The following is a 57,671-nucleotide window of genomic DNA, read 5'->3' as shown; positions in this document are numbered from 1 at the left end:
ATCCATCCAGGGGTTGATGGAGTACGTCACCCTGAAGTGGGCCGGGGCGCACATCAGGTAACGGCGGGGTGTGGCTCGACGGCCAGGGGTGCGGCGCGGAGCGCCTCGATGAGGGGCGGGGGCCGCGTGACGAGTGGTCAATGAGGGCTCCTCACGAAGAGGCAGGGATTGCCTGCCGGGGGGGGTTGCACGGGTGTGTGCGTGAGGCCATGGTCCGCTTTCCGGGGGCCGCGCGCAGTGATCCGATCGGGTGGTTCCGCACGGTGATGAGGCGACGCGTGTCGACTCGTGCCGCTGCTAGATTTGCCGGCATGGTAAGGAACCGGCCGCCTGACTCCAGCCGCCGCAGTGAGCGCTCACGCCGTGCGATCTACGACGCGGCGCTCGGCCTGGTCGGTGAGGTGGGCTACCCCCGGACCACCATCGAGGCCATCGCCGCGCGGGCCGGCGTCGGAAAGCAGACGATCTACCGGTGGTGGCCCTCCAAGGCGGCCGTCCTCCTGGAGGCCTTCGTCGCTCTCGGTGACCGGACCGCCGAGGAGAACGGCGCGGGTGACGTACAGGGGCTCCCGGACACCGGTGATCTCGCGGCCGACCTCAAAGTCGTTCTGCGGGCCACCGTCGACGAGCTGACCGACCCCGCCTTCGAGGCGCCGACCAGGGCACTGGCCGCCGAGGGGATCGTCGACCCACAGCTCGGCGCCGAATTCGTCCAGAAGCTGCTCGATCCTTCGCTCCAGCTGTACGTCGCACGGCTGCGTGCCGCTCAGGAGGCGGGCCAGGTGCGCGCCGACATCGACCCGCGGATCGCCCTGGAGCTCCTTGTGGGACCGCTCACCCACCGTTGGCTGCTGCGTACCCTCCCGCTGACCCACGAGTACGCGGACGCGATCGTCGACTACACCCTGCGCGGGCTGACGCACTCCTGAAATGCAACCCTGAATTCATGACAAGAAGTGGCATAGTGCCCAGCTCGCGACATCGTCCCCCGTACCCCGCTTCGGGACTCTGGCCACCCGAGGCGCAGGATGGTGGGACGATGTGCAGGGCCAACGCTGAGGTAAGGGGATAGATGGGCGCCGATTTCGGCCGTTATCGCGGCTCAGAGAGCAAATTTTCCCAATGGCTTCGCCGCCGACCCAAACCGCAGCAGAGCGAGGTCGACGACGCCGCCCGGGAGGCGCTGCTCCTTGCTGTCGCCGAAGCCGGAATGCCGATCGCGCCCGCCGCCCATCCGGTCGGCTACCGATGTTCGTGTGAACGCATCGGCTGTCCCACCCCCGCCCGGCACCCCGTCTCCTTCGCCTGGCAGACGCAGTCCACCACCGAGCGCGCCCAGATCGAGCGCTGGGCCCGCAGCCAGCCGCACGCCAACTTCATCACTGCGACCGGCATGATCCACGACGTTCTCGACGTGCCGCTGTCCGCGGGCAGCCAGGCACTGGAGCGGCTCCTCGCCGCAGGAATCGACGTCGGCCCCGTCGCCCGGTGCGGCGACGACCGGATGCTCTTCTTCACCGCCACCCGTGGTACGCCCGAGGACGAGGACGAGTGGTGGCCGTGCGAGCTGGACTGCCACCCCGAGACCATGGACGAGCATCCGGGACTGCGGTGGCACTGCCGCGGCAGCTACGTACTCCTGCCGCCGGCCAGACTGCCCGGTGAGCTGGATGTGCAGTGGGTGCGGGGGCCGGAGAACCCGCTGCCCGATCCGCTGACGCTGCTGGAGACGCTCACCGACGCGTGTGCGCAGTACGTGGACGCGGCGGACCAGAGCGATCTCGGCCATGACTCGGTGGCGTGGCCGCCGAGCCGTTAGGGCCTGTCTGGGCATCCGGTGGCCATCCCCCCATGGCTCAGTCTCAGAGCATGGGGGACCCCTCGACGTGTTTGAATCCGCCCCCGGTCACGCCCCCTGCGCCGCCGTCAGGCCCGGCAGCCGGTTCAGCACGACCACCTTGCCGTCCCCGGCGCCCTTCTTCGGGACGAACACCAGTTGGCTGGAGACCCGCTCCTTGGTGAGGGTGGACTTCACCTCGCCGGTCAGCAGAGCCTCCACATCCGCGTTGAGCGGCGGACGCAGCCCCTTCGCCGCGGTCTGCCGTTCGAAGTGCTTGCTGCTGAAGAAGACCAGCGCCCCGCCGTCGTCCGTCTTCAGGCCGAGCGGGGCGAACGTACCGCCGTCCAGCGGCTGGTCGATGTACTGGTACGAGAAGCCCGCCCGCCGGGTGGTGCGGCGCGCCTCCCGCCAGCCCGAAGTGGCGGTGCCGGGGGCGAAGACGTCCGGGGTGCCCTTCTGCAGGTACTCCGTGTACTGGGTGCCCAGGTCCTCCGGAGCCACGGCCAGTTCGGAGCTGTCCGAGGCCACCGGCTCGGGCCGGCCGTCGCTGTCCTTCGCGAAGGTGGGCAGCTGGGACGGTGCGACGACCGACAGATAGGCGGTCTTCCACCCCGCGCCGGGCCCGGACTTGACGAAGACGAGCAGCCAGCGGGTGTCCAGCTTCCCGCTGTCCTCGTCGCGGTTGGAGTCGGTGTCCGCGAGGAACCACCGGGGCCAGCCGGCCTTCTTCGGGATGAGGTACTCGGCATCGGTCAGCTCCAACGGCACGTGGTTCGCGTTGCCGTCCGGATTGTTCTTCTGCCGTGCCTTCAGCCCGGCCTGGTTGATCGCGCCGAGCGGGCCCGTGACCTGGTCCGCATCCAGAGCCGGGTCATAGGCCTTGTCCGCCGCGTTGTACGCGGTGGTGAAGTCCTTCAGGGCCTCGGCAGCCTCAGACCTGGTTGCCGCCGGCACCACTTCCAGCTCGCCGTGCACCGTCACGCACCCGCTCGCCGTCATGGACAGCACCGTCGCCGTCGCGAGCCCCGTCGCCAGCCGAATCGGCCTCAGGCTTCTCATCCGTTGCTTTCCGCGCCTTCTGATCCGTCGCCGCGCTGCCCACTGCCCGACGCTCTGACCGTCCGAACCCTACCGGGGCGAGGAACAGCGCGAGAGTGGGGATCAGATACAGCGCCCACACGGTGACTTGAAGAACCGTCGGATCGGGCTGGAAGTTGATCGTGCCCTTCAGCAGCGTGCCGTACCAGCTGTCCGGCGGAATCGTGGAGCTGATGTCGAACGCCTTGTTCTCGAGACCGCCCAAGAACCCGGCTTCCTGGAGGTCGTGGACGCCGTACGCGAGCACGCCCGCGGCGACGACCACCAGCATGCCGCCGGTCCAGGTGAAGAACTTCGACAAATTGATCTTCAGCGCACCGCGGTAGAACAGCCAGCCCAGCAGGACGGCGGTCGCGATGCCGAGGAACGCACCGATCATCGGGTACCAGCCGTCGTCCGCCGCATGCACCGCACGCCACACGAACAACGAGGTCTCCAGGCCCTCCCGGCCCACCGCGAGCAGCGCAGTGGCGACCAGTGCGCCGTTACCCATCGTGAGCGCCGTGTCGAGCTTGCCGTGCAGATCCGTCTTCAGATGCCGCGCGGTGCGCCGCATCCAGAAGACCATCCAGGTGACCAGACCGACCGAGATGATCGACAGTGTTCCGCCGAGCGCCTCCTGGGCCTTGAACGTCATCTCCCGCGAACCGAATTCGAGACCGGCACCGAACGCCAGGCTGACGACGACCGCGATGGCGACACCGGTCCAGATCGGGACCAGCTTGCGCTTGTTGCCGGTCTTCACCAGATAGGCGATGAGGATGCAGACGACCAGGCTGGCCTCAAGTCCTTCGCGCAGGCCGATCAGGAAGTTGCTGAACACGTTTCGGTTCTCCTTTTCTGCTTCGAGTCCTCTACGAGAACAGCGCCCGGCCCCACCAGTCGTCCTTGTCGCGGACGCCCGGCGGGACGGCGAAGTGCGCCGAACCCACGTGCTGGATGTACTCGTTGAGTGCGTCATGCGTCGCAAGGCGGCGCTGCAGCGGAATGAAGCCCTTGCGGGCATCGCGCTGATAGGCGAGGAAGAACAGCCCGGCGTCGAGCCGGCCGAGGCCGTCCGTACCGTCGGTGAAGGAGTAGCCGCGGCGCAGGATCGTCGCACCGTCGTTGCTGTCCGGGTGGGCGAGCCGTACATGCGCGGTCGGCAGCATCGCCTTCAGGAACGGTTCGTCGCGCTCCTTGGCCTTGCCGACCGGGGCGCCCTCGCCCTTGTCCCGGCCGAAGATGTCCTCCTGCTCCTGGAGCGGGGCGCGGTCCCAGGTCTCGATGTGCATCCGGATGCGCCGGGCCACCAGGTACGAACCCCCGGCCATCCAGCCCGCCTTGTCCTTCTCACCGACCCAGACATGCTTTTCCAGGGCGGCGGTGTCGGTGCCGGAGATGTTCCGGGTGCCGTCCTTGAAGCCCATCATGTTGCGCGGGGTCTGGGCGTCCGGCGTCGTCGAGGACGTCTTGCCGAAGCCCAGCTGGGACCAGCGGATCGCGGTGCGGCCCATGCCGATCCTGGCGAGGTTGCGGATGGCGTGCACCGCGACCTGCGGGTCGTCCGCACACGCCTGGACGCAGAGATCGCCGCCGCTGCGGGCCGCTTCGAGATTGTCCCCAGGGAACTTCGGCAGATCGACCAGCGCCTCGGGACGCTTGTCCTCCAGGCCGAACCTGCCCTTGGCGAAGAGCGAGGGGCCGAAACCGATGGTGAGCGTGAGCCGCGACGGCTTGAGCCCCAGCGCCTCGCCCGTGTCGTCCGGCGGGGCCTGGGCGAGACCACCGTAAGCACCGTCGCCGACCGTGTGACCGGCCGTCATCCGCTCGGCCGCCCGCGTCCACTCCTTGAGCAGCGCGACCAGCTCGGCGCGGTCCTTCGTCGTCACGTCGAACGCGGCGAAGTGCAGCCTGTCCTGTACGGCAGTGGCGATACCGGCCTGGTGCGGACCGTGGAACGGCACGGCCGCACCGCTGTCCGCGGCCGGTACGGCGTCGCTGTCCGGGCGCACCGCGGCGACCGCGCCACCGGCCGCGACCGCGCCGAGCGCCAGACCGGCGCCGCCCCAGCCGAGCAGCGCCCGGCGGGACGGGGCACGGCCACCTGTCTCGGCGGCAGTTGCCCCGGCGGCGCCGTCCATGGCGGTGTTCTGCGTCTCCTCGGACATTCCGAAGCCTTCCCGCTCGTTACTTCGTCACCGCGGCGGCGAGCTGGGACAGCGGCTCTGCCAGCGCGTTGACCGCGTCCGACAGCTCCTTGCGTTCCGCCTTGCCGACCTTGTCGTACGAGACGAACTCGTAGGAGCTCTTGTCCTTGCGGTACTTGTCCAGCAGCGTGTTCAGCGCCGCGAACTGCTTGTCCAGGGTCGCGGTCAGCGCCGGGTCGTTCTTCGAGGCGATCGGCTTCAGCAGCTCGTAGGACTTCTCCGCGCCCTCGACGTTGCCCTTGAAGTCGACGAGGTCTGTGTGGCTGTAGCGCTCTTCCTCGCCGGTGACCTTGCCGGTCGCGACCTCGTCGAGGAGCTCCTTGGCGCCGTTGGCCATCGACGTCGGGGTGATCTCCGCCGTGCCGACCCGCTTCTGCCAGTCGAGCAGGTCCTCGTAGAGCACCTGCGCGAGGGCCTTCTCCTCGGCGCCCAGCTTCTCGTCCTGCCACAGCGCCTTCTCCAGGCGGTGCCAGCCCGTCCACTCCTGGCCGTCCTCCAGGCCGTCCTCGCGCATGTCGACCTTCGGGTCGATGTCGCCGAAGGACTCGGCGACCGGCTCCGTGCGCTCCCAGCCGAGCCGGGAGTCGGCGTAGGCATTCTTGGCAGCCTCGATGTCACCCGCGGCGACGGCGTCCGTGAAGACCTTGGCCTTCGGCAGCGTCTCGTCGGCCTGGGCCTGGACGTACGTGCGGTACTCCGCGACGGCCTTGTCCATCTCGGGGCTGCGCTTGGCCGCGTTGGCGCCGGTGACCTCGATCTTCTGCCGGATGCCGTTGCCCTTCATGCCGGGCTTGCAGACGACGTTGTACGAGCCGGCCTTCACCTCGGCCGTGATGGTGGCCTTGGTGCCGGGTCCGATGTTCTCGCGCTCGGCGACGATGCGGTCGTCCGGGAACAGGAGGTAGACCTCGGTGACCTTCGAGCCCTTGTTCTCGACGGCCAGTTCGACGTGGCCGGCCGGCAGCTTCTTCTTCGACACCTCGCAGGAGTCGTCCGTCGCGACGACCTGTACGGCTTCGTCGCTCTTGCCGTCGCTCTTCTCGGCACATCCCGTGACGGCGGTCAGGGCGACCACCGTCGCGGCAGCGGTGACGACGGAGAAACGAACGGTTCGCATGCGGGCTCCATGAGATGAAGGAGAAGACCGGACAAAGGCAGGTGAGGCAGACCTAACTTAGCCTAGCCTTGCCTTATCGGTACCCACTCGTGCGGTGATTCAGCTCTCATCCGTGCAAGCCGGGAACGCGAAAGCGGCCGCCCGGGGGCGGCCGCTTTCGGAGGGAGCTGTCTGCGTGGGTGCGGTCGTTAACGGCCTGATCCACTCTCTATCGTGCACCAGGCCGTTAAGGGAGCGTCAGGATCTCGGCGCCCGTGTCCGTCACCACCAGCGTGTGCTCGAACTGAGCGGTGCGCTTGCGGTCCTTCGTCACCACGGTCCAGCCGTCGTCCCACATGTCGTAGTCATGGCTGCCCAGCGTCAGCATCGGCTCGATGGTGAATGTCATGCCGGGCTGCATCACGGTGGTCGCGTGCGGGCTGTCGTAGTGCGGAATGATCAGACCGGAGTGGAACGAGGAATTGATTCCGTGCCCGGTGAAGTCCCGCACCACCCCGTACCCGAAGCGCTTGGCGTACGACTCGATGACCCGCCCGATCACATTGACCTGCCGGCCCGGCCGGACTGCCTTGATGGCCCGGTTCAGTGACTCCTCGGTGCGCTCCACGAGTAGCCGGGACTCCTCGTCCACGTCGCCGCAGAGGTACGTGGCGTTGTTGTCGCCGTGCACACCGTTGATGTATGCCGTGACGTCGAGGTTCACGATGTCGCCGTCGCGCAGCACCGTGGAGTCCGGGATGCCGTGGCAGATCACCTCGTTGAGCGAGGAACAGAGCGACTTGGGGAATCCGCGGTAGCCGAGCGTCGACGGGTAGGCGCCGTGGTCGCACATGAACTCATGGGCGACCCGGTCGAGTTCGTCCGTCGTGACGCCCGGGGCGATGTGCTTCGCGGCCTCCGCCATTGCCTGCGCGGCGATCCGCCCCGCGATGCGCATGCGCTCGATGGTGTCGGCGTCCTGGGTGTCCGGACCGGTGTACGGGGTGGGGGCCGGCTTGCCCACATATTCGGGGCGCCGAATGTTTCCGGGTACGGAACGGATGGGAGTGATCTCCCCGGGTACGAGCAGCGACTGGCCAGACATGTCAGCGAGTCTAACCAGCGCGCTTGGGGCAGCATGGCTCCGAGGGAAGGAGCCGATGATGGCCCTGTTCAAGAAGCGCACGGTCGGCAAGCCGGGCGAGTGGTACTACTGCCTGCAGCATCAGAAGGTCGAGGAGGGCCCCGAGTGCCCGGCCAAGGACCGCTTCGGGCCGTACGCCTCCCGCGAGGAGGCGGATCATGCGATGCAGAGGGCGCAGGAGCGCAATCTCGAGTGGGAGACGGATCCCAAGTGGCACGACCGGGGAGCGCCGCCCGGTCCGGAGGCGTGACCGGGGGCACTGATCGGGGACTCCGCCCCAGGCCCCCGCTCCTCAAACGCCGGACTCCCCGGACTCTCACCACCGGGCCGGCGGCGGCGCCGTCAGCTGGTCGGCGAGCCGGGACAGCCTGTCCCGGAAGCGGCGGCGGCCGCGCGGCGCGGGGGCGCTGTTCTCCCCGGCCGCCGCGCTCACCAGATGCTGCACGGTGTCCAGGTCGACACCGTCGGTGCCGGTCACCGTGAGCCTCTCGTGGGCGAGCCCCCGCACCCCCGGTTCCCCGTCGTCCAACGAGAGCACCGTCGCCCCGGCCCGGCGGGCATCGTGCACCCGCTCCAGTAGTCCGGCGCCGGGCCGCTCCGGGGCCACCAGGAGCAGCGTCGCGCCCCGCCCCGCCGCCTCGAGCCGACCCAGACCGATGGCCAGATGTGCCGGATCGCCCGGTTCCACCCGGTGGCGTACCAGGGTGGGTGTGAGCTCGGGCAACCCGGACCAGGTGGACTCGTCGACCAGATGGGCCGCCAGATGCCACGGCTCGTACCCCGCCGTCCCCATCAGCAGCAGCCCGCCGCCGTGCGGGACGACGGACGACCTGAGCGCCCCGGCGAACCGCCGGGCCGCCGCGGGCCACTCGGTCCCGGCGAGCACTTCACGCAGCAGGGCGACGCGTACGGCATCCATGGCCGGGCATCATGCCCCAAGGCCGGGCCCCGCCACCGGCGAACGACGGCGGAACCATTCGAACGGGCCCTGCGGATCGATCTGGATCGCGCGGCCGAAGACCGGGCGAAGCGGGCAGTAGTGTCGAGGCCATGACTACGAATGACAGTGGCAGTGCACCCAAGCCCCCCGCCAAGGACCCCTGGGACCTCCCCGATGTGTCCGGGTTGACCGTCGGCGTGCTCGGCGGCACCGGACCGCAGGGCCGCGGGCTCGCCTACCGGTTCGCCCGCGCCGGGCAGAAGGTGATCATCGGCTCCCGTGCCGCCGAGCGCGCACAGACCGCCGCCGACGAGCTGGGCCACGGCGTCGAGGGCGCGGACAACGCGGAGTGCGCCCGGCGCAGCGACGTCGTGATCGTCGCCGTGCCATGGGACGGCCATGCCAAGACCCTGGAGTCGCTGCGCGACGAGCTGGCGGGCAAGCTCGTCATCGACTGCGTCAACCCGCTCGGCTTCGACAAGAAGGGCGCCTATGCCCTCAAGCCAGAGGAGGGCAGCGCCGCCGAGCAGGCCGCCGCTCTGCTGCCGGAGTCCCGGGTCACCGCCGCCTTCCATCACCTCTCGGCGGTGCTTCTTCAGGACGAGGCCATCGAGGAGATCGACACCGATGTGCTGGTGCTGGGCGAGGCCCGCGCCGACACGGACCTCGTACAGGCGCTGGCGGGCCGGATTCCCGGCATGCGCGGCATCTTCGCCGGGCGGCTGCGCAACGCCCACCAGGTCGAGTCGCTGGTCGCCAATCTGATCTCGGTCAACCGCCGCTACAAGGCGCACGCAGGCCTGCGTACCACTGACGTCTGAGCGGACACGTTTCCGGCGCACCCTGCGGCGAGGGGAAAGGGGCATGGGGGACACTGGACGGGACCGTGCATCACCCCGGACAGGAGCCCTCCCCCATGCCCCGTCTCGCTCTCTACGCCATCGCCGTCTGCGTCCTGGCCGTCGTCGCGGCCGTGATCTCGTTCGCCCAGGGCCGCTGGCTCGGGATCGTCTGGGTGCTGCTGGCCGGGCTCTCGTCCAACATGGCGTGGTTCTACCACCGTCGGCAGCGCGCACAGGCCGCCGGCTGAGCGGCGCTCAGCGGTTGACCGCGCAGGCCGGATCGGCCGCCTGCCAGAAGCGGTAGGTGTCGAATCCGCAGTACGTCGTGAACTCGCTGATGCCCAGTGTCCGCAGCAACGCGTGGATCGCGTCGAAGAACGCGTGGTTGATCTCGGGGATCCACAGCACGCCGAAGACCGCGATCAGCCCGAACGGGGCGAACGGCTCGACCTGCCTGCGGATCCGGTACGAGAGCCAGGGCTCGATCACTCCGTAGCCGTCCAGCCCCGGAACCGGGACGAAGTTGAGGATCGCCGCGGTGACCTGGAGCAGCGCCAGGAATCCCAACGCGTACTGGAAGCCGACCGGCACGCCGTCCAGCGCGTGCAGCCAGAACGGCGCGGTGCACACAAACGCGAACAGCACGTTCGTCAGCGGGCCCGCCGCCGAGATCAGGCTGTGCTTCCAGCGTCCGCTGATCCGGCCCCGCTCGATGAAGACCGCACCACCGGGCAGGCCGATACCGCCCATGATGACGAACAGCACCGGAAGCACGATGCTCAGCAGCGCATGGGTGTAATTCAGCGGATTCAGGGTCAGATAGCCCTTCGACCCGATGGAGATGTCCCCGCTGTGCAGCGCGGTGCGGGCATGCGCGTACTCATGCAGACAGAGCGACACCACCCAGGCCGCTGTCACGAAGAGGAGGAGCGGGATCCCGGGCCGCTGCGCGAAGTTCGTCCACACCGCCCAGCCCGATACTGCCATCACGGCGACGATCCCGAGGAAGACCGGGCTGATCCGCCGGTCGCTGCGGGCTGCTGCGGTGGTCATCGGCGAACTCCTGGTGGCTGGCAGGAAGGGCGACGGGTCGGCGGGCGGCGAGAGCGACCGTACCGGCGACACGTCACAAACGTCTCGCGTCGGGGCGGTGATTCCGTGAAGGGTGGGAGCATGACGAGCGATCCCGGCACACGTCGAACACGGGTACGGCGGTACGTGTATCCACTTTCCGATATCGGTCGCGGAGAATAGGCGGGTGCGCTACTGCATTCTCGGGACCACCCAGGCACTCCGCGGCGACGGCACGGCCGTCGCCATTGGTGGGGCGCGGCTGCGTGCCCTGCTCACCGTCCTCGCGCTGCGTCCCGGCCGTACCGTTCCGGCCGCCGTGCTCGTCGACGAGGTGTGGGACGGTGACCCGCCGGCCGACGCGGTGGGCGCCCTGCAGGCACTCGTCGGCCGGCTCCGGCGGGCCCTCGGCCATGCCGCGATCGCCTCCGGGGAGAGCGGCTACCGGCTCGCCGCCGAGCCGGACGCCGTCGATCTGTACCGCTTCGAGCGGCTCGCGGGGGAGGGGGCGCGGGTGCTGGAGGAGGGCGACGCGGCGAAGGCCCAGGCCGTGTTCGACGACGCGCTCGCCCTGTGGCGCGGACCGGCCCTGGCCGATCTGCCCGACCGCGGCGCCGTCGCGGCCCGTTGGGCGGCACGGCGCCTGGACGCCCGCCGCAGCAGGCTCGTCGCGGCCCTCGCGCTCGGCCGCGCGGACGAGGCCCTGCCCGAACTGGTCGCACTCTGCACCGAACACCCGATCGATGAAGCCCTCCAGGCGCTGCGGCTGCGAGCCCTGCGCGATGCCGGGCGTACGGCACAGGCGCTGGCCGCGTACGAAGAGGTGCGCACCGTACTCGCCGACCGCCTCGGCACCGACCCCGGACCCGAACTGCGCTCCCTGCACGCCGAGTTGCTCCGCCAGGACTCGGCACAACCGGTCGCGGCGGCAGTGGCGGCCGAGCCGCACCGGCCCTCCCGTACCCGACCCCTCACCGCCCCGCAGGGAAACCTCCGGGCCAGGCTGACCAGCTTCGTCGGGCGCGAGGACGACATGGACGCCCTGCGCGAGGACCTCTCGCACGCCCGGCTCGTCACCCTCCTGGGCCCCGGTGGCGCGGGCAAGACCCGGCTCTCCCAGGAGGTCGCCGAATCCGTCGGATCCGCCTGGCCGGACGGCGTCTGGCTGGCCGAACTCGCCCCCGTAGAAGACCCCGAGGCCGTACCGGAGGCCGTGCTCACCGCGATCGGCGCCCGCGAGACCGTGCTGCGCGGAGCGGGCGCCGAGGAGCTCCGGGCCGCCGAGGGGAACGCGGGCGACCCCCTCGTACGCCTCACCGAGCACTGCTCCCGGCGCCGCATGCTGCTGCTCCTGGACAACTGCGAGCACCTCGTCGGGGCCGCCGCCGCCCTCGCCGACCATCTGCTCGCCCACTGTCCGGGTGTCACCGTGCTCGCTACCAGCCGTGAACCCCTCGGGGTGCCGGGCGAGTTCGTCCGACCCGTCGACCCGCTGCCCGACCCGATGGCGCTGCGACTGCTCGCCGACCGCGGCGCCGCCGCGAAGCCCGGCTTCCGGATCGACGCGGACGAGGAGACCGCGGCTGCCGCCGCCGAGATCTGCCGCCGCCTCGACGGGCTGCCGCTCGCCATCGAACTCGCCGCAGCCCGGCTGCGGATGCTCACCCCGCGCCAGATCGCCGACCGGCTCGACGACCGGTTCCGTCTGCTCACCAGCGGGGCCCGTACCGTACTGCCCCGTCAGCAGACCCTGCGCGCCGTCGTCGACTGGTCCTGGGACCTGCTCGACGAACCCGAACGCACCGTGCTGTGCCGACTCTCCGTCTTCGCGGGCGGCTGCACCCTGACCGCGGCCGAGGCCGTCTGCGCGGACGGGCCGCAGGACGCGCGCGAGGTCGCCGGGCTGCTCGGCTCGCTCGTCGACAAGTCCCTCGTCGTCGCAGCGCCCGCCGCCGACGGCGAGATGCGCTACCGGCTGCTGGAGACCGTCGGTGAGTACGCCGCCGAACGGCTCGACGAGGTGGCGGAGCGGGACGCCGTGGAGCGGCGCCACCTGGTGCACTTCCGGGAACTGGCCCGGACCGCCGACCCCGAGCTCCGCGGTGCCGGGCAGCGGGCCGCCATCGACCTTCTCCAGCGCGAGTACGAGAACCTCCGCACCGCCCTGCGCCGGGCCGTCGCCGCCCGCGACGAGCAGGAGGCGCTCTGCATGGTGCTGTCGCTGTGCTGGTACTGGCAGATGCGCGATCTGCGCACCGATGCCCTGCACTGGGCCGACATGGCCGCCGCACTGGGCCCCGACCCGTTCGCCGGGCCCGCCGAACCCGCGCCGTCCCTCCACGAGCGCTGCACCGACGCGCCGCCGCCCATGTCGCCCGAACTGCTCCAGGAAGCACGGCGCCAAGTGGCCCTGGTCCAACTGGGCAGCATGGACCACTCCCAGGACGTGTGGACCGACGCGAGGGGCATGGACCGGCTGCGCGTCATCGCGGACACCTACCGCGCGGGCCAGCCGCAGACCTGCCGCACCCCGGCGTCGCTCTGGTTCTTCGCGGTCATGCTGACCGGCGCGGTCGACGACCTGCGCCGACTGCTCGACGAAACGGTCCGCGCCAGCCGGGAGCTCAGCGACGAGTGGGAGCTGGCCGCGGCCCTCCAGATGCGTGCCCGTGTGCTGGCCAACCGGCCCGAATGGGCAGGCGACGCGCGGGCGGACGCCGAGGAGAGCCTGGAGATCTTCAGCCGGCTCGGTGACGACTGCTGCACGGCCGAGGCGCTCTGCTCCCGGGGAGAGGCTCATGAGAAAAGCGGTGAATACACGCACGCGGCCGAGGACTTCAAGGCCGCCATCGGCTATGCGGAGAAGCTCGGCGCACAGGCCCAGGTGTCGGTCCTGCGTACCCGGTACGCGTCCGTACTCACCGAACTGGGCCGCGGCGCGGAAGGCGAGACGATCCTGCGGGGGGTGCTGGCGGAAGGCCGTCAGGCGGGGCACGAGGCGATGCCCGCCGCCCGGCTCTGTCTCGCCCTGTGGCTGGGACGCACCGGACGCACCGGCGAGGCTCGGGAGCAACTGGACGCGGTGCGCAAGGAGTTCCGCTCCGAGACGCTGGCCATCTTCGCGGGCTTCGTGCTCGGAGGAATGGCCTGGCTGGACAACCAGGACGGCCGGTACGCCGTGGCCCTGCCCAAGGGACTGACGGCGCTCATCCGGTCGCAAGACCGGCTGTCCCAGATGGTGGCGCCCCACATGTCCGTCATCCATCTCGTCGGCCTCGCACGGTCGTTGGCCGGCATCGGCGGCGAGAGCCGGGCCGCAGCCGCGGCCCGGCTGCTGGGGGCCGGCCGTGGACTGCTGCCCCGGGGCCACGTACCGACGTCGATGGAGCGGCACGACTGGGCCGAGGCGGAGAGACTGGCCGTCGGCGTCCTCGGCCGGGCAGCCTACGAGACCGCGTACGCCGAGGGCGGCGGCCTCTCCCTGGAGGAGGCCACCGCCCTCGCCGAGGCGTACCGGGACTGACCGCACCCCCCGGCCGGACGACCGGTCAGGACTTCTTGCGGAACTTGGCGACCGCGAGCGGGGCCATCACCGCGGTGATGACCACGGTCCAGCCGAGCGTCACCAGGACCGAGTGGGCGACCGGCCCGCCCATCATCAGTCCGCGCGCCGCGTCCGCCAGATTGGACAGCGGGTTGTAGTCGGTGAACGACTGGAGCCAGCCGGGCATCGACTGCGTCGGGGCGAAGATCGAGGAACCGAACTGGAGCGGCATCAGCACGAGCATCCCCATTCCCTGAACCGCCTGGGACGTCTTCAGGCTCAGTCCGAGCAGGATGAAGATCCACATGATGGCGGCGCCGAACGCGGCCGACAGCGCGATCGCCCCGATCAGCCCGAGCACCGACCCCTGGAGCTCCATGCCGAGGGCGAAGCCCATGGCCAGCAGGATGAGCGTGGCGACCATCATCCGGCCCAGCTCGACCACGATCTTCGCGATGAGCACCGAGGAACGGGCGATCGGCATCGTCCGGAACCTGTCCATGACGCCCTTGCGGAAGTCGTCGTTGACGCCGGTTCCGACCGCCATGGCGATGTTCATGCCCATCATGGCCATCAGCCCGGGAACCAGGTAGTTCAGATACTCCTGCCGGCCGCCGCCCATGCTGCTGCCGACCGATCCGCCGAACACGTACACGAACAGCAGCGTGAAGACGATCGGCATCAGGAGCGCGTCGAACATCGACTCCGGATCCTTCTTGATCTGGAGCAGATTGCGCCGCACCAGCGCCCCGATGTGTCGCAGATTGCTCCGCAGCCCTATACGGCCCTCGCCGTGGACCGTCTTCGCCCGGGCGGACCCGGTGGGCGCGGGCGTGGGTGTCAGAGTCGCCGTGCTCATGCCGCGACCTCCTCGGGGATCGTGTCGGTGGCGGAGGAGCTCTTCTCGCCGGTGATGGCCAGGAAGACCTCGTCCAGGCTGGGCAGTGCGGTGGCGACATGCGCCAGCGAGAAGCCCCGGGTGCCGAGCAGGCCGATGACGGCCGTCAGCTGCTCGTCGCTGAGGATCGGTACGTACAGCAGTCCCTCGTCCGGAACGGCCTGTGCCCCCGCGACCCCGTCGAGACCGGCCTCCCTGAGTGCCTGCGCCATCGCGGGCAGCTGCGCCGGGTCCGAGGGCCGGATCTGCAGGGTGCGGCCGCCGACCTTCGCCTTGAGGTCGTTCACCCCGCCGCTGGCGATGATCTTGCCCTTGTCGATGACGGTGAGCTCATCGGCGAGCTGCTCGGCCTCTTCCATGTACTGGGTCGTGAGCAGAACGGTCGCCCCCTCCACGACCATCCGCTGCACCTCGTCCCAGACCTCGTTACGGGTCCGGGGGTCGAGCCCCGTCGTCGGCTCGTCCAGATAGAGGACTGCGGGGCTGCCGATCATCGAGGCGGCCAGGTCGAGCCGGCGCCGCATGCCGCCGGAGTAGTCCATCGCGGCACGTTTGGCCGCGTCGGTGAGGGAGAACCGCTCCAGGAGCTCGTCGGCCCGGGACCGGGCGGCCCTGCGCGGCAGATCGAGCAGCCGCCCGATCATGTAGAGGTTCTCCCAGCCCGAGAGCTTCTCGTCGACCGAGGCGTACTGCCCGGTCAGACCGATGGTGCGACGCAGCTGCCGGGGCTGCTTCACCACGTCGTAGCCCGCCACCGTGGCGTGTCCGGCATCGGGGATGATCAGGGTGGACAGGCAGCGTACGAGCGTGGTCTTGCCGGCGCCGTTGGGGCCGAGCACGCCGAGCACGGTGCCTTCGCGGACATCGAGGTCCACGCCGTCCAGAGCCTTGGTCGAGCCGTAGTGCTTGACCAGCCCCCGGACCTCGACGGCGTTCGGGCCGCTCCTGGGGTTCTTGTCGCTTTGCGTCATGTCCACCATGGGACCAGGTGCCACCGACAGTGCACCGACAGCAGGCCGACAGCCCGCCGATGGGGGATGTCGGCGGGCTGTCGGTAGTGCGGGCAGTGGTCCGTGCCCAGGCCTTGCCTTTCTTCCGGATCGGCCCAAGGGGCCTTTCCTGCTGATCAGGCCCGGGTGCCGCGACGCCGGGGCAAACCTTGCCGGTCGCGGTTAAAACCTTGCCGGTCGCCGTTAGTGAAAGGTGTGCTCAGGGGCCGGGAAGCTGCCTCCCACGACCTCTTCCGCGAACTCCTTCGCCGCGTCACCGAGCACCTTGCGCAGGTTCGCGTACTGCTTGGTGAAGCGCGGCACCTTGCCGCCGGTCAGCCCGACCATGTCGGTGTAGACCAGCACCTGGGCGTCTGTGTCTGGACCGGCACCGATGCCGACGGTAGGGATGTGCAGGGTGCGGGTGACCTCGGCAGCCAGCTCGGCCGGTACGAGCTCCAGGACGACGGCGAACGCGCCGGCGTCCTGCACGGCCTTGGCGTCGCGCAGCAGCTGCTGGGCGGCCTCCTCGCCGCGGCCCTGTACCCGGTAGCCCATCGCGTTGACGGACTGCGGGGTCAGACCGATGTGGGCCATGACCGGGATACCGGCGTCGACCAGCAGCCGGATCTGCTCGTGGCTGCGCTCACCGCCTTCCAGCTTGACCGCACCGACACCGGACTCCTTGATCAGCCGGGTTGCGTTGCGCAGGGCCTGGACGGGCCCTTCCTGGTATGCCCCGAAGGGCAGGTCGGCGACGATCAGAGCGCGCTTGGTGCCCCGTACGACAGCGGCGGAAAGGATTGCGATCTCGTCCATCGTGACGGGCACGGTGGTCTCGTAACCGAGGTGACAGTTGCCCATGGAGTCGCCGACGAGCATGACCGGGATACCGGCCTCGTCGAAGACGGACGCGGTCATCGCGTCATAGGCGGTGAGCATGGGCCACTTCTCGCCGCGCTCGGTGGCGGCGGCGATGTCATGGATGGAGACACGGCGGGTGCTCTTGCCTCCGTACAGCGCCTTGCTGCTGTCGGTGGGGGCACCCGCGGGGGATGCGGCGGACTTGTTCTGCGCAGCCTGAAGCGACATTGCCAACGGCTCCTTCGTCATCTCGAGGCGCCCTGACGGCGTCCCCGGACCGGATACATGGTGGCATCCCGCGGCCGTCCACGGGAAGTGGGGCCGGTGTACGTCCTCGCTCTGCCTGCCCCCGGACCCGCCCGAGTGTGATCGTTCTGTCACAAGCGCCCGCATACCTCTCCTGGCCGGAACTCGTCGGACCCCGTCCTTCGTCCTCGTGGCAGTACAGCCGTCGTGGACGGCGGGAAACACGCCGCACATCGCCTAGGGTCGGGGGTGCGGCAACATGCACGGCAAGGCAGTGAGGACAGCGCGATGGTGCAGGCGTACGGAGCGGACACCGAGAACGACAGTGCGGAGCCGCAGCGCACCGGTTCCGGCTCTCGTTTCCAGAACCTGCGCGACAGGTGGACCCGGGACAAGGGCATCTGGCGGCGCGGAATCGTCCTGGCTGTCTGCTCGGTCCTGCTCACCCTCGTGATGGTCTTCCACGCCGAGATCCCGAACACCATCGGCAACCTGGGCAGCCTCATCGAGACGTTCCTGCCATGGATCGGCCTGTTCATCCCGCTGCTGCTGATCCTGGGCCTGATGCGCCGCTCGGCGACCGCACTGATCGCCCTGCTGCTGCCGGTCGTGGCCTGGCTCAATCTCTTCGGCGGGCTGCTCACCGACAAGTCGGGCAGTGGCGGCGACCTCACCGTGGCCACCCACAACGTCAAAGCCGACAACCCCGACCCCGCGGGCACCGCCCGGCAGGTCGCGGAATCCGGCGCCGACGTCATCGCCCTGGAGGAGCTGCCGAGCGGCCAGGTGCCGGCGTACGAGGCGGCGCTCGCCGACCGCTTCCCGTACCACTCGGTGCAGGGGACCGTCGGCCTGTGGAGCAAGTACCCGATGAGCGACACCCGGCCGGTCGACATCAAGATGGGCTGGACCCGGGCGATGCGTTCCACGGTGACGACACCCGAGGGCGAGGTCGCCGTCTACGTGGCCCATCTGCCGTCCGTACGGGTCAAGCTGCACGCCGGATTCACCGCCAACCAGCGCGACGACAGCGCGGACGCCCTGGGCGAGGCCATCGCCGACGAACAGCTCGACAACGTGATCCTGCTCGGCGACCTCAACGGCACGGTGAACGACCGCTCGCTCAACGGGGTCACCTCCCAGTTGAGGTCCACCCAGGGCGCGGCCGGCGACGGATTCGGCTTCAGCTGGCCGGCCTCGTTCCCGATGGCACGGATCGACCAGATCCTGGTGAAGGGCGTCGAGCCGGTGTCGTCGTGGACGCTCCCTGCGACGGACAGCGACCACCTGCCGGTCGCCGCGAGCGTAGAGCTGTGACACAGGCCGGACGGTGACGCGCTGAGCCGTGTCGCCGCCCGCGTCCATGGACGAAGCGGCCACCGGACGGCCCTGGTGAAGCCGCGCTCACCCCGACTCGCGCCACCGGTTGGTGATCGGCAGCCGCCGGTCCTTGCCGAAGCCCTTCGGGGAGATCTTCGTGCCCGGCGGGTACTGCCGCCGCTTGTACTCGGCCGTGTCCACCAGCCGCAGCGTCTTCGTCACCAGCGCCTCGTCGAACCCGGCCGCGACGATTTCGTCCAGCCCCTGGTCCCGGTCGACATACAGCTCCAGGATCCGGTCCAGTACGTCGTAGTCGGGCAGCGAGTCCGTGTCGACCTGTCCCGGCCGCAGCTCGGCGCTGGGCGGCTTGGTGATGGACGCCTCCGGAATCGGCGGGGTCTGCCCGCGTTCCTCGGCGGCACGGTTGCGCCACTTGGCAAGTCGGAAGATCGACGTCTTGTAGACGTCCTTGATCGGGCCGTACGCCCCGACCGAGTCGCCGTACAGCGTTGAGTAGCCGACCGCCAGTTCGGATTTGTTGCCCGGCGCGAGGACGATGTGGCCCTCCTGGTTGGAGACGGCCATCAGCATCGTGCCGCGCAGCCGGGACTGGAGGTTCTCCTCGGCGAGGCCGGTGAGCCCCAGCGAGCCCATGTACGCATCGAACATCGGCTCGATCGGTACGGTGCGGAATTTCAGCCCGGTGCGGCGGGCCAGCTCGGCCGCGTCGTCCTTGGAGTGGTCCGAGGAGTACTTCGACGGCATCGAGATGCCGTACACGTTCTGTGCGCCCAGCGCGTCGCAGGCGATGGCCGCGACCAGCGCCGAGTCGATCCCGCCGGAGAGTCCGATCAGCACACTGCTGAAGCCGTTCTTGGCGGCGTACGCGCGCAGGCCCACGACCAGCGCCGTGTACAGCTCCTCGTCGTCGTCGAGCCGCTCCGCGTAACCGCCGGTCAGTTCCGTGTCGTACGCCGGGAGGGGCTCCTCGGAGAGCACCACACGCTCGATCCGCAGACCGTCGTTCACGACACCGGACGGCGCCTCGGCCGCGGCGGCCGGCAGGTCCAGGTCGAGGACGACGCTGCCCTCGGCGAACTGCGGGGCGCGGGCGATCACTTCGCCGTTCCGGTCGACGACGATCGAGTCGCCGTCGAAGACCAGCTCGTCCTGGCCGCCGATCATCGCCAGATACGCGGTGGTGCAGCCGGCCTCCTGGGCACGCTTGCGCACCAGTTCCAGCCGGGTGTCGTCCTTGTCCCGCTCGTACGGCGAGGCGTTTACCGACAGCAGCAGCCCGGCACCGGCGGCGCGTGCGGCCGGCACTCGGCCGCCTTCCTGCCAGAGGTCCTCGCAGATCGCGAGTGCCACATCGACGCCGTGGACCCGTATGACCGGCATCGAGTCGCCTGGTACGAAGTACCGGAACTCGTCGAAGACGCCGTAATTGGGCAGGTGGTGCTTGGCGAAGGTCAGCGCGACCTGCCCGCGGTGCAGCACCGCGGCGGCGTTCTGCGGGGCGCCGGCAGGCTGCCCGTAGCGCGGCTGGGCCGTCTCGGAGCGGTCGAGGTAACCGACGACGACCGGCAGCTCCCCGAAGCCCTCCGCGTCGAGACGGGCGGCGAGTGCGCGCAGCGCCTGACGCGAGGCCTCGACGAACGACGACCGCAGGGCCAGGTCCTCGACGGGGTAGCCGGTCAGCATCATCTCGGGGAACGCCACCAGATGGGCACCCTGTTCGGCGGAGTGCCGGGTCCAGTGGACGATCGCCTCGGCATTGCCGGAGAGATCACCGACGGTCGAGTCGATCTGGTTCAGTGCGAGGCGTAGTTGAGGCACGCGCACCAGTGTAATCGTCTGACTGACGCGATATCCTGGCGGGCCGCGCAACCGCAAGGCCGCCCGCCAGGAACGGGTTAAACACGCCCTAGCGGCGGTAGCCGAGGACCGTCATCATGCCCACGTCCGAGTGGTAGATGTTGTGGCAGTGGAGCATCCAGAGGCCCGGGTTGTCCGCGTCGAACTCCACGGCCAGCGAGCTGTTCGGCCGGATGATCGCGGTGTCCTTGCGCGCCCAGGCCGCTTGGCCCCGATGGGAGGCCCGGCGGCTCGGCCCCGCGTCGCCCACCAGCCCGAACGCGTGTCCGTGCAGATGAATGGGGTGCCACATCTCCGTGACGTTGTAGAACTCCATCCGGACCCGCTCGCCCGCCTTGACCGGATGGCGCTGCTTGGGATCGTACGGCTTGTGGTCGAAGGCCCAGTTGTACGCGCCCATGTTGCCGGTCATCCTGAACCGCAGGGTCCGGTCGGGCTCGCGGACGGACAGCGCCACGGATTCGTCCGGCGACAGTTCGAACGCCTCCACCAGTTTTCCGTCCAGCTCCTTCGGCCGTACGGAGGCGGCGGGCGCCGCGCCCCGTCCGGTGCGCAGCAGGGCCAGTGCCGACGCCTTCTTGCCCTCGGCGAGAGCCGTCAGCGGGAACACCCCGTCCCCGGCGGTGACCAGCACGTCGTACCGCTCGCTCATGCCCAGCAGCAGGGCGTCCGTCGTGGTGTGCCGGACCGGGTAGCCGTCGGTGTGGGTGATGGTCATTTGGTGGCCGCCGAGCGCGACACGGAAAGCGGTGTCACCGCCCGCGTTGATGATGCGCAGCCGGATCCGGTCACCGGGCTTGGCGGTGAAGGAGCTGGGGTCCTTCGGGATGCGGCCGTTGATCAGGTAGTACGGGTAGGCGACATCACCCCCGTGGCTCTTGAGGAGTTTGCTGAAGGAATCCTTCGTGATCCGTGAAGGGCCGGAGCGGCCCTTGGTCAACTTGGGGGAGCCCCCGTGCCCGGCGTGGCCCGAATCGCTTTCGCCGGTACGGCCCGACCCGTGGTCCATGCCGCCCCTGCCCCCGCTGAGCTCGTAGAGCACCCCGTCCGGCGTGGAGCCGTCCACGCCGTCGACCCAGTCGTCGAGGACGACGACCCACTCCTTGTCGTACTTGAGGGGCTCCTTGGGGTCGTCGACGATCAGCGGCGCGTACAGACCGCGGTCCTGCTGGACGCCCGTGTGCGGATGGAACCAGTACGTTCCCGGGTGGGGCACCTTGAAGCGGTACGCGTATTCGGCGCCCTGCTTGATGGGCGGCTGGGTCAGGTCGGGTACGCCGTCCATGTCGTTGCGCACATTGAGCCCGTGCCAGTGCAGGCTGGTCGTCGCCGGAAGGTGGTTGGCGAGGGTGAGCGCCAGGGTGTCGCCGACTGCGACCCGGAGTTCCTTGCCCGGCAGCCGGGCGTCGTACGCCCAGGAGCCGACGACGAGCCCGCCGCCCAGGTCGAGGCGGGACGGGGTGGCGGTGAGGTGGATCTTGTGTACGGGGCCGGAGCCTCGCCCGGCCTCGGCCGCGGCGACCTCCGCCCCATCGGGGGAGACGTACTCGCCCTGGGCCTTCCCGCGGGGGGCGGTCCCGTGGTTCGCACCGCCATGGCTCGTGCCGTCGGCGTTCGCGCCGCCGGCTTTCGTGCCGCTGCGGCCTGTGTCGGATTCGCCGGAGCAGGCGGCCAGGACTGCCGTACCGGCAGTGGCGACAGCGGCGCCGAGTACGGCGCGTCGGTTGGGTGGAGTGTGCATGACGGAAGCACCTCGGGGTGTTGTCGGTATTTCGGTCTGCTGGGGGAGGGGGATGCACCCCTCCTATATGCACAGCACCGGAAACGAAGCGAGATGGGCCCGGCCCGGCAGGGAAACCGGCTCTGCGGCCTGCGGCACCCGCGTGACGACACCCCTGAGGAAGTGAGCGATCCCGATGAGCAGCACAACGAACAGCAACAACTGTCCGTCTGTCGCACACCTACTCAGAGTCATGGGGAGCACCCTACCCCCGCACCGTATGTATGGCGCGCAAAAACGTATCGCCGCAGCTATGGAGGGCCCGGCGGCGCGTACGCACAGCGGCTCGGCCCCCTCGTGGGTGAGGGGTGCCGAGCCAGTGGGCTGTGTGTGCGCGAGCCGGTCAGCTGCGGGCGCAGACCTTCCTTCTCCAGCCAGCCGGCGATCTGCTCATCGGCGAGGTGCTGGGCCACATCAGCTTCACTGCTCCTCGGCCCCTCGTGCCGCCAGCATCCGGGCCATCATGTCCAGCTCGGACTGCTGGGCCTCGACCATTCCCTGGGCCAGTCGCTTCTCCACCTTGACCGTGCACAGCCGGGCGCAGCCGCGGGCCATGTCGATGCCGCCCCTGTGGTGTTCGGTCATCAGCTGGAGGTACAGGATCTCGGCCTCTTCGCCGTCCGCCCTGCGGAGCCGGTCCAGCTCGGTCCTGGTGGCCATACCGGGCATGAGGGAGCCGTCATGGGCCTGGTATCCGGCCCCCATGCCCGCCATTCCGTCCATGCCGTCCATCGTGTGTCCCTCGTGCCCGGCCGCCATCCAGGCCATCGGCTGCCCGACGGCCGCCTTCGGCAGCTCCCACAGGTCCAGCCAACCGAGCATCATGCCGCGCTGGTTGGCCTGCGTATTGGCGATGTCGTACGCGAGACGGCGTACCTCCTCGTTCTCCGTACGGTCACGCACGATGAAGGACATCTCGACGGCCTGCTGATGGTGGACCGCCATGTCGCGGGCGAAACCGGCGTCCGCCGAATCCACGGCGGGTGCGCGTGGGGTGGGGGCGGCGGCGTGGTCCGCACGGTCGTCCCGCGCGGAGGCGACCGTCGCCACCCCCGCGAACAGCAGCGCGAGCACGACGGCGGAGCCCGCCACCCACTGGATGCGCCGGTCGCGTTCCACCGTGGTCACTGGGCCCCCGTTCCGCCCGTGCACGCCGCACCGGGCTCGGGCGTCTGCGGCCCCTGGACGAACTTGGCGAAGAACTGGTCGACCCGTCGGTCGTCGGCGCTGTCCACCGTCACCTGATGGCCCCAGGCACTCAGCATGATCGTCCCGGCCTGGCCCTCGTACGGGCTCATCAGCGAGTACGGTGTCCTGCCGACCCGCTCGGCGAGCTTCGCCACATCGGCGTCCGGGGCCTTGTCCGTGTACGTCACCCACACCGATCCGTGCTCCAGCGAGTGCACGGCATTCATGTCGGGGATCGACTTCTTGTACACCTCGCCGTCGCAGTTCATCCACACGGGGCTGTGGTCACCGCCGACCGGGGGCTTCATCGGGTACGTCACGGTCTCGGTGACGTGGTTGCGGGTCAGCTTCTTCGCATCCCATGTCTTCAGCCCCTCGATCGGCTCGGCGGCGAGCTTCTTCTGCTCCGCCGCGGACGGCTTGGCGTCCTCCGCCTGAGCGGCCTGCTTCTTCTCCGATGCCTCGGACTTGTCCAGCACCATGTACGAGCCGAAACCGACCAGGCCCGCGACGACGAGGACGCTCAGGCTTATGGCCAGGACACGGTTGCGTCGCTCCCGTGCGCGGTCGGCGTTGCGCATCTGCTCCATGCGGGTCCTGCGGTCCAAGCTCATGTCGTCAGGTCCTTCTGCGAAGGGGGCGGGGAGGGACAACAAGACCGACCGGCACATGGGGGGCGGCGTCGCCCCGCATGTGATGGTCGGCCCAAGCAGGTCGGTGAATCCGGTGCGTACCGGACAGTTGCGAGGCCGCTCCACCCCGTGCGCACCATGGGCGCCGATCGTAGTGGGTGGCCGGGTGCTCCACGTCACGTCGTGTGCGTAATCTGGGTGAAATCCCGGGTCGTGATACTGGAGCTTCTCCCCTATCCCGGGCGGTGGTGCACAAACCGTCTGAACTGCAAGGATGTGGCTATGGACAAGCAGCAGGAATTCGTCCTCAGAACGCTTGAGGAGCGCGACATCCGCTTCGTACGGCTGTGGTTCACCGATGTCCTCGGCTACCTCAAATCCGTTGCCGTGGCCCCCGCCGAGCTGGAGCAGGCGTTTGACGAGGGCATCGGCTTCGACGGCTCGGCCATCGAGGGCTTTGCCCGGGTGTACGAGTCCGACATGATCGCCAAGCCGGACCCGGGTACGTTCCAGATCCTGCCGTGGCGCGCGGAGGCTCCCGGCACGGCCCGGATGTTCTGCGACATCCTGATGCCCGACGGCTCGCCGTCCTTCGCGGACCCGCGTTATGTCCTCAAGCGCATCCTCGCCAAGACCTCCGACCTGGGCTTCACCTTCTACACCCACCCGGAGATCGAGTTCTTCCTGCTGAAGAACAAGCCGGTCGACGGCAGCCGCCCCACCCCCGCCGACAGTTCCGGCTACTTCGACCACACCCCGCAGAACGTCGGCATGGACTTCCGCCGCCAGGCGATCACCATGCTCGAATCCATGGGCATCTCGGTCGAGTTCAGCCACCACGAGGGCGCCCCCGGCCAGCAGGAGATCGACCTGCGATACGCGGACGCGCTCTCCACCGCCGACAACATCATGACGTTCCGTCTGGTGATGAAGCAGGTCGCGCTGGAGCAGGGCGTGCAGGCGACGTTCATGCCGAAACCGTTCTCCGAGTACCCCGGCTCCGGCATGCACACCCACCTCTCCCTCTTCGAGGGCGACCGCAACGCCTTCTACGAGTCGGGCGCCGAGTACCAGCTGTCCAAGGTCGGCCGCTCCTTCATCGCCGGTCTGCTCACCCACGCCGCGGAGATCTCCGCCGTGACGAACCAGTGGGTCAACTCCTACAAGCGCATCTGGGGCGGCTCCTCCCGAGCAGCAGGCGCCGGCGGCGAGGCCCCCTCGTACATCTGCTGGGGCCACAACAACCGCTCCGCGCTCATCCGCGTCCCGATGTACAAGCCCGGCAAGACCGGCTCCGCCCGCGTCGAGGTCCGCTCCATCGATTCCGGCGCCAATCCCTACCTGACGTACGCGGTGCTGCTCGCCGCGGGCCTCAAGGGCATAGAGGGCGGCTACGAACTCCCGGCCGGCGCCGACGACGACGTCTGGGCACTGTCCGACGCGGAGCGCCGCGCGATGGGCATCGAGCCCCTGCCGCAGAACCTCGGCGAGGCGATCTCGCTGATGGAGAGGAGCGAACTGGTCGCCGAGACGCTGGGCGAGCACGTCTTCGACTTCTTTCTGCGCAACAAGAAGCAGGAGTGGGAGGCGTACCGCAGCGAGGTCACGGCCTTCGAGCTGAAGAACCTGCTGCCGGTGCTGTAGGCGCGGCGCAGCTGCTACGAATTCATCGGTGCGGGGCCTAGGCTCGGACGCTGGAAGGTGTGCGGGCGGCGAGCAGGAGAGCACGGAATGACGACGGTGCCGGGGCGCAGGAGCAGTACATTCACCCGACTGCTGCGGCACGGCTTCACCGATCCCTCAGCCGCCGAGCGGCTTCTCGACCTGCCCGAGCTGTCGTCCGTACGCTCCGATCCGGTGCTTCTCGACGCCCTCGGGGCCACCGCCGACCCCGATCTGGCACTGCGTGGCGTCGTCCGGCTGGTGGAGGCCGAGGAGCCGGACGAGCGGCAGATCTTCCTGGACACCCTCGTCACCGCCAAACCGCTGCGGGACCGGCTGCTCGGGGTGCTGGGGGCGTCCGAGGCGCTCGGGGACCATCTCGCCCGCCACCCCCGTGACTGGCATGCGCTCGTCACCTACGAGGCAACCGATCTGCACCCCGGTGTGGCCGAATTCGAGCAGGGGCTCGCCGGGGCCAACGACCCCGACTCGCTGCGCGTCGCCTACCGCCGCTGCCTGCTGGCCATAGCGGCCCGCGATGTGTGCGGCACGACGGACGTCGCCGAGGCCGCCGCCGAACTGGCCGATCTGGCCACGGCGACCCTGCGGGCGGCACTCGCCATCGCCCGTACCGCCGCACCCTCCGACGCCGCCCAGTGCCGGCTCGCCGTCATCGCGATGGGCAAGTGCGGTGGGCATGAGCTGAACTATGTCTCCGACGTCGACGTCATCTTCGTCGCGGAACCGGCCGACGGCTACGAGGAGAGCGCAGCCGTACAGGCCGCCACCCGACTGGCCGCGCACATGATGCGGATCTGCTCCGACACGACCGTCGAGGGCACCATCTGGCCCGTCGACGCCAACCTCCGCCCCGAAGGCCGCAACGGGCCCCTCGTGCGGACGCTTTCCTCGCACCTCGCGTACTACCAGCGCTGGGCCAAGACCTGGGAGTTCCAGGCGCTCCTCAAGGCCCGGCCGGTGGCCGGCGACCCCGAACTGGGTGCGGAGTACGTCGAGGCCGTCTCGCCGCTCGTATGGCAGGCCGCGGACCGCGAGAACTTCGTCGCCGATGTACAGAAGATGCGCCGCCGAGTCGTCGACAACATCCCCGCCGACCGCATCGACCGCGAGATCAAGCTCGGTCCCGGCGGGCTGCGGGACGTCGAATTCGCCGTACAGCTGCTCCAGCTGGTGCACGGCCGCAGCGACGCCACCCTGCACAGCGGCGCCACCCTGGAGGCCCTGCGGGCGCTCGCCGCGGGCGGCTATGTGGGGCGGGTGGACGCCGCGCAACTGGACGACGCGTACCGCTTCCTGCGCGCCATGGAACACCGCATCCAGCTCTACCGGCTGCGCCGCACCCATCTGGTCCCGGAGGACGAGCCGGATCTGCGGCGGCTCGGGCGCTCCCTCGGGATGCGTACGGACCCGATCACCGAGCTCAACCAGGCGTGGAAGCGGCACACCTCCGTGGTGCGGCGGCTGCACGAGAAGCTGTTCTACCGGCCGCTGCTCGACGCCGTCGCCCAGCTCGCGCCCGGTGAGTCCCGGCTCAGCGCGAAGGCGGCCAAGCACCGGCTCGAAGCCCTCGGATACGCCGACCCGGCCGCCGCGCTCCGGCACCTGGAGGCGCTGTCGTCCGGGGTGTCCCGCAAGGCCGCCATCCAGCGCACCCTGCTTCCGGTGCTGCTCGGCTGGTTCGCGGACTCCGCCGATCCGGACGCCGGGCTGCTCGGTTTCCGCAAGGTGTCCGACGCACTCGGCAAGACCCCCTGGTACCTGCGGCTGCTGCGGGACGAGGGTGCGGCCGCGGAGAACCTCGCCCGGGTGCTCTCGGCCGGCCGGCTCGCCCCCGACCTGCTCCTTCGTGCGCCCGAAGCGGTGGCGATCCTGGGCGATCCACAGGGGCTGAAGCCGCGCAGTCGGGAGCACTTGGAGCAGGAGGTACTGGCCGCGGTGGGGCGTGCGGAGGGTGCCGAATCCGCCGTCGCCGCGGTCCGCGGGGTGCGTCGGCGCGAGCTGTTCCGGACCACGGCCGCGGACCTCATCGGCTCGTACGGTACGGAGGAGCGCCCCGCCGAGGAGGATCCCGGGGCCCTTGTCGACCGGGTCGGCAACGCCGTCACCGATCTCAACGCCGTCACGATCGCGGGCGCCCTGCGCGCCGCCGTACGCGAACAGTGGGGGGACACCCTCCCCACCCGGTTCGCGGTCATCGGCATGGGCCGTTTCGGCGGACACGAGCTCGGATACGGCTCCGACGCCGATGTGCTGTTCGTCCACTCGCCGCGCGAGGGCGTCGACGAGCAGGAGGCGGGCCGGGCCGCGAATCAGGTGGTATCCGAGATGCGGAGACTGCTGCAACTGCCCACCACCGACCCGCCGTTGATCATCGATGCGGATCTGCGACCGGAGGGCAAGAGCGGGCCGTTGGTACGTACGCTGGGGTCGTACGAGGCCTACTACCGGCGGTGGTCTCTGGTCTGGGAGAGCCAGGCGCTGCTGCGCGCCGAGCCGATGGCCGGTGACGAGGAACTCGGCCGTGACTTCATCGAGTTGATCGATCCGCTGCGCTACCCGATGGAGGGTCTCGGGGAGGACGCGGTCCGCGAGATCCGGCGTTTGAAGGCCCGGATGGAGTCCGAACGGCTGCCGCGCGGCGCGGACCCGACGCTCCACACCAAGCTGGGGCGGGGCGGGCTGAGCGATGTCGAGTGGACGGTCCAGCTGATGCAGATGCAGCACGGCTGGGTGGAACCGGGACTGCGGACGACCCGTACCCGCGAGGCGCTGGCCGCGGCGTGCGCGGCGGAGCTGATCTCGGGCGAGGACGCCCAGACGCTGGACGAGGCCTGGGTGCTGGCGACACGGGTCCGCAATGCGGTGATGCTGGTGAGAGGCCGGCCGGGCGACACGTTTCCGTCGGGGCCGCGTGAACTCACCGCGGTGGGGCGGTACTTGGGGTACGAGCCGGGGCATGTCGGGGACATGCTGGATGACTACCGGCGGATTACGCGGCGGGCGCGCGCGGTGGTGGAGGAGCGGTTCTACGGTGCGTGAGGGGCGCGGCGCCCAGGCGCAGGGCCTCATTCGGGGCTCCGGCCCCCGGGGCCCCGGGGGCCGATCGCCGGACGCAGCGGGCCAGCCGGCCCGGTCGAGCCTGTCAGGCGATCGAGGGCGAAGCCCTCAGCGGCGCGCCGTCACGTCCGTCGCGGGGCGGTCGGCACGGATCGGTGCGTCCGTGGACAGACTGGCCGGCCGCGACCTCCTCCGCGGCAGCGGCACCCGCTTCGGGAGGCGGTGTGGCAGCGAGCCGTACCAGGCGTACGAGACCGCGTAACCGAAGGCCAGACACATCACGCCACCCAGCGCGTCCAGCCAGAAGTGGTTGGCGGTCGCCACGATCACGAACAGGGTGACCGTCGGGTAGAGCAGGCCCAGGATGCGTGCCCAGGGGGCGGAGGCCAGCCCGAAGACGGTCAGGCCGCACCAGAGCGACCAGCCGATGTGTATCGAGGGCATCGCCGCGTACTGGTTCGACATGTTCTTGAAGTTGCCCGAGGCCATCGAACCCCAGGTCTGATGCACCAGGACGGTGTCGATGAAGTGGCCGCCGTTCATCAGGCGCGGCGGTGCCAGTGGATACAGGTAGTAGCCGAGCAGTGCCGCGGCCGTGGTCGCGAACAGGGCCAGACGGGCCGCCGCGTAACGGCCGGGGTGGCGGTGGAACAGCCACACCAGTACACAGACGGTGACGATGAAGTGCAGTGTCGCGTAGTAGTAGTTCATCGACACGATCAGCCATGTCACGGAATTCACCGCATGGTTGACCGTTCGCTCCACTGCGATGCCCAGATGTGTCTCGGCCGACCAGATCCAGTCGGCATTGTGCAGGGCCTCGGCCTTCTGCTCAGGGACGGCGTTGCGCACCAGTGAGTACACCCAGTAACTGGCTGCAATCAGCAGGATTTCGAACCAGATGCGCGGCCGGCGAGGGGATCGCAGGGAACGCAGTCTCGCCAGGCCGCTGTTGCGCCGCCCGGCGTTCGCCGCAGGGGCCGCGTCGTCCACGATGGGTGACGGGGTGGTCTCCGACCGGCCTTCCTGTAAGAAGCTGTTGTCCAACCCCCGCTGGATCAGCTCGGGGCGTCTGGTGCGGTCGATCGCAAGGCGCCGGAGTGCCCTCATAGCGGAGCTATTAGGGCATTTCGGCAACGCAGTGAGCGGCCGTGCCAGACGTTCCGAGCCCAGCGGGGGTTGGACAACAGCTTCTAACGTCACGCTCAATTCACCCATAGGCACAGAGTCTGCCAGAAATGTATCCTCCGCCCGATCATCCTCCGATCGGGTTGGGGCTGCGCATCTGCCTGCTGCGACTGCGTGCCGGACGCCCTAGGAGCGGGCGTGCGGTCCTGGGACGGTTCCGGCGGCGGAGGCCGGAGCGGGTCCGGGACCCGCGGCCGTTGAACCGCGAACAACCAGTTCGGGCATGAAGACGAACTCGCTGTGCGGAGCGGGTGTGCCGCCGATCTCCTCGAGGAGGGTACGCACCGCGGCCTGCCCCATCGCCGTCACCGGCTGACGGATCGTCGTCAGTGGCGGGTCGGTGAACGCTATGAGCGGCGAGTCGTCGAAACCGACCACCGACAGATCGTGCGGCACGTCCATCGACAGTCGGCGGGCGGCCCTGATCGCGCCGAGCGCCATCATGTCGCTCGCGCATACCACGGCCGTGCAACCCCGCTCCATCAGCGCCGCCGCGGCGGCCTGCCCGCCCTCCAGGGTGAACAGCGAGTGCTGGATCAGCTCCTCCACCTCGTCCGGGGCGAGATTCAACTGCTCCTGCACGGTGGAACGGAACCCCTCGATCTTGCGCAGGACCGGCACGAACCGCTTGGGCCCGACTGCCAGCCCGATCCGCTGATGGCCCAGCGACACGAGGTGCGTCACCGCGAGCCGCATCGCGGCCCGGTCGTCCGGCGAGATGAACGGCGCCCGGACCTTGGGTGAGAAGCCGTTGACCAGGACGAACGGGACACCCTGGGCGCGCAGTTGTTCGTAGCGCTGCATATCGGCCGAAGTGTCGGCGTGCAGCCCGGAGACGAAGATGATGCCTGAGACGCCGCGGTCGACCAGCATCTCGGTCAGCTCGTCCTCGGTGGAGCCGCCGGGGGTCTGAGTCGCCAGCACGGGGGTATAGCCCTGCCGGGTCAGCGCCTGGCCGATGACTTGGGCCAGCGCCGGAAAGATGGGGTTCTCCAGCTCGGGCGTGATCAGCCCGACCAGTCCCGCGCTGCGCCTGCGCAGCCGTACCGGCCGTTCGTAGCCGAGAACGTCGAGCGCGGCGAGAACGGATTCACGGGTGGCCGCTGCGACGCCGGGCTTGCCGTTCAGTACACGGCTGACCGTCGCCTCGCTGACCCCCGCCTGAGTTGCGATATCGGCAAGCCGTGCGGTCATGGAAGTGGACTGTACCGGGCGTATGTCGGATTGCCCACCATCCGCAGGAATCGGACGACCGTACCCGCGGGGTGGTCCGGGGTGGCATCGCGGCAACATCTTGCAAAGTCTTGCGAGCCCGGATTGTGGACCGAAGTCAGATCGTCGCACGATGAAATCGTGTGCTGTGGCCCGTCACTGTCAAGGATTAGCGGCTCGCGTCAAGAGGCTTGACGGCAACCGTGAGGACACGCGAATGTAACGATCGTCAATGCTTGCAGAAATCGTCCGCAAGCTCTTTCGGTGTTCTTTCATCCTTGTTACGTTCCACGTCGACCCGGCGCCGCGACGGAGCGGTACGGCAGTTGAAGGAGTTCAGATGCGACGTGGCATAACGGCCACCGCCCTGGTCGCGGCCCTGGCGCTCGCGGCGACGGCCTGCGGCAGCGAGTCCGACGGCACGAGCAAGAGCTCGGGCGAGCTCTCCGGCACGGTGACGTGGTGGGACACCTCCACCGCCGGCAGTGAGGACAAGGTCTTCAAGAAGATCGCTGAGGACTTCACCAAGCAGCACCCGAAGGTCCGCATCAAGTACGTCAACGTGCCCTTCGGTGACGCGCAGAACAAGTTCAAGAACGCGGCCCAGTCCGGCTCCGACGCCCCCGACGTCATCCGCTCCGAGGTCGCCTGGACCCCCGAGTTCGCGGACCTCGGCTACCTGGCCCCGCTCGACGGCACACCCGCCCTGCACAAGCCGGACGACTTCCTGAAGCAGGCCGCCGCGTCCACCGAGTACAACGGCAAGACGTACGCGGTTCCGCAGGTCATCGACTCCATGGGCATCTTCTACAACAAGAAGATCTTCAAGGAGGCCGGTGTCGAGGTCCCCAGGACCGTCGACGAACTGAAGACCGTCTCCAAGAGAATCAAGGACAAAACCGGCAAGACCGGCATGTACCTGCGCGGCGATGACGCGTACTGGTTCCTCTCCTTCCTCTACGGCGAGGGCGGCGACATGGTCGACGCCTCCATCAAGTCCGTCACGATCGACAACCCCGAGGGCGTCAAGGCGATGAAGGTCGTCAAGGACCTCGTCGACTCCGGTGCCGCCAAGACCGATGCCACGGACGGCTGGGAGAACATGCAGGCGTCCTTCAAGGACGGCAAGGTCGCCATGATGATCAATGGCCCGTGGGCCGTCGCCGACACCTACGCCGGCAAGGAGTTCAAGGACAAGGCCAACCTGGGTATCGCCCCGGTCCCGGCCGGCTCGGCCGCGCAGGGCGCCCCGCAGGGCGGTCACAACCTGGCCGTCTACGCGGGCTCGAAGAACCTCGACGCCTCCTACGCGTTCGTCGACTACATGACGTCCGCCGACACCCAGGCCAAGGTCACCAAGGAGCTGAGCCTCCTGCCGACACGCACTTCCGCCTACGCGAAGCAGGACGTCGTCGACAACGAGATCGTCGGCTTCTTCAAGCCCGTCATCGATACCGCCGTCGAACGCCCCTGGATCCCTGAGACCGGCAGCCTCTTCGCGCCGCTCGTCACCGAGTACACCAAGGTCCTGACCAGCCAGACCACGCCGGAGAAGGCCGTCAAGACGACCGGTGACTCCTACCGCAAGCTCCTCAAGGGCTGGAAGTAACAGGAAGGCAGGCCGACTGATGGCCGTCCACACCAGCCGGTCGGTGGCGAAGGGCGCGGGCGACGACATCGCCCGCGGCCGGAGCCGCGGTACTGGCAACCCCCCACCGCCGAGCAGGGTCCGGCGGGCTCTGTCGACGCACTGGTACGCCTGGACCATGGTCGCCCCGGTCGTGGTCGTGATCGGCGTGATCATCGGCTATCCGCTGGTCCGCGGCATCTACCTGTCGATGACCGATGCCAATGAGCGCAACGTCGAGCGGTCCATCGGTGTCAACCACATGCCCGCCACATACGAGTTCGTGGGCCTGGACAACTACGCCGACGCACTCACCGGTGATCAGTTCCTCGGCACACTCGGGTGGACCCTGGTGTGGACGGTCTCCTGTGTGGCCATCACCTTCTGTCTCGGCATGGCCCTCGCCAACATCCTCAACCGCCGTATCGCCGGACGCTCCGCGTACCGGATGGCGCTCATCCTGCCCTGGGCCATCCCCGGCTTCGTCTCCGTCTTCGCCTGGCGCTTCCTCTACAACGAGGACCGCGGGCTGCTCAACAAGATCCTCTCCGGCGGCGGAATCGACGGCATTCCGTGGCTGAACGACCCCACCTGGGCGAAGTTCTCCGTCATCGCCGTCAACGTCTGGCTCGGCGTGCCGTTCATGCTGGTCGCCCTGCTCGGCGGACTGCAGTCGATCCCCAGCGAGCAGTACGAGGCCGCGGAGATGGACGGCGCCACCGCCTGGCAGCGGTTTTGCCACATCACACTGCCCGGACTGCGGCCGGTTTCCAGCACGGTGATCCTGCTCTCCACCATCTGGACCTTCAACATGTTCCCGGTGATCTTCCTGCTGACCCGCGGCGGACCTGGTGAAGCCACCCAGATTCTGGTCACTCAGGCGTACAAGTTCTCCTTCGAGATCAGCCCGCGCGACTTCGCGCAGTCCTCCACCTGGGGCGTGCTGATCCTCGTACTCCTGCTGATCTTCGCCGCCGTGTACCGGCGAGTCCTCCGCACACAGGGAGACGACTGGTGACCACTGCCCCCGCAACCACCGCCCCGGCGGCCGCCGCACGGCACTCCGTGCGCAAGGTCAGGCTGCGCGGCGAGCGTTCGCCGATCGCCTCCGTCGGGCTGCACCTCACGCTCATCGTCGCGTCCGTGATCGCCGTCTTCCCCGTGCTGTGGGTCCTGCTCACCTCGCTGAAGCCCGCCGCGTACGCAACCACCACGGACTTCTTCAAAGAGACGACCTTCGAGAACTACGCGAACCTGATCCAGAACACGAAGTTCCTCACCTGGTTCGGTAACTCCCTGCTCATCGCCGGGCTCACCACGCTTCTTGGCGTCATCGTCTCCGCCTCCACGGGCTACGCCGTCAGCCGCTTCCGCTTCCCCGGCAAGCGCGGGCTGATGTGGACGCTGCTGATCACGCAGATGTTCCCGGTCGCCGTCCTCATCGTGCCGATCTACAACATCATGTCGGGCATGGGGCTGCTGAATCAGCCCGCCGGCCTCGTCATCACCTACCTCACCATCTCGGTGCCGTTCTGTGCCTGGATGATGAAGGGCTTCTTCGACACCATCCCGCGCGAGATCGACGAGTCCGGGCAGGTCGACGGCCTCACCCCGTTCGGCACGTTCTGGCGGCTCGTCCTGCCGCTCGCCAAGCCCGGCCTCGCCGTCACCGCGTTCTACTCCTTCATCACCGCGTGGGGCGAAGTGGCGTACGCCTCCGCCTTCATGGTCGGCGAGGACAACCTCACCCTCGCAGGCGGACTGCAGCTCTTCGTCAACCAGTACGGAGCGCAGTGGGGGCCGATGACCGCCGCGTCCGTGCTCATCGCGATACCCGCGGCCCTGGTCTTCCTCTTCGCCCAGCGCCATCTGGTCACCGGCATGTCCGCCGGAGCCGTCAAGGGCTGAGTACCTGTCGCAGCACGCCCCGTACGACCCGCACGCACCAAGTCACGGCGTCGCCGGTGTCCCGACCCGGTACCGGCGACGCTCCCCACCCAGACACCTCAGGGACGACATGACCCAGCACCTCGCTGCCCCCTCCACCGGCACGTCCGACGACGCTCCGGCCCACCAGACCGGCTGGTGGCAGGACGCGGTGATCTACCAGGTCTATCCACGGAGCTTCGCCGACGGTAACGGCGACGGCATGGGCGACCTCGCAGGCGTACGCGGCAGACTCCCGTACCTCAAGGACCTCGGGGTGGACGCGGTCTGGCTCAGCCCGTTCTACGCGTCCCCGCAGGCCGACGCGGGCTACGATGTCGCCGACTACCGCGCCATCGACCCGATGTTCGGCACCCTGCTGGACGCCGACGAGCTGATCCGGGACGCCCACGACCTGGGCCTGCGGATCATCGTGGACCTGGTGCCCAACCACTCCTCCGACCAGCACGAGTGGTTCAAGCGCGCCCTGGCCGAGGGCCCCGGCTCCGCGCTGCGCGAGCGCTACCACTTCCGCCCCGGCAAGGGCGCGGGCGGCGAACTCCCGCCAAACGACTGGGAGTCCATCTTCGGCGGCCCCGCCTGGACCCGGACCACCGACCCGGACGGCACCCCGGGCGACTGGTACCTCCACCTCTTCGCACCCGAGCAGCCCGACTTCAACTGGGAACACCCGGCCGTCGCCGACGAGTTCCGCTCGATCCTGCGCTTCTGGCTCGACATGGGCGTAGACGGCTTCCGGGTCGACGTCGCCCACGGCCTCGTCAAGGCCGAGGGCCTGCCCGACCTCGGCTCCCATGACCAGCTCAAGCTGCTCGGCAACGACGTCATGCCGTTCTTCGACCAGGACGGGGTCCACGAGATCTACCGCTCCTGGCGAACCATCCTCGACGAGTACCCCGTGAAGAAGGGGCCCGAAGGGCTTTCGTGGGGAGGGCGGTGGTGGGCGACGGGGAAGAAGGGGCCCGAAGGGCCTTCGTTGGAAGGGCGGTGGTGGGCGACGGGTGGGCGGATCCTCGTCGCCGAGGCATGGACCCCCACCGTCGAGCGCACCGCCAACTATGTGCGCCCCGACGAGATGCACCAGGCGTTCAACTTCCAGTACCTGTCCACCGCCTGGGACGCCGCCGAGCTGCGCAAGGTCATCGACGTCTCGCTCGACGCGATGCGTCCGGTCGGCGCCCCCACCACCTGGGTGCTTTCCAACCACGATGTGACCCGGCACACCACCCGGTTCGCCAACCCGCCCGGTCTCGGAACCCAGATCCGTAGCGCCGGCGACCGCGAGCTGGGCCTGCGCCGGGCCCGCGCCGCCACCCTGCTGATGCTGGCACTGCCCGGTTCCGCGTACATCTACCAGGGCGAGGAGCTCGGCCTGCCCGACGTCACCGATCTGCCCGACGAGGTCCGCCAGGACCCGTCGTTCTTCCGCGCGGAGGGCCAGGACGGCTTCCGTGACGGCTGCCGGGTACCGATCCCGTGGACCCGCGACGGCAGCAGTTACGGTTTCGGCAGCGGCGGCAGCTGGTTGCCCCAGCCCGACAGCTGGGGCGGGTTGAGCGTCGAGGCGCAGACCGGCGATGCCGACTCCACGTTGGAGCTGTACCGGGCCGCGATCGCCGCCCGCCGGGTGCACCCGGGGCTCGGCGCCGGCACCGCGGTGGAGTGGCTCCAGGCCCCCGAGGGTCTGCTGGTCTTCGCCCGCCCCGGCTTCGTCTGCACCGTCAACGCGACAGGCCGTCCGGTACGCATCCCCGTACACGGCACCGTCCTGCTGTCCAGCACCCCGGTCGCCGACGAGGGCGCCGAGATCGAACTGCCGGCGGACACCACGGTGTGGTGGACGGTGTGACCGTCCCCCTGTCCAGGGCCTCCCTTCCGGATCAGGCCGGCAAGATCCGGAAGGGAGGCCCTGGGACCGGTGGTGCGCCGAGGCTCTCGGACATCGCCGGCCAGGCAGCGGTCAGTGAGGCGACCGTCAGCCGCGTGCTCAACGGGAAACCGGGCGTCGCGGACACCACGCGTAAGCGAGTGCTCGCGGCGCTGGACATCCTGGGCTACGAACGCCCCGTACGGCTGCGCCGGCGCAGCGCCGGGCTGATCGGACTGGTGACGCCCGAGCTCACCAACCCGATCTTCCCGGCGTTCGCGCAGTCCGTCGAACAGGTACTGGCCGGGCACGGCTACACCCCGGTGCTCTGCACCCAGACACCCGGCGGCGCCACCGAGGACGAGCTCGTCGAGCAGCTCGTCGAACGCGGCGTCGGCGGCATCGTCTTCCTCTCCGGGCTACATGCCGACCTGTCGGCCGACCCGGCCCGGTACGCCGCGCTCACCGAACGCGGCGTACCCTTCGTCCTGATCAACGGCTACAACGAACGGATCAGCGCCCCGTTCGTCTCGCCCGACGACTGTGCCGCCGTACGGATGGCGGTCGGGCACCTCGTCGATCTCGGCCACCGCAGGGTTGGCCTGGCCACCGGGCCGCACCGCTATGTGCCGTCCCGCCGCAAGCGGGAGGGCTACATCGAGGCCGCCGTGAACCTGCTTGGCCTGGACCGCGCCGAGGCCGAACTCCTCGTCGTCTCCGCGCTGTTCAGCGTCGAGGGCGGTCAGGTCGCCGCCGGGCCGCTGCTCGACCAGGGGTGCACGGGCATTGTCTGCGGTAGCGACCTGATGGCGCTGGGCGTGGTGCGTGCGGCCCGGGAGCGCGGGCTCGACGTGCCGCGCGATGTGTCGGTGGTGGGCTTCGACGACTCGCAGCTGATCGCGTTCACCGATCCGCCGCTGACGACGGTGCGTCAGCCTGTACAGGCGATGGCGGCGGCCGCGGTGGGCGCTCTGCTGGAGGAGATCGGCGGCAGCCCCGTGCAGCGTACGGAGTATGTGTTCCGGCCGGAGCTGGTGGTACGGGGATCGACCGCGGCGGCGGTGCGCAGCGCCTGACGCCGGGCGGCCTCCGCCGCTGCGCTGCTACGGGGTCTCGCCCGGTCGCCGTACGGTGTCACGCACGATCACCGGTCGATGGACCGGGGCCCGGGGTCCGGGGTCCGAGGCGGAGGCTCGGCCCGTTGCCCCCGAGAACGGTCACTATCGCGTACGCGACTGGGGCGGGTCGCTATAGGTCCGAGCCTGCGCCCGCCACACGGACGCGTATGCGCCCTGTTCCTCCAGGAGACCTTCATGCGTGCCCTCCTCCCAGAAGGAGGCCGCTATCCAGGAATCAGTCGGTCGCCAGCGTGTCGGTTAGTCGGGTCGCCCAGGGTTGAGATTCCCCTGGGCGACCCGACTACTAATCAAAGATCAGGCCTTCTTGGTCTCCTAGTAATTGGGCGGGTCGGTGACCTGCGGGGATCTTTCCTGCAGGTCGCTGACCTGGTCTTTAATCGCTTGCTGGCGATGGGGTGCGACGGTCTTGAGTGGGTGTCTTGCGGACTGTGTGCGGACTACTGACTTCTTCTTGCTGGGATCACCCCTCACTTGTTGGGCGAGAGCGGTAGGTTCATGGGCAGCGCACCAAGAGAGCCCTTCTTCCACGGTTGTTTCGCCCATGCAGGGTGGACCTTGAACATGGCGAGCGAGTAGTCACATGTCGGATAGCGAAGCCCGTGAGCAGCACAATCACGGGCCGGGGACGTTTGTGGGTGGAGACGTCAACGGTGACGTGTGGAACATTTGTCTCCGGCCGACAGGGAAGCTCCCTCTAGTATCGGGAGAATCTCCGCATGAGCCTGAACAGGGAGGCGACGAGGTTGATGATTATGAGAGTATTTGGAGTGCTCTCCTCGAAGCTGGACTCCTCGTGGCCTGCTCGGGCGTGGCAGCATTTCGACTAGCACTGGGTTGGCCGTGGCCAGGTGATAGTTCGGTACCCGGGGGTGCGGAGCGCATTCTGGGCAGCGGCTTCCTTCTCTATGCGTTCTTGGCGTGTCTATCCGCCTTCTCTGCTAGGACGGCTCAGGTCTTTGAATTGTGGTCTGGGCAATGTTCTCTCATTGCCAATCAAGGAAAAAGCGGAATCGTGACTTGGTCGGCGGTCCTGATGTCTCGCAGTCTGGGTGCGCTATCAGTGTTCGCGGCCTCTCTAGCGGAGGGGCTTTCCTCTCTCTATGGATGGAGCTCCTTTGGCGGCCGCGTTTTCGTCCGAGCTCAAACGGCCCGTCTGAATGCAGCTTCCAATGTGAAGGCCGCTGTTGATGCAAAAGAAAGACCTCAAAAGGCGTCGTGAGCACTGCTGCCCCATTGCGTTGCTGGAGTGGACTACCGATTAAACAGGTAGAGGGCCGCGATTGCCCCGGCTCCGACTCCCCATAGAAACGAGTGGATCTGCGCCTTCCGGTCAACGATGATCGCTGGTGGGGGCGGTGTGACGAGGCGCTCCATTCGCTCTGCGGCATTGTCTAATATGTCAGAGGTGCGGGATAGGCGATTGTCGTTCTGGAGGCGATCCAACCGTGCGGCAACCTCGGTCAAGGAATCCTTGGCAGCTTCGAATCGCGTAGCGACCTTTTGTAGATTGGTGGTTTCGAATCGAGTGTCGAATTTGCTCAACGAATGTGCCGCCTCGGACAATTGTTGCGCTACGGCAGGATTGATTTTATCGCCAGTGACCGCGAGAGATTGGGCGACGTCTTCGTTGATGTTGCGAGCGGCGTATCCCAGTATGCCGGCGACGTCTTCGTTGATGTTTCTCGCAGCGTATTCCAGTTGTTGGGCGACATCTTCGTTGATGCTTCTGGCTGCTTTGGCCAGGGAGTCCACGATATCCGGGGAAATTACGCCATCTTCGAGGGCTCGGGTTAGCAGTCTAGCCAAGGGGGGGCTCTGCTTGGTCATCTTGACGAGCAGAGACTTGGTATTCGCATCAAGCATCTCAAAGTGAATGCCGCCGTGGTTGTCACCACCGATGAACGTCCCGGACCCATGATTGTGCTGTTCTCGGAGGGAGTTCTGGTCAGAGTTGGACGATTCCACTAGTTGGCGCCGTTGGTCACGGTGATGCCGCCGTGGTTGTCACCACCGATGAAGGTCCCGGATCCGTGGTTGTGCTGGGACCCGATGTTGATTGTTCTTGTGGCCGGCGGAGCGGCAGAGGCCAGGGCCTCAAGGTCCGTCCGCGCGTCCGGGCAGGCAGCAAGAAAGGCAGTCAAGAATCTCGTCCACCGGGCGGTTGCCTCCGCCTCGGTCACGGTGTGTCGCGCCAGCGCGATGGAATCGCCCTCCAACGCCTGCAATGCGTCGGACCGCTGCTCTGCGGTTCCACGCTGGAAGACGGCGTCGAGCCGAGCGCGAAGAGCATCTGCTCGTCCCTGCAGAAGATAAGCGACAACGTTGCTGGCGGCACCCGTAGCGATGGCTACGGCCGCTTCGTCGAACATGCGGACTACCTCCCACGAAGATACTTAGCAGCCGATGGCGGCTCCCGTTGCATCGATGGTCGCGGCTTGAGAACGTGCGTGTGCCTGTTTTTGGGAAACTCGCCGTTCTTGGAGCGTGGTCTGGCTGGAACACACTCCCTCCTCTAGGCTTCCCGTCCGCGTCCAGGGTCGAAGCTTGCGTGGAGAATCCCGAGAACAGTCATATACCGCTGCTACGGCCATGCGCAGCCCGACGTAGCCCGGAGAGCCGGTCGCAGGGCTGAGCGCTTCAGTTGGCAGGCAGAGCAGTTTCGGGAAGCGTGCTGCCCAAGATGCAGAAACACACTGTGGCGTCCACCGAGTGGATCACCGTGGCGTAATCCGCGGTTTGGTGGATCGCCTCGGTGGTGATGTGGATCAGGGTACTACCCACCGAACGCAACCGGGTTGCGGGGAAGCCCGCAACCCCCAGGCAGGGCAGAGGGCTTATGCGCTGCGGTGTGAACTCTGGATGCGTGATCGTGCTTTACCTCTTGGCATGGTTTGAGGTGGCGTCTACAGCAGGTGATCCGCTTTGCCGGCCTTGATGTCCCGGATGAGCGTGCGCAGGGCATCGGCCGAGTCGGTCAGGCATTTGTCCTCCTGGCCGGCGACGGCGATGTAACCGTTGCCGTCGGTGTCGGTGCCGAAGCGGAAGCAGTTGGAACTCTCCGCACAGAAGGGCTCTTCCCACATGATGTCGTGCATGGTGTCGTCTCCCGTCAGGCGGCGGTCAGAGTGAGTATGAAGTCTCGTGACTTGCTGGAGCTGAGGGAAACGCTCTCCATCCAGTCCAGCTGAGAGCGGTACTTGTCCAACTGTGCGGGAGCATGCGTGAACGCCGGGCCGTGAGCTGAGTCGAGCTGCACGGTGTCCAGTTGCGGGACGACCCCCTGCGCGTAGAACAGTGCCTGCCCTGCACCAGGGAACGCTCCTGAGGAGAACGGCACAATCCGCACGTCCACGTTGTCTTGCTCGCTCACATCGCACAGGTGCTCCAACTGGGTGCGCATCACCTTCATTCCGCCGAACTCGATCCGCAGGGCCGCCTCGTGAATGTAGGCGGTGTACGTGATCGGGCGTTCGCGGTGCAACACCTGCTGGCGTTGCATGCGGAGCGCGACACGCAGTTCGACCTCATGGGAGGAGAGAGGCGGCAGGGCCGCGTTGCCTACTGCCCTGACATAGCCGTCGGTCTGGAGCAGTCCGGGCACATGGAGGAAGGCGCCGGTTCGAACGGCAGTCGCGTGCCACTCCAGCTCGGTGATGTCGAGCAGTCCTGCTGACAGTTGGCCCCGGTACGCCTCCCACCAACCCTTCTGCCGACGTTCGGCCATAGCCACGAGAGCCTCGATGTAAGGCTCGTCGCGGCAGTCGTAGTTGAATGCGAGCGTCCGGACTCGCTCAGGCGTAATGACGCGGACCCCGGACTCGATGTTGGAGATCTTCATTCGGTCCAGCCCGAGCAGGCGGGCTGCGAACTCGGTGCTCTCCCCTGCGTCGGATCGCATCTTGCGCAGCTCGGAGCCGAGCCGCTTCTGGCGTTCGGTGGGGATGCTCCGTGGTGGCATGTCGCTTCTCTCTCGGGCGATGTAGAGCCAGTTTGCCTGCTCGATGGACTCCGCGGTCCACGATGGAGGGTAATTGCCATTGCTGGGTGGTAAATGCCACCTCTGATGCTCTACCTTCAGTCATGTGACGCTCACGCACGGCGAGAACGAAGTGCATCACGCGAGCCTGCCCGCATCCTCCTGCCCTGGGAGGGGTGCGCCCGCGTCAGGGAGACGAGCCACTGCCCCGCTGCGTGTCGCAGGCGTCCACGTACGCGCACGGATCACCAATCACCGCACCAGCGAGCGGAGTTGCCATGCCCGAAAACGAACACACCCGTACTGTCCAGGACCGGCCCCATGAACGGTTCGCCCGGCGGGGAGTTCACCCCCGCCGTACCGACTGGAGCCCCGCGCTTCATTCCCGTACCACCGATCGCACCGCTTCTTTCCCTCGCCCTGCGTGCTACTGCTCGGTTCACCCAGTGCCCCCCGCCGCGCCCTGACCTGCGAGAGCCGGGCCCGGAGAGCCTTGCCTACGGGCTCACGCTACCCTCGGCCGTGGCCACGCCGAACCTGGCCGAGGAGGCTGTCGAGGTCATCCTGGACGGGCATCAGGTGCAGGAGGAGGTGATGCTCCCGGCGTTGCTGCTGGTTCACGAACTCGTCTCCTACGCCTGCCGGTTCACGGGAGCCGGTGACCAGATTCATCTCGCGCTGGGCCGGGCGGCGGGCGTGCTCCAGGTCGCGGTGTACGACACGCATGCCGCCCATGCCCATCCCCGGCTCGCTGCCGCGTGCGAGGAACGCCGCCGGGCCGCCCTCGTCGGGGTCCCCGAGCTGGTGGAGAAGTATCTGGGGACCTGGGGCTTCGGGGCGGGGGCTTACCCGCCCGGTGACGGGATGTGCACCTGGGCCACTCTCGTGCACGCACCGCAGGGCCGGGTTGCCTGACTGGACCCGTCCGACCGTGTCCGCCGCGCCGAAGCGGTCGTGGCGGCCACGCGTGATCGTGGCGAAGCCTGCCTGCCCCGTCGTGCCTCGCATCCCGCGTTCCCGTGACCGGACCGGCCTGGCCGACCGGGTGCGTGGGGTCCGGGGGTGCCGGAACCCCGGCCGACCGGACCGGAGTCGGGAGAAAACTAACAGTGCCGCAATGATTTGCGTAAGTCCTTACAGGAGCGGAGCTGCTGGGTTTCTTGGATGTAAGCGGGCGGCGCCCCAGGGGTTGACCGAGGCTGGACAGGCTCGTACGGTCTCCGTCGCGGCAAGGTTTGCATTCTTGCAGCAAGAACCTTCAGGAGCCTTGAAGGCAGGGCGCGTTGCCATGTGAGGCTGCACCGTCACCCGCATTTCCCCCCACAGCAGGAGGAAACATGGCACGCAGACCACTGTCCGCGGCGCTCGCCCTGGCAGCAGGCGTCGCCGCCCTCGTGGCCCCCACCTCGACCGCCCAGGCCGCCGCCCCCGGAGACAAGGACGTCACCGCCGTCCTCTTCGAGTGGAAGTTCGACTCCGTGGCCAGGGCGTGCACGGATTCGCTCGGCCCGGCCGGCTACGGCTACGTGCAGGTCTCGCCGCCCCAGGAGCACATACAGGGCAGCCAGTGGTGGACCTCGTACCAGCCCGTCAGCTACCGGATCGCCGGACGGCTCGGCGACCGCGCCTCCTTCGCCAACATGATCAGCACCTGCCACAGCGCCGGCGTCAAGGTGGTCGCCGACTCCGTCATCAACCACATGTCGGCCGGATCGGGCACCGGCACCGGCGGCTCCTCGTACACCAAGTACGACTACCCCGGTGTCTACTCCGCCGCCGACATGGACGACTGCACCGCGCAGATCAGCAACTACCAGGACCGTGCCAACGTCCAGAACTGCGAACTCGTCGGCCTCGCCGACCTGGACACCGGCGAGGACTGGGTACGCGGCCGGATCGCCGCCTACCTGGACGACCTGCGTTCCCTGGGCGTGGACGGCTTCCGGATCGACGCGGCCAAGCACATGCCCGCCGCCGACCTGGCGGACATCAAGTCACGGCTGAGCGACCCGGACGTTTACTGGAAGCAGGAGGCGATATACGGCGCCGGCGAGGCCGTCCAGCCCGACGAGTACACCGGCACCGGGGACGTCCAGGAATTCCGCTACGCCCGCGGCCTCAAGCAGGTCTTCGACAACGAGAACCTCGCCTACCTGAAGAACTACGGCGAGGGCTGGGGCTTCATGCCCTCGTCGAAGGCGGCGGTCTTCGTCGACAACCACGACACCGAGCGCGGCGGCGACACGCTGAACTACAAGGACGGCGCGAACTACACCCTCGCCAATGTCTTCATGCTGGCCTGGCCGTACGGCTCGCCCGACATCCACTCCGGCTACGAGTGGTCCGACAAGAACGCGGGCCCGCCGGGCGGCGGCACGGTGAACGCCTGTTACAGCGACGGATGGAAGTGCCAGCACGCCTGGCGCGAGATCTCCTCCATGGTCGGCTTCCGCAACACGGCGCGCGGCGAGTCCGTCACCGACTGGTGGGACGACGGCGGGGACCGGATCGCGTTCGGCCGCGGCTCCAAGGCGTACGTCGCGATCAACCACGGGGGCTCCTCGCTGACCCGTACGTTCCAGACCTCGCTGCCCGCCGGTGACTACTGCGACATCCAGTCCGGCAACGGCGTCACGGTGAACGACTCGGGCCGGTTCACCGCGACCCTGGGCGCGAACACGGCGGTGGCGCTCCAGGTGAACGCCCGTACCTGCGCGCCCGCCTGAGCCACGAGCGCCCCGGACCGCCGGGCGACCCGGGGTCCGGGGCCGCATAGGGGCGTCTCCTCGGGTGACGCAGACGCACCGCACGCAGTGCTCCTGCTGCGTCACGCTTCGGGGACCACCCCCCGACACGTCCCCTCCCGGTGCACCGCCGTTCGATCGCGGCGCCCCCGGCCCGTGATGTGCGGCGACCGGGGGCGGGGGCCCACCAGGGCGATCCCCGCAGGACGACGCAGTAATGAAGCGGCTCACTCGCGGTGCCGGACGAGTCTGCGTCGTCCGAGGAGACGCCCTGGTGGGCCCCCGCCCCACCCCGCACCCGACCATCCCCCCACCCCGAGAACCCCCACCCGCACACAAGGAGACCCCGCCCGTGTCCCGTTCCACCCTCGGACGGGGAGCCGTCGCCGCACTCTGCGTGGCGCTCCTCCCCGTCGTACCGGCGGCATCCGCGTCCGCCGCGCCGAGACCCCCGGGCCCGCCCTCGGACGCCCGGCTGGCCGCCGAGCCGGCGCGTCACGATCTGACGCGTGAGCAGTTCTACTTCGTCATGCCCGACAGGTTTGCCGACGGCGACACCTCCAACAACCGTGGCGGACTGACCGGTTCGCGCCTGGAGACCGGAAACGACCCCACGGACAAGGGCTTCTACCAGGGCGGCGACCTCAAGGGCCTGACCGAGCGACTCGACTACATCAAGGGCCTCGGCACCACCGCCATCTGGCTCGCCCCGATCTTCAAGAACCGCCCCGTCCAGGGCGTCGGCAAGGACGCCTCGGCCGGCTACCACGGCTACTGGATCACCGACTTCACCCAGGTCGACCCGCACTTCGGCACCAACGCCGACCTGTCGAAACTGATCGACAAGTCCCACGGCAAGGGCATGAAGGTCTTCTTCGACGTCATCACCAACCACACCGCGGACACCGTCGACTACGCCGAGAAGGCCTACGGCTACCGGCCCAAGGGCGCCTACCCGTACCTGGACAAGGACGGCCGCCCGTTCGACGACAGCAAGGGCCTGGCGAAAGCCGACGCGGACTCCTTCCCGTACACACCCGAGAACACCGGGAACAAGGTCCCGTCCTGGCTCAACGACCCGACGATGTACCACAATCGCGGCGACTCGACCTACGCAGGCGAGTCCACCACGTACGGCGACTTCTCCGGGCTCGACGATCTGTGGACCGAGCGGCCCGAGGTCGTCTCCGGCATGGAGAAGATCTACGAGAAGTGGGTCCGGGACTTCGATATCGACGGTTTCCGGATCGACACCGTCAAACACGTCGACCTCGACTTCTGGACCCAGTGGGCGACGGCGCTGGACGCCTACGCCGCCCAGCAAGGGCGCGAGGACTTCTTCATGTTCGGCGAGGTCTACTCCGCCGACACCGCCATCACCTCGCCCTACGTCACCCAGGGGCGGCTCGACGCGACGCTCGACTTCCCGTTCCAGGAAGCGGCACGCCAGTACGCCTCGCAGGGCGCCCCGGCCTCGAAACCCGCCACCGTCTTCGGTGACGACTACCGGTACACCACCGACAAGGCCAACGCCTACGAGCAGGTCACCTTCCTCGGCAACCACGACATGGGACGCATCGGGGCGTTCCTGAAGCAGGACAACCCGAAGGCCGATGACGCCGAACTCGTCAAGCGCGCCCAGCTCGCCAACGAGCTGATGTTCCTCAGCCGCGGCAACCCCGTCGTCTACTACGGCGACGAGCAGGGCTTCACCGGCGCGGGCGGCGACAAGGACGCCCGCCAGACCATGTTCGCCTCGAAGACCGCCGACTACCTCGACGACGACGAGCTGGGCACCGACCGCACCCACGCCTTTGACGCGTACGACACGAAGCACCCGCTCTACCGGAACATCGCCGCGCTCTCCGAGCTGACCAGGAAGAACCCGGCTCTGCGCGACGGCGTCCAGACCGAACGCCACGCGGAAGGGTCCGTGTACGCCTTCTCCCGTACGGATCCCGAGAAGCCGAACGAGTACGTCGTCGCCACCAACAACGGCACCGGGCCGAAAACCGTGGAGCTGCCCACCGCATCTGCGGGCATGAACTTCCGTACGCTGTACGGTGGTTCGTCCACCGTCCGCAGCGGCGCCGACAAGAAGATCACCGTCACGGTGCCCGCCTTCTCCAGTATCGTGCTGCGCGCCGAGGAGGCGCTGGGCGACCCGGCCGCCAAGCCCTCGATCACCCTAAAGGCCCCGGCAGCCGGAGCCACCGGCACCGTCGAGATCTCCGCCGACGTCGACGGCGGACAGCTCAATCGGGTCGTCTTCGCCGCCCAGACCGGCAACGGCAAGTGGGTCACCCTCGGCTCCGCCGACCACGCCCCGTACAAGGTCACCCAGACCGTGGGCGACACGGTGGCCGAGGAAACGCCCTTGCGGTACAAGGCGGTTGTCGTGGACCGCACCGGCCGCACCGCGAGTACCACCGCCTCGTCCACCGCAGGCCAGGCACCCGCCGCCGAGAAGCCCGTCGCAGTCGAGCGCGACCACGCCGTCGTCCACTACAAGCGTGCGGACGGCGACTACGACGGCTGGCAGGTCAAGTCCGGCGACACGAAAGCCGACTTCATCGGGCGGGACGCCTACGGCGCCTTCGCCTGGATCAAGCTCGATGAGGGCGCCGCCTTTGTCCCGTACACCGTGGAGAAGTCCGGCACCGCCGACGGTCCGCAGCGCACCGTCGAACTCGCGAAGACAGGACAGGTCTGGATCGAGCAGGGCAAGGACGGCCAGGCCGACAAGGCCCCCGACGGCGCCTACCCGCCGCAGGACACCACAGAGGCCGTACTGCACTACTACCGGGCCGACGGCGACTACGACGGCTGGGGGCTGCACACCTGGACCGGCGCCAAGGATCCCACCGACTGGGCCAAGCCGCTCCAGCCGGCGAAGAAGGACGCCTCCGGCGTCACCTTCGAGGTGCCGCTCACCGACGGTGCCACCTCGCTCAGCTACATCCTGCACAAGGGTGACGAGAAGGACCTGCCGAGCGACCAGTCGCTCGACATCGCCACCTACGGGCACGAGGTCTGGATGCTCAGCGGCACGCCCGGCTATCTGCTGCCGCAGACCGGCGGCGTACCCACACCCGATCTCACCGAGGCCGAGGCGCAGTGGATCGACTCCGACACCGTCGTATGGAAGGTGAAGGCGACCGAAGCCACCAGCCAGCAGCTCGTCTACGCATCGGGCGGCGGCATATCCGTCGTCGACGGGGCGCTCTCCGACGAGGGACAGTGGCTGCGGCTCGCACCGTCCGCGCTGACCGAAGCGCAGAAGACGAAGTACCCGCACCTCAAGGACTATCCGGCGTTCACCGTCGACGTCCGCGACCGGGACAGGGTGCGCGAGGCGCTGCGCGGCCAGCTGATCGCCACCCAGCGCGCCGCCAACGGTGCGCTGCTCGCCGCCACCGGCGTACAGAGCGCGGGCGTGCTCGACGACCTCTACGGGAAGAACGCGGCCACCGCCTCGCTCGGCCCGGTCTTCGACCACGGCCGCCCCACGCTCTCCGTCTGGGCACCCACCGCCCGTACCGTCGCCCTCGAACTCGACGGCCGGAGCGTCCCGATGCGCCGTGACAACCGCACGGGCATCTGGTCCGTCACGGGCACGAAGAAGTGGACGGGCAAGCCCTACCGCTATGTGGTGGACGTCTGGGCACCCACCGTCCAGAAGATCGTCACCAACAAGGTCACGGACCCTTACTCCACCGCCCTGACCACCAACTCCGCGCGCAGCCTCGTGGTCGACCTCGACGACCCGGGCCTCGCGCCGACGGGCTGGTCCGGGCTGAGGAAGCCCGCCGCAGTCCCGCTGCGTGACGCCCGGATCCAGGAGCTGCACATCCGCGACTTCTCGATCGCGGACCGCACCTCGAAGCACCCCGGCCAATACCTCGCCTTCACCGACACCCGCTCCGACGGGATGAAGCACCTCAAGCAGCTCGCGAATTCCGGTACCAATTACGTTCATCTGCTGCCCGCCTTCGACATCGGCACCATCCCCGAGAAGAAGTCCGCCCAGCAGAAGCCCGCCTGTGATCTGTACGTGTACGCCCCCGACTCCGAGGAACAGCAGGCCTGCGTGGCGAAGGCCGCGGCGCAGGACGGGTTCAACTGGGGCTACGACCCGCTGCACTACACCGTCCCGGAGGGGGCGTACGCCTCCGATCCGAACGGCACCCGGCGCACCGTCGAGTTCCGGCAGATGGTCCAGGGACTGAACGGCGCGGGTCTGCGGACCGTCATGGACGTCGTCTACAACCACACCGTGGCCTTTGGCCAGGACGACAAGTCCGTGCTCGACCGGATCGTGCCTGGCTACTACCAGCGGCTGCTGGAGGACGGCACAGTCGCCACCTCCACCTGCTGCGCCAACACCGCACCCGAGAACACCATGATGGGCAAGCTCGTCGTGGACTCGGTCGTCACCTGGGCCAAGGAGTACAAGGTCGACGGCTTCCGCTTCGACCTGATGGGCCACCACCCCAAGGCCGGCATCCTTGCCGTCCGCAAGGCGCTCGACGCGCTGACCGTGGCCAAGGACGGCGTCGACGGCAAGAAGATCATCCTGTACGGGGAGGGCTGGAACTTCGGCGAGATCGCCGACGATGCCCGCTTCGTCCAGGCCACCCAGAAGAACATGGCCGGCACCGGCATCGCCACCTTCTCCGACCGGTCCCGCGACGCCGTCCGCGGCGGCAGCCCCTTCGACGAGGACCCGGGCGTGCAGGGCTTCGCCACCGGCCTCTACACCGACCCCAACACCTCGACCGCCAATGGCACGAAGGCCGAACAGAAGGCCCGGCTGCTCCACTACCAGGACCTGATCAAGGTCGGCCTCACCGGCAACCTCGCCGACTACACCTTCACCGACTCCTCGGGCCGTACGGTCAAGGGCTCGGGTGTCGACTACAACGGGGCCCCCGCAGGATACGCCGCGGTCCCCGGCGACGCCCTCGCCTACGCGGACGCCCACGACAACGAGTCGCTGTACGACGCGCTCGCCTTCAAGCTCCCGGCGGGCACATCAGCGGCGGACCGGGCCCGTATGCAGGTCCTGGCGATGGCGACGGCCACCCTCTCGCAGGGGCCCTCGCTCTCCCAGGCGGGGACCGACCTGCTGCGCTCCAAGTCCCTGGACCGCAACTCGTACGACAGCGGTGACTGGTTCAACGCTCTGCACTGGGACTGCCGCGACGGCAACGGCTTCGGCCGTGGACTGCCCCCGGCCGCCGACAACCTGTCCAAGTGGTCCTATGCCAAGCCGCTGCTGACCGGGGCCGCGCTCAGCCCCGGCTGCGCACAGATCAACGGTGCGTCCGCCGCGTACCAGGACCTGCTCACCATCCGCTCCACGGAGAAGGACTTCGACCTCTCCACCACCGAGCAGGTGCAGTCCGCCCTGTCCTTCCCGCTCTCCGGGAAGGACGAGACACCGGGTGTGATCACCATGAGGCTCGGAAAGCTGGTGGTCGTCCTCAACGCGACCCCCGGCGCCGAGACCCAGAAGATCGCCGGCCTGGCCGGGCAGCAGTACGCCCTGCATCCCGTCCAGGCTGCGGGCGCGGATTCTACCGTCAAGAAGTCGATGTACGAGAGGAGTTCGGGAAGCTTCACCGTCCCGGGGCGGACGGTGGCGGTATTTTCGCTGAGCTGAGCCGTACAGGACTACGTTGAGAGGCAGCAGTCGCCGGGGAGTGCCGCATCACCGCACTCCCCGGCGACTCCTCTTCCCCCCGGCCGGTCCCGGCCCCTTTTCGGTACGCCAGGCGTCCTCCCATGCCTGCGCAGTACGGGAATCAGGGGCTGGGACCGGCCGGTCCACCTGTTTCAGCGACGGTGACCATGGCGAGCAGCATCCCCGAGGAGACAACGAGCTTTGTCGGACGGAAAGGGGAACTTGCCAGGCTCGAACACACCCTCGCCGCACGTCGGCTGACCACACTCACCGGCACCGGCGGTGTCGGCAAGACCAGGCTCGCGGTCCGCGCGGCCCGGCATGCGGCGGCCGGACACCGCGACGGCGCCCGGTGGGCGGATCTCTCACCGCTCCACGGCGACGGACTGCTCGTCGCGACCGTCTCCGACGCTGTCGGGCTATGCGACCACACCCTGCGCATGCCCATCGACGCGCTGTGCGAATGGCTCGTCGACAAGGAACTGCTGCTGGTCCTCGACTCGTGCGAGCATCTGCGCTCCGCGTGCGCGCATCTGCTCGGCGAGATCCTCACCACGTCGCCCGGCCTCACCGTGCTCGCCACCAGCCGGCAGCCGCTGGGCATCAGGGGCGAGCAACTCGTCGAGGTGGAACCGCTGCCCGTCGAGGGCGCGGCCGACGCACTGACTCTGTTCCGGGACCGGGCAGCCGCGGCGGCTCCGGGGCTCGCCCTCGACGCGCCGGGCAACGCCGAGGCCGTCGCCGGGATCTGCCGCCGCCTCGAAGGCATTCCGCTCGCCATCGAACTCGCGGCGGGAGCGCTCGGCCGGGACACCGTCGAGCAGGTCGCGTCACGGATCGGCTCCCGCTTCGACGTACCGACCGACGAATCACTCCAACTGCCGCGCCACCGCACCCTGCGCACCGCCATCGGCTGGAGCCACGAGCTGTGCACCCCGCTGGAACGGCTGCTCTGGGCCCGGCTGACCGTCCTGCGCGGTGACTTCGACGAGGCCGCGGCACGCGAGGTCTGCGCCGGAGGGCCGCTCACCGAGCACGGTGTGACCGAGGCACTGCACGGCCTGGTCGCCAAGTCGGTCGTCGGACGGGACGGCGTACGGCACCGCATGCTCGACACCATCCGCGAGTACGGACGGATGTGGCTCGCCGAGCTCGGCGAGGAACGGGCCGCCGCCGACCGGCACGCCGCCTGTTTCCTCGGCCTGGCCCGCCACGCCCACGCGGGCTGGACCGGCGACGAACAGATCAGCTGGTACCACCGCATCGCCGAGTCGCACGCCGACCTGTGCGCCGCGCTCGACCACCTGCTGGCCCACGACACCGGGGCCGCCCAGGAAATGGCGGGCCGGATCGGCTTCTTCTGGTGCTGCTGCGGCCATCTGCCGCAGACCCGCGAATACGCCCAGCGCGCCCTGGACGCCGGACCCGCCGAAGGCCCCCACCGCACCCGCGCCCTGTGGGTGCTGGGCATGACCGTCATGCTCCAGGGCGACTATCCGGCCGCCCGGCGCCTGGGCCGGGAGTGCACCAGGGCGGCGGCCCGCGACGGGGCCGACGAAGGCATCCTCGCCGCCGCCTATCTGTGCGGCCTCACCCATCTGATGACCGGCCGCCCCGAGGCGAGCCTGAGCCGGATCGACCGGGTGCTGCGCACCACCGGCGCCGCCACCCCCCTCGAATCGGCCTACCGGCTGCGCTGCCACCTCATCACCGTCTTCGCCCTGACCAGCCTCGGACGGCTGGACGAGGCGGCGGAGGCGGCCATGGTCCTGCGCGAGGCCTGCGAGGCACAGGACGAGCGCTGGACTCGCAGTTACGTCGACTACCAACTCGCCCTGATCGCCCTGCTGCAGGGCGACGCCGACGCCTCCGCCGCCCACGCCCGCTCGATGCTCGCGGGCAAGCACCGCCTGAGGGACAGCTTCGGCATCGCACTCGGCCTGGACATCCTGGCCGCGGCGATCGCCGCCCAGGGCGCGGGCACCCGCGCCGCCCGGGTCTACGGCACGGGACAGGTCTACTGGCGCATGGTCGGTCATCCGCAACGCGGCACCCCGGAACTGGGCCCGCTGCGCGAGGCCTGCGAACGCCAGGCACGCGCGGCCGTCGGCGACGCCGCGTACCAGCGCGCCTTCGAAATGGGCCGGGCGGACAACGCGGAGGTGGGCCTCGCGGCCGCGCTCCAGGGCGAACTGCTCACGTAGAGCGTGTTCAGTCCCACCGGACCGACCGGGGCCCATTCGGATCCTGCCCGGCTCGCAAGAAGCCCGGGTGTCAGCGCAGGGCGCCCACCCGACTGCCGTCCATCGGCGTCCCGTTCAGCCAAGCCGGTCGCCCGCCCTCGCCGGTACGGCGAGCAGACGGCTGTCGGGACCGCCCCTCCACTCCGCCCGGCGGCGCGGTCCGCATGCCCGGGGCGGTCCCGCGCCCGGGCGCCGGAAGCCGGCTCTGGGCTTGGGCTTTAGGAACGAGAGATGGGACGTATGTTGCGCACACCCTTCCCGTCAGCTGCTCTGTGCGACACCATGCACGCGTCGGCGCTCAAGAGATCCGACCAATGATGGTCGGGAATGGGAGGGAACCATGGCACGAAGCCCCCGTGTGCTCAGTGCGCTCGCGCTGGCGGCCGCCGCCGCGCTCGTCCCTGTACAGGCCATTGCGCAGCAGCACGCGAGCAGGCAGTCGGCGCCACCGGGCACCCCGTGCACCGCGCCCGTGAAGCCCGCTTCGCAGATGACCGTCGAATCCTGCGACAGCCCGGACCGGATCATCGAGAAGGCCGCGAACATCGTTCCCACACGCAACCAACTTGCCTGGCAGCGGCGGGAGGTCACCGCCTTCACGCACTTCGGGATGAACACGTTCACCGGCCGCGAGTGGGGCTCAGGCACGGAGGACGAGAAGCTCTTCGCCCCCCAGGCCATCGACGCCGACCAGTGGATGCGCGCCTACAAGGCGGCCGGTATCGAGCAGGTCATGCTTACAGCCAAGCACCACGACGGCTTCGTTCTCTATCCGAGCCGCTACACCGACCACTCGGTCGCGCTCAGCCCCGGCAGCCCCGATGTCGTGGCCGCCTATGTGAAGGCCGCCCGCAAGGCAGGTCTGAAGGTCGGGCTCTATCTCTCGCCCTCCGACGGCGCCGAACTCCCGCACGCCTGGCATGCGCAGTGGGTCGACACGATCCGCGAGAAGCAGGCCGAGGGCAAGCCGCTCAGCTTGCCAGAGCGCGTGGCCCTGGCGGACGGCGACCGCGCCCCGGCCGGTGAGGGCCGCTTCGGCAACGGCAGCGCTGTCACCGCGCGCACCATCCCCACCCTCGTCCCCGGCGACGACCGCGCTGCTGCCGTCAAGCGCGGCGAGCTGCCCACCTTCGAGGTGATGGCCGACGACTACGACGCGTACTACCTCAACCAGCTCTACGAGCTCTTCACCCAGTACGGACCGATCGAGGAACTCTGGCTGGACGGTGCCAACCCCTGGTCCGGCTCCGGCATCACCCAGAAGTACAACGTCAAGCAGTGGTTCGACATGGTCAAGGCGCTATCGCCGGACACCGTTGTCTTCCAGGGCCCACAGGGCGTGCGATGGGTCGGCAACGAGAGCGGCATCGCCCGCGAGACCGAGTGGAGTGTCACCCCGCACATCACCGACCCGTGGACGGGGTTCGGCAGCCTAAGCCTCCCCAACGGCCCGACCGCCCCCGACATCGGCTCCCGGGCCAAGATCCTCGACCCGGCCGTCAACTATCTGCAGTGGTACCCGGCCGAGGCCGATGTCTCGATCAGGCCCGGCTGGTTCCACCACCCGAACGAGAAGCCCAAAACGCCTGCCCAGTTGATGAACCTGTACGAGAAGAGCGTCGGCCGCAACGCCTCCCTGCTGCTCAACGTTCCGCCGAACAAGGACGGCCGGATCGACGACTCCGACATCGCGTCACTGACCGCCTTCGGTTCCGACGTACGCCGGATCTACGGCACCGACGTACGCAAGCTGAGCCCGGCGCCGTACACCTTCGACCGGGTCGCCGTGCGTGAGGACATCCGGCACGGGCAGCGGGTGGAGAAGTTCGCCGTCGAGGCCCGGATCGGCGGGACCTGGCAGCGGATCGCCGAGGGCACGACGATCGGCCACCGCCGCATCCTGCCCCTTGCCACGCCGGTCACGGCCACTGCGGTGCGGGTAAAGGCGCTGGAGTCCCGGGCCACACCGCATCTGGGGACCACGACACTGCACCTGAGCACCGCTCCGTAACCCCAGTGCCGCCTGCCAATCGTGGGTGAGGTCGGTACCACCGGGGTTGCGCGGCCATCGGCCGGAGGAAGGTTGGCTCTGCTACGACGAGGGGGCGCCCACCTGGTCGCGGGCACCCCCTCGTGCGGACGGCGGAACGGGATCAGACCTGGTCGGCCTTCTCCAGCGCGGTGCAGCAGGTGTCGACGATCAGCCGCGTGACGACGTACGGGTCGACGTTGGCGTTCGGGCGGCGGTCCTCGATGCCCGCGCCGTAGTTCTTGACGTGGTCCATCGGCTTCGAGCCCTCGCCCAGCGACTCGCACGCGGTGATGATCGCCTCGTAGCCCTCGCGCATCGCCTTGGTGGAGAAGTTGGTGTGCGCTCCCGCGCCGTTCCAGTCGCCCTTGACCGGCTTCGGGTCGAGGGTCGCGGAGACGTTGAAGTCCTCGGCGGTGCGGTACAGCAGCCAGCGGGCGATCCACAGCTGGTCGGAGACCTCCAGCGGGGACAGCGGGCCGACCTGGAACTCCCACTGGCCGGGCATGACTTCGGCGTTGATGCCGGGGATGCCGAGGCCCGCCTTCAGGCAGTTGTCGAGGTGCTTCTCGACGATCTCGCGGCCGAAGATCTCGTCGGCGCCGACACCGCAGTAGTAGCCGCCCTGCGCGGCCAGGAAGCCGGGCCATCCTGTGCGGGTGCTGCGGTCCTGCGGTCCGGTCTTTGCAGCGCAGCTTCGCAAAACGCGATTTCCCGTCCGTTGCCCGAATGTGAAACCCCGTGTTACCGATGCCTCCTGACCCGGTAGCTCTCGCTGCACGGGTGCTCAGCGCCCCATGGCGTCCCGTACCGCCTCGTCCGTGCGCGCCACGACGGCGGTCCCGTCGTCCGCCGTGATGATCGGCCGCTGGATCAGCTTCGGATGCCCGGCGAGCGCCGAGATCCACCGCTCTCTCGAACCGGCATCGCGCGGCCACTCCTTGAGCCCGAGCTCCTTCGCGTCCGCTTCCTGCGTCCGCGTGATGTCCCACGGCTCCAGCCCGAGCCGGTCGAGCACGGCCCGGATCTCGTCCGGTGACGGCACATCCTCCAGATAGCGGCGGACGGTGTACTCGACACCCTCCGCGTCGAGCAGTTGCACCGCGCCGCGGCACTTGGAACAGGCGGGATTGATCCAGATCTCCATGGGGTCAACGTTACGGGAGGGATTCCGCGAAAGCCCGTCTGGCCAGCGGTGATTGTCAGTGGTGGGCCGTAAAATGGAGGTAGTTCGTGAGGGTTTCACGACCGTGCCAGGAGGTTGCCCATGGCCGTTGCCGCAGTCACGACCAAGCCGCTCCAACAGCCCCTGCAGAAGAAGCCGCTCCCCGCGGGCCGGCCCCGCGAGTGGTACGTCTCCCACAATCGCCGCCTGAAGGCCATGCGCCTGGCGATCGCCCTGCTCGACACGGGCGTCTACTACCCGTCGACCGCGACCAACGACAAGATACGTACGACTGCCGAGCGCATCGGCATCCACCCGCCGTCCGACACGACCTGTCGCATGGTCCGCGCCCTGATCCGCTACGGCCGCTGACGATGACGGCTGACAGTTGACGATCGATTGCTCGCGCACCTGAAGCCTGTGTCCCCGGGGCCCCGGGGACACAGGCTGAGGCACGGCCTCCGCTCCAGCCCGGACCGTCACCCGACTGGCGCACACCGCGTGCGGCCCCGCCCGCCGCCCCTTTGACTGAGGCGATGGGCTAGTGCTGGGAGGCGCGATGACGAGGAAAGCCGCGCGAGGCCTGTGGGCCGTACTGCTGACGGCGGCTGTGGTGTCGACGGCCGCCGCCTGTTCCGGCGGCGGCAAGGCCCCCAGCACGGCGTCCCAAGCTGCGTCCGCCGCGGCGTCGGTGGAATCCAAGGCCCCCGAAGTGGTGGCCTCGGCGACAGCCGCCGCAGGCGAGAAGCTGAAGGGCTTCAAGAACGCCGTGAACGCCAAGAGCGACGTCAAGCTGGGCACACCGAGCACCGACCACGACGGCCGCGTCATTGCGAAGGTCACCGTGACGAACAGCGCCGACTCGGCAAAGTCGTACGCCGTGCAGATCAACTTCCGCGACCCGAACGGCAATCTCCTCGACACGGTGGTGGTGACGGTCGACGGCGTCGGTCCGAAGGCCTCCAAGGACGCCACGGCCCGCAGCAACCGCAAGTTGTCGGGCGACATCAAGGTCGACGTGGGAACCGCCCTGCGGCACTGATCGCACCACAACAGGTGAAGACGATCTCAGCCGACTGGTGGCTGGGGTGAGTGTTCGGTGCCGCTGGAGGATTCGGGTGAAAGTTCCCCTGGATGCGGATTGGGCAGGGGCGGCGGCAAAACATTTACGACGGCCGGAGGCGGCGGATTCGAAGGCGTGGGCACCTGAATGAGAAAGGGGAAGAATGCAATATGGCCGCCGCTGTTCACAGTCCGCTTCGAAAGTCGATAGCACACGATCATGTTTGGATTACTAATGGTCGTGTAGCACTTAAGTGCGGACGGTGCGGCCTGGGAATTTTGCGGCGAGGCAACGGAGTTACTTGCTGATGTGCCCAATATGCCAGCCGCCAAGCAGAAGGAGGCCGCCGCTGCGACACTGATGTTCCGCAAGGTTTTTTTCTTCATGCTCATCAGCCCAAAGGCTAGGAGTGAACTGAAACGTCCCATCAGTGCGCTGGCGCTTCGGAGGCCCCACGCACGATATAGCTCGAACGAGGACGATTTACTTAGGAATACTGGGCGTTGATAACCATCGTATCGTTCGGCCCGGTCTGCTGCGAGCGGTCGCTCCAAGGGCTGTCCCGTAATCCCTGGCGGGCGCGCGACGACAGCTACGGCACCTCGCCGCGTTGTCGGAACGTCCGCATACATCCAGCATGCGGACGTCCCTCCGCCTTGCGATGCACCGCATCTGACGCCGCGCGGATTCAACCCGGAGTTGCTGCTGCCAGTCGCACCACCACGTCAGCGTCACGCCGGAGTCACGCCAGGGTTATGGCCTGCCGCTCACGATGGCACGTGACTGGAATAGCAATCCCAGTGCCGAAAAGGAGAATGCCGTGAGAGGAAACATCGCCCTGAGCGCCGCCGTGACAGTTGCGCTTTTCGGAGGGTTGGCTGCGACCACCGTCGGGCCGGCCTCCGCTGTCCCGAACCAGAGCTGTCGGGTGGTAGGAAATACCCTGACGGGAGAGAACTTCGATCCCAACGGGACGTTCACCGTCACCCCTGCGGGGATAAAGGTGCGCCCTTCTTCTGAAGGTCGCATCGGACCGACCGCCGTTGCGGGCGGGGGCCGCTTCTTCGTAGGCCCTGTGGCCTGCACCGGGGCGGAAGCGGCGACATCGGCAGGAAGTGAAGCAGGTGCAGCCGCTGCCTCAGCTGCCGGAACGAATGCGGCACGAGCAGCGATAAGTAGAGGCGCCTCTCCGCAACAGGCGAGGGCGCAGGGCATAGCGGCGGCACAGGCCACGGGGAGAAGCCTTGGTCTGCCGCAGACGGTGATAAACCAAGTCATCAATCAGACAACCAACAATATGAACCAAATCATTGGTTCCACCATCGGTGGCTCCGTCATCGCGGGGACCGGCAACACTACGGTGCCTGGTACGCCGAAGCCTGGTGGTGAGACGCCTGGTACTCCGGTGCCTGGTACTCCGGTGCCTGGTACGCCGAAGCCTGGTGGTGAGACGCCTGGTACTCCGGTGCCTGGTACTCCGGTGCCT

General features: G+C 68.5%; 43 protein-coding genes and 2 pseudogenes (1 of these 45 cut by a window edge). 21 read left to right on the top strand and 24 right to left on the bottom strand.

All coding sequences use genetic code 11. The annotated features are described in order from the left end of the window. Nucleotides 1-141, bottom strand: the 5' end (the start) of a protein-coding gene (gene ddaH, locus ABT115_RS02090; protein WP_351782949.1) for a dimethylargininase. It extends 729 nt beyond the left edge of the window; 141 of the gene's 870 nt are visible here — the first part of the coding sequence; the start codon lies at nt 139-141; the stop codon falls past the left edge of the window. A gap of 170 nt (nt 142-311) precedes the next feature. Between ddaH and ABT115_RS02085 the strand changes: the two genes are divergently transcribed. Both ABT115_RS02085 and ABT115_RS02080 read left to right on the top strand, forming a co-directional pair. After that, nucleotides 312-929: a TetR/AcrR family transcriptional regulator gene (locus ABT115_RS02085; RefSeq protein ID WP_351782946.1), complete on the top strand. Its 618-nt coding sequence runs from the start codon at nt 312-314 to the stop codon at nt 927-929. Between the two features lie 143 nt (nt 930-1,072). Next, the gene (locus ABT115_RS02080) at nt 1,073-1,819 is read left to right on the top strand and encodes a bifunctional DNA primase/polymerase (RefSeq protein ID WP_351782943.1); all 747 of its coding nucleotides are present in this window, start codon (nt 1,073-1,075) and stop codon (nt 1,817-1,819) included. Between the two features lie 87 nt (nt 1,820-1,906). Here the strand turns inward: ABT115_RS02080 and ABT115_RS02075 are convergent, their stop codons facing one another. From ABT115_RS02075 to map, 5 genes are all read right to left on the bottom strand, one after another. Next, a complete protein-coding gene (locus ABT115_RS02075) occupies nt 1,907-2,839 on the bottom strand; it encodes an SCO2278 family lipoprotein (RefSeq protein WP_351782940.1) in 933 nt (310 codons plus the stop codon). Beyond that, the gene (gene efeU, locus ABT115_RS02070; protein ID WP_351782937.1) at nt 2,772-3,761 is read right to left on the bottom strand and encodes an iron uptake transporter permease EfeU; all 990 of its coding nucleotides are present in this window, start codon (nt 3,759-3,761) and stop codon (nt 2,772-2,774) included. Before efeU ends, ABT115_RS02075 begins: the two co-directional genes overlap by 68 nt. 31 nt (nt 3,762-3,792) lie before the next feature. Further along, complete coding sequence (gene efeB / locus ABT115_RS02065) at nt 3,793-5,088, bottom strand: iron uptake transporter deferrochelatase/peroxidase subunit (RefSeq protein WP_351782934.1); 1,296 nt, start codon at nt 5,086-5,088, stop codon at nt 3,793-3,795. A 19-nt stretch (nt 5,089-5,107) separates the two neighbouring features. After that, nucleotides 5,108-6,244, bottom strand: coding sequence for an iron uptake system protein EfeO (gene efeO / locus ABT115_RS02060; RefSeq protein ID WP_351782931.1), 1,137 nt, complete (start codon nt 6,242-6,244; stop codon nt 5,108-5,110). 226 nt (nt 6,245-6,470) lie between these two features. Next, a complete protein-coding gene (map, locus tag ABT115_RS02055; protein WP_351782928.1) occupies nt 6,471-7,328 on the bottom strand; it encodes a type I methionyl aminopeptidase in 858 nt (285 codons plus the stop codon). Between the two features lie 58 nt (nt 7,329-7,386). On the opposite strand from map, the gene ABT115_RS02050 reads away from it, so the two are divergent. After that, nucleotides 7,387-7,617 (top strand): hypothetical protein, encoded by a 231-nt coding sequence (locus tag ABT115_RS02050; RefSeq protein ID WP_351782926.1) that lies wholly within the window; start codon nt 7,387-7,389, stop codon nt 7,615-7,617. 66 nt (nt 7,618-7,683) lie between these two features. Here ABT115_RS02050 and ABT115_RS02045 read toward each other — a convergent pair whose 3' ends face one another. After that, nucleotides 7,684-8,286 (bottom strand): hypothetical protein, encoded by a 603-nt coding sequence (locus ABT115_RS02045; RefSeq protein WP_351782923.1) that lies wholly within the window; start codon nt 8,284-8,286, stop codon nt 7,684-7,686. Between the two features lie 131 nt (nt 8,287-8,417). Between ABT115_RS02045 and npdG the strand changes: the two genes are divergently transcribed. Together npdG and ABT115_RS02035 are read left to right on the top strand one after the other, a co-directional pair. Then, nucleotides 8,418-9,128 (top strand): NADPH-dependent F420 reductase, encoded by a 711-nt coding sequence (npdG, locus tag ABT115_RS02040; protein WP_351782920.1) that lies wholly within the window; start codon nt 8,418-8,420, stop codon nt 9,126-9,128. 95 nt (nt 9,129-9,223) lie between these two features. Then, the gene (locus tag ABT115_RS02035) at nt 9,224-9,397 is read left to right on the top strand and encodes a hypothetical protein (protein ID WP_351782917.1); all 174 of its coding nucleotides are present in this window, start codon (nt 9,224-9,226) and stop codon (nt 9,395-9,397) included. 7 nt (nt 9,398-9,404) lie between these two features. On the opposite strand, the gene ABT115_RS02030 is transcribed toward ABT115_RS02035, so the two are convergent. Next, nucleotides 9,405-10,202 carry a site-2 protease family protein gene (locus tag ABT115_RS02030; RefSeq protein WP_351782914.1) on the bottom strand — a complete coding sequence of 266 codons (798 nt, stop codon included), beginning with the start codon at nt 10,200-10,202 and terminating at the stop codon, nt 9,405-9,407. A gap of 205 nt (nt 10,203-10,407) precedes the next feature. Here ABT115_RS02030 and ABT115_RS02025 point away from each other — a divergent pair, with 205 nt between their 5' ends. Next, the gene (locus tag ABT115_RS02025; protein WP_351782911.1) at nt 10,408-13,743 is read left to right on the top strand and encodes an ATP-binding protein; all 3,336 of its coding nucleotides are present in this window, start codon (nt 10,408-10,410) and stop codon (nt 13,741-13,743) included. A gap of 25 nt (nt 13,744-13,768) precedes the next feature. Here the strand turns inward: ABT115_RS02025 and ABT115_RS02020 are convergent, their stop codons facing one another. From ABT115_RS02020 to panB, 3 genes are all read right to left on the bottom strand, one after another. Next, complete coding sequence (locus tag ABT115_RS02020) at nt 13,769-14,623, bottom strand: ABC transporter permease (RefSeq protein ID WP_351782908.1); 855 nt, start codon at nt 14,621-14,623, stop codon at nt 13,769-13,771. Then, nucleotides 14,620-15,642, bottom strand: a complete 1,023-nt coding sequence (locus ABT115_RS02015) for an ATP-binding cassette domain-containing protein (RefSeq protein WP_351782905.1) — start codon at nt 15,640-15,642, stop codon at nt 14,620-14,622. Before ABT115_RS02015 ends, ABT115_RS02020 begins: the two co-directional genes overlap by 4 nt. A 213-nt stretch (nt 15,643-15,855) precedes the next feature. After that, nucleotides 15,856-16,743 carry a 3-methyl-2-oxobutanoate hydroxymethyltransferase gene (gene panB, locus ABT115_RS02010; RefSeq protein ID WP_351782902.1) on the bottom strand — a complete coding sequence of 296 codons (888 nt, stop codon included), beginning with the start codon at nt 16,741-16,743 and terminating at the stop codon, nt 15,856-15,858. 306 nt (nt 16,744-17,049) lie between these two features. Here panB and ABT115_RS02005 point away from each other — a divergent pair, with 306 nt between their 5' ends. Further along, complete coding sequence (locus tag ABT115_RS02005; protein ID WP_351782899.1) at nt 17,050-18,078, top strand: endonuclease/exonuclease/phosphatase family protein; 1,029 nt, start codon at nt 17,050-17,052, stop codon at nt 18,076-18,078. Between the two features lie 87 nt (nt 18,079-18,165). Here ABT115_RS02005 and ABT115_RS02000 read toward each other — a convergent pair whose 3' ends face one another. From ABT115_RS02000 to ABT115_RS01985, 4 genes are all read right to left on the bottom strand, one after another. Beyond that, on the bottom strand, nt 18,166-19,920 hold the full coding sequence (locus ABT115_RS02000) for an NAD+ synthase (protein WP_351782896.1): 1,755 nt from the start codon (nt 19,918-19,920) through the stop codon (nt 18,166-18,168). A gap of 88 nt (nt 19,921-20,008) precedes the next feature. Beyond that, complete coding sequence (locus tag ABT115_RS01995) at nt 20,009-21,700, bottom strand: multicopper oxidase family protein (RefSeq protein WP_351782893.1); 1,692 nt, start codon at nt 21,698-21,700, stop codon at nt 20,009-20,011. A 459-nt stretch (nt 21,701-22,159) separates the two neighbouring features. After that, on the bottom strand, nt 22,160-22,867 hold the full coding sequence (locus ABT115_RS01990) for a DUF305 domain-containing protein (RefSeq protein WP_502969003.1): 708 nt from the start codon (nt 22,865-22,867) through the stop codon (nt 22,160-22,162). Continuing rightward, nucleotides 22,864-23,541, bottom strand: coding sequence for a thioredoxin-like domain-containing protein (locus ABT115_RS01985; protein ID WP_351782891.1), 678 nt, complete (start codon nt 23,539-23,541; stop codon nt 22,864-22,866). Before ABT115_RS01985 ends, ABT115_RS01990 begins: the two co-directional genes overlap by 4 nt. A gap of 300 nt (nt 23,542-23,841) precedes the next feature. Between ABT115_RS01985 and glnA2 the strand changes: the two genes are divergently transcribed. Beyond that, the gene (gene glnA2, locus ABT115_RS01980; RefSeq protein WP_351782888.1) at nt 23,842-25,203 is read left to right on the top strand and encodes a gamma-glutamylpolyamine synthetase GlnA2; all 1,362 of its coding nucleotides are present in this window, start codon (nt 23,842-23,844) and stop codon (nt 25,201-25,203) included. Between the two features lie 87 nt (nt 25,204-25,290). Continuing rightward, nucleotides 25,291-28,281: a bifunctional [glutamine synthetase] adenylyltransferase/[glutamine synthetase]-adenylyl-L-tyrosine phosphorylase gene (locus ABT115_RS01975; RefSeq protein WP_351782885.1), complete on the top strand. Its 2,991-nt coding sequence runs from the start codon at nt 25,291-25,293 to the stop codon at nt 28,279-28,281. A gap of 126 nt (nt 28,282-28,407) precedes the next feature. Here the strand turns inward: ABT115_RS01975 and ABT115_RS01970 are convergent, their stop codons facing one another. Further along, complete coding sequence (locus tag ABT115_RS01970; protein WP_351783062.1) at nt 28,408-29,292, bottom strand: phosphatase PAP2 family protein; 885 nt, start codon at nt 29,290-29,292, stop codon at nt 28,408-28,410. A 321-nt stretch (nt 29,293-29,613) separates the two neighbouring features. Beyond that, a complete protein-coding gene (locus ABT115_RS01965) occupies nt 29,614-30,681 on the bottom strand; it encodes a LacI family DNA-binding transcriptional regulator (protein WP_351782882.1) in 1,068 nt (355 codons plus the stop codon). A gap of 358 nt (nt 30,682-31,039) precedes the next feature. On the opposite strand from ABT115_RS01965, the gene ABT115_RS01960 reads away from it, so the two are divergent. The 5 genes from ABT115_RS01960 (at nt 31,040) to ABT115_RS01940 (ending at nt 37,216) form a co-directional block, all read left to right on the top strand. Beyond that, nucleotides 31,040-32,308, top strand: coding sequence for an extracellular solute-binding protein (locus tag ABT115_RS01960; RefSeq protein WP_351782879.1), 1,269 nt, complete (start codon nt 31,040-31,042; stop codon nt 32,306-32,308). A 19-nt stretch (nt 32,309-32,327) separates the two neighbouring features. Further along, entirely contained in the window at nt 32,328-33,344 is a 1,017-nt protein-coding gene (locus ABT115_RS01955) for a carbohydrate ABC transporter permease (RefSeq protein ID WP_351782876.1), read from the top strand. After that, nucleotides 33,341-34,234 carry a sugar ABC transporter permease gene (locus tag ABT115_RS01950; RefSeq protein ID WP_351782873.1) on the top strand — a complete coding sequence of 298 codons (894 nt, stop codon included), beginning with the start codon at nt 33,341-33,343 and terminating at the stop codon, nt 34,232-34,234. Before ABT115_RS01955 ends, ABT115_RS01950 begins: the two co-directional genes overlap by 4 nt. Nucleotides 34,235-34,343: 109 nt before the next feature. Continuing rightward, nucleotides 34,344-36,122, top strand: a complete 1,779-nt coding sequence (locus ABT115_RS01945; protein ID WP_351782871.1) for a glycoside hydrolase family 13 protein — start codon at nt 34,344-34,346, stop codon at nt 36,120-36,122. Next, nucleotides 36,107-37,216, top strand: a complete 1,110-nt coding sequence (locus ABT115_RS01940) for a LacI family DNA-binding transcriptional regulator (RefSeq protein WP_502969002.1) — start codon at nt 36,107-36,109, stop codon at nt 37,214-37,216. Before ABT115_RS01945 ends, ABT115_RS01940 begins: the two co-directional genes overlap by 16 nt. Nucleotides 37,217-38,530: 1,314 nt before the next feature. Here the strand turns inward: ABT115_RS01940 and ABT115_RS01935 are convergent. From ABT115_RS01935 to ABT115_RS01920, 4 genes are all read right to left on the bottom strand, one after another. Then, nucleotides 38,531-39,244 carry a hypothetical protein gene (locus ABT115_RS01935; RefSeq protein WP_351782869.1) on the bottom strand — a complete coding sequence of 238 codons (714 nt, stop codon included), beginning with the start codon at nt 39,242-39,244 and terminating at the stop codon, nt 38,531-38,533. Beyond that, nucleotides 39,244-39,648, bottom strand: a complete 405-nt coding sequence (locus ABT115_RS01930) for a hypothetical protein (protein WP_351782868.1) — start codon at nt 39,646-39,648, stop codon at nt 39,244-39,246. Before ABT115_RS01930 ends, ABT115_RS01935 begins: the two co-directional genes overlap by 1 nt. 534 nt (nt 39,649-40,182) lie before the next feature. Further along, nucleotides 40,183-40,374: a hypothetical protein gene (locus ABT115_RS01925; protein ID WP_351782866.1), complete on the bottom strand. Its 192-nt coding sequence runs from the start codon at nt 40,372-40,374 to the stop codon at nt 40,183-40,185. Nucleotides 40,375-40,388: 14 nt separating this feature from the next. Continuing rightward, nucleotides 40,389-41,237 carry a Scr1 family TA system antitoxin-like transcriptional regulator gene (locus ABT115_RS01920; protein WP_351782863.1) on the bottom strand — a complete coding sequence of 283 codons (849 nt, stop codon included), beginning with the start codon at nt 41,235-41,237 and terminating at the stop codon, nt 40,389-40,391. Nucleotides 41,238-41,777: 540 nt separating this feature from the next. Between ABT115_RS01920 and ABT115_RS01915 the strand changes: the two genes are divergently transcribed. From ABT115_RS01915 to ABT115_RS01895, 5 genes and pseudogenes are all read left to right on the top strand, one after another. Continuing rightward, the gene (locus ABT115_RS01915; RefSeq protein WP_351782861.1) at nt 41,778-42,170 is read left to right on the top strand and encodes an ATP-binding protein; all 393 of its coding nucleotides are present in this window, start codon (nt 41,778-41,780) and stop codon (nt 42,168-42,170) included. A 422-nt stretch (nt 42,171-42,592) separates the two neighbouring features. Further along, nucleotides 42,593-43,969, top strand: a pseudogene (locus ABT115_RS01910) (alpha-amylase); the annotation flags it as partial. Between the two features lie 382 nt (nt 43,970-44,351). Further along, a complete protein-coding gene (gene pulA, locus ABT115_RS01905; RefSeq protein ID WP_351782858.1) occupies nt 44,352-49,664 on the top strand; it encodes a pullulanase-type alpha-1,6-glucosidase in 5,313 nt (1,770 codons plus the stop codon). A 188-nt stretch (nt 49,665-49,852) separates the two neighbouring features. Further along, nucleotides 49,853-51,889 carry an ATP-binding protein gene (locus tag ABT115_RS01900; RefSeq protein ID WP_351782855.1) on the top strand — a complete coding sequence of 679 codons (2,037 nt, stop codon included), beginning with the start codon at nt 49,853-49,855 and terminating at the stop codon, nt 51,887-51,889. A 379-nt stretch (nt 51,890-52,268) separates the two neighbouring features. After that, on the top strand, nt 52,269-53,939 hold the full coding sequence (locus tag ABT115_RS01895) for an alpha-L-fucosidase (protein ID WP_351782852.1): 1,671 nt from the start codon (nt 52,269-52,271) through the stop codon (nt 53,937-53,939). Nucleotides 53,940-54,081: 142 nt separating this feature from the next. Here the strand turns inward: ABT115_RS01895 and ABT115_RS01890 are convergent. Together ABT115_RS01890 and ABT115_RS01885 are read right to left on the bottom strand one after the other, a co-directional pair. Next, nucleotides 54,082-54,609: pseudogene (locus ABT115_RS01890) on the bottom strand (glutamine synthetase); the annotation flags it as partial. A gap of 135 nt (nt 54,610-54,744) precedes the next feature. After that, nucleotides 54,745-55,104: an arsenate reductase family protein gene (locus tag ABT115_RS01885; protein ID WP_351782849.1), complete on the bottom strand. Its 360-nt coding sequence runs from the start codon at nt 55,102-55,104 to the stop codon at nt 54,745-54,747. 120 nt (nt 55,105-55,224) lie between these two features. Here ABT115_RS01885 and ABT115_RS01880 point away from each other — a divergent pair, with 120 nt between their 5' ends. Continuing rightward, the gene (locus ABT115_RS01880) at nt 55,225-55,494 is read left to right on the top strand and encodes a hypothetical protein (protein ID WP_351782847.1); all 270 of its coding nucleotides are present in this window, start codon (nt 55,225-55,227) and stop codon (nt 55,492-55,494) included. A 187-nt stretch (nt 55,495-55,681) separates the two neighbouring features. Then, nucleotides 55,682-56,164: a hypothetical protein gene (locus ABT115_RS01875; protein WP_351782844.1), complete on the top strand. Its 483-nt coding sequence runs from the start codon at nt 55,682-55,684 to the stop codon at nt 56,162-56,164. Between the two features lie 26 nt (nt 56,165-56,190). Here the strand turns inward: ABT115_RS01875 and ABT115_RS01870 are convergent, their stop codons facing one another. After that, nucleotides 56,191-56,577 (bottom strand): hypothetical protein, encoded by a 387-nt coding sequence (locus tag ABT115_RS01870; RefSeq protein WP_351782842.1) that lies wholly within the window; start codon nt 56,575-56,577, stop codon nt 56,191-56,193. Between the last annotated feature and the right edge of the window lie 1,094 nt (nt 56,578-57,671).

Origin of the sequence: Streptomyces sp. NPDC001832, from assembly GCF_040297265.1 — a bacterium.
Lineage (GTDB): Bacteria > Actinomycetota > Actinomycetes > Streptomycetales > Streptomycetaceae > Streptomyces.
This window is presented reverse-complemented; position numbering and strand designations above follow the sequence as displayed.

Bases quoted from the DNA above. Each gene is read 5' to 3' on its own strand.
- npdG (WP_351782920.1), top strand. From the start codon at position 8,418: ATGACTACGAATGACAGTGGCAGTGCACCCAAGCCCCCCGCCAAGGAC.
- ABT115_RS01895 (WP_351782852.1), top strand. From the start codon at position 52,269: ATGGCACGAAGCCCCCGTGTGCTCAGTGCGCTCGCGCTGGCGGCCGCC.
- ABT115_RS01880 (WP_351782847.1), top strand. From the start codon at position 55,225: ATGGCCGTTGCCGCAGTCACGACCAAGCCGCTCCAACAGCCCCTGCAG.
- map (WP_351782928.1), bottom strand. From the start codon at position 7,328: ATGTCTGGCCAGTCGCTGCTCGTACCCGGGGAGATCACTCCCATCCGT.
- ABT115_RS02050 (WP_351782926.1), top strand. From the start codon at position 7,387: ATGGCCCTGTTCAAGAAGCGCACGGTCGGCAAGCCGGGCGAGTGGTAC.
- efeO (WP_351782931.1), bottom strand. From the start codon at position 6,244: ATGCGAACCGTTCGTTTCTCCGTCGTCACCGCTGCCGCGACGGTGGTC.
- ABT115_RS01875 (WP_351782844.1), top strand. From the start codon at position 55,682: ATGACGAGGAAAGCCGCGCGAGGCCTGTGGGCCGTACTGCTGACGGCG.
- ABT115_RS02020 (WP_351782908.1), bottom strand. From the start codon at position 14,623: ATGAGCACGGCGACTCTGACACCCACGCCCGCGCCCACCGGGTCCGCC.
- glnA2 (WP_351782888.1), top strand. From the start codon at position 23,842: ATGGACAAGCAGCAGGAATTCGTCCTCAGAACGCTTGAGGAGCGCGAC.
- ABT115_RS01995 (WP_351782893.1), bottom strand. From the start codon at position 21,700: ATGCACACTCCACCCAACCGACGCGCCGTACTCGGCGCCGCTGTCGCC.
- ABT115_RS01920 (WP_351782863.1), bottom strand. From the start codon at position 41,237: ATGCCACCACGGAGCATCCCCACCGAACGCCAGAAGCGGCTCGGCTCC.
- ABT115_RS02045 (WP_351782923.1), bottom strand. From the start codon at position 8,286: ATGGATGCCGTACGCGTCGCCCTGCTGCGTGAAGTGCTCGCCGGGACC.
- ABT115_RS02005 (WP_351782899.1), top strand. From the start codon at position 17,050: ATGGTGCAGGCGTACGGAGCGGACACCGAGAACGACAGTGCGGAGCCG.
- ABT115_RS02075 (WP_351782940.1), bottom strand. From the start codon at position 2,839: ATGACGGCGAGCGGGTGCGTGACGGTGCACGGCGAGCTGGAAGTGGTG.
- ABT115_RS01945 (WP_351782871.1), top strand. From the start codon at position 34,344: ATGACCCAGCACCTCGCTGCCCCCTCCACCGGCACGTCCGACGACGCT.
- ABT115_RS01870 (WP_351782842.1), bottom strand. From the start codon at position 56,577: ATGAGCATGAAGAAAAAAACCTTGCGGAACATCAGTGTCGCAGCGGCG.
- ABT115_RS02035 (WP_351782917.1), top strand. From the start codon at position 9,224: ATGCCCCGTCTCGCTCTCTACGCCATCGCCGTCTGCGTCCTGGCCGTC.
- ABT115_RS01965 (WP_351782882.1), bottom strand. From the start codon at position 30,681: ATGACCGCACGGCTTGCCGATATCGCAACTCAGGCGGGGGTCAGCGAG.
- ABT115_RS02085 (WP_351782946.1), top strand. From the start codon at position 312: ATGGTAAGGAACCGGCCGCCTGACTCCAGCCGCCGCAGTGAGCGCTCA.
- ABT115_RS01955 (WP_351782876.1), top strand. From the start codon at position 32,328: ATGGCCGTCCACACCAGCCGGTCGGTGGCGAAGGGCGCGGGCGACGAC.
- ABT115_RS01900 (WP_351782855.1), top strand. From the start codon at position 49,853: ATGGCGAGCAGCATCCCCGAGGAGACAACGAGCTTTGTCGGACGGAAA.
- panB (WP_351782902.1), bottom strand. From the start codon at position 16,743: ATGTCGCTTCAGGCTGCGCAGAACAAGTCCGCCGCATCCCCCGCGGGT.
- ABT115_RS02080 (WP_351782943.1), top strand. From the start codon at position 1,073: ATGGGCGCCGATTTCGGCCGTTATCGCGGCTCAGAGAGCAAATTTTCC.
- ABT115_RS01960 (WP_351782879.1), top strand. From the start codon at position 31,040: ATGCGACGTGGCATAACGGCCACCGCCCTGGTCGCGGCCCTGGCGCTC.
- ABT115_RS01885 (WP_351782849.1), bottom strand. From the start codon at position 55,104: ATGGAGATCTGGATCAATCCCGCCTGTTCCAAGTGCCGCGGCGCGGTG.
- ABT115_RS01985 (WP_351782891.1), bottom strand. From the start codon at position 23,541: ATGAGCTTGGACCGCAGGACCCGCATGGAGCAGATGCGCAACGCCGAC.
- ABT115_RS01975 (WP_351782885.1), top strand. From the start codon at position 25,291: ATGACGACGGTGCCGGGGCGCAGGAGCAGTACATTCACCCGACTGCTG.
- ABT115_RS01925 (WP_351782866.1), bottom strand. From the start codon at position 40,374: ATGCACGACATCATGTGGGAAGAGCCCTTCTGTGCGGAGAGTTCCAAC.
- ABT115_RS02030 (WP_351782914.1), bottom strand. From the start codon at position 10,202: ATGACCACCGCAGCAGCCCGCAGCGACCGGCGGATCAGCCCGGTCTTC.
- efeB (WP_351782934.1), bottom strand. From the start codon at position 5,088: ATGTCCGAGGAGACGCAGAACACCGCCATGGACGGCGCCGCCGGGGCA.
- ABT115_RS02015 (WP_351782905.1), bottom strand. From the start codon at position 15,642: ATGGTGGACATGACGCAAAGCGACAAGAACCCCAGGAGCGGCCCGAAC.
- ABT115_RS01930 (WP_351782868.1), bottom strand. From the start codon at position 39,648: ATGTTCGACGAAGCGGCCGTAGCCATCGCTACGGGTGCCGCCAGCAAC.